A 55,213-nucleotide genomic window follows, 5' to 3' on the forward strand; every position below is an offset into this window, starting at 1 on the left:
GGCGATCGAACAGGTCTTCCAGGCGCAGGAGTGTCCTGATGCGTTCGTTGAAAGGATATTCGTACAGGATCAAGTGCTATGTCCGTGCAGCGCTTTGGCGGCGCCCCTGTCGGAGCGTCACGGTGCGGGCGTGGCCCGGGGAACGTCGGGAATGCGTGGAGGATTCGGCCCTCCACGCATCTCGCGTCATGTTCCAGCGCATTCTATGCGAGACGGGCTGAGAGGACAATGCAATGTGCACGATGCGCCGTGTTCCCGTGCGGTCTGGTGCTTGCTCGTGCTCAGGCTTGCGTGATACCGGCGGCGGACAGTGCGCGATAGCTCTGGTCCAGTCGGTCTACCTGTGCCGTCAGCGCCTCGACCGGTCCATCGTTGTCGATCACGTCATGGGCCACCGCCAGGCGCTGTGCACGCGTTGCCTGCTTCGCCATGATGGCCAGCACCTGTTCGCGGCTGAAGCCGTTGCGCGACATGACACGCGCGATCTGCGTGTCCTCGCTGCAATCCACGACCAGTACGCGTCCGACACGGCTGATCCACGCGCCCGATTCGACCAGCAGTGGCACCACGTAAATCAGGTACGGATGCTCGCCCGCACGCGCGATCTCGGCGGCGCGTGACGTGGTCAGTTCGCGGATCAGGGGGTGGGTGATGCCTTCGAGCCGCGCCTTGGCGGCCGGGTCGGCAAAGACCAGCGCGCGCATGGCGTCGCGGTCCATGGCGCCGTCGGCGCGCAGGCATTGGGGGCCGAAGGCCTCGACCAGCGCGGGGATGGCCTGCCCGCCCGGGGCAGTGATCTCGTGGGCCAGCAGGTCAGTGTCGATGATGGCGGCGCCGCGCGCGGCGAACATGTCGGCTACGCGCGTCTTGCCGCTGCCGATACCGCCAGTCAGTCCGATCTCCAGCATGTCAGGTTCCGTGGGTGCAATGCCCCAAACGATACCAGCTTGGCGCGTCTCCGGTCCTCTGGCCGCCGCTTACGGCATGAATAGCAGTGGCAGCACACCCGGTCCGAAGAACAGCACCAGCACGCCGGCGCCCGCAATGAACGGGCCGAACGGGAACGGCGTGTCGCGGCCCTGGCGGCGCAGCGCGATATTGGCGACGCCGAACACCACGCCAACCACCGACGAGAGCAGCACGAGCGACGGCAGCGCCTGCCAGCCGAACCAGGCACCCAGCGCGGCCATCAGCTTGAAATCGCCATAACCCATGCCTTCCTTGCCGCGCACGAGCTTGAACAGCCAGTAGGCGCTCCACAGCAGCAGGTAGCCGGCCACGGCGCCGATCACGGCGTCGGCGATCGGCACGAACAGTCCGGCCAGGTTCAGCAGCAGCCCCAGCCACACCAGCGGCAGCGTGATCTGGTCGGGCAGCAGTTGCGTGTCGGCATCGATCATCGTCAGTGCCATCAGCGCCCACAGCAGCACCAGCGCGGCCACGCCCTGCCAGGTCGCGCCGAAGTGCCACGCCGCCAGCGCGCTGAGCACGCCGGTGGCCAGCTCCACCAGCGGATAGCGCACGCCGATCGGCGCCTTGCACGATGAGCAGCGGCCGCGCAGGAACAGGTAGCTGATGACCGGAATATTCTCCCAGGCCGCGATCGCATGGCCGCAGTGGGGGCAGGCCGAGCGCGGCACCATCAGGTTGTAGCGGTCGGGGTAGGGCAGCGGGTCACTGCGCACTTCGGCGATGTAGTTGGCCTCGTCGTGCTCCATCATGCGCGGCAGCCGGTGGATCACCACGTTCAGGAAGCTGCCGACCAGCAGGCCGAGCACGGCAGCAGCCGCCACCAGGAACGACGGCGGCAGTGCCGCCAGCGCCGGCAGCGCAAAGGCGCCGCCGGCGGGAAATGCCGGATTCATCAATTACACCACCTGTCCCAGCTTGAAGATCGGCAGGTACATCGCCACCACCATGCCGCCGATGAGCACGCCCAGCACCACGATGATGAGCGGCTCGATCAGGCTCGAAATGGCCGCCACGGCGTCATCGACCTCGCGCTCGTAGAACTCCGCGACCTTGAGCAGCATGTTGTCGAGCGCGCCCGATTCCTCGCCGATCTGGGTCATCTGCAGCACCATGTTGTCGAACACGTGCGTGGCCTGCATCGCGTTGGTCAGGCTGGTACCGATGCGCACCGACTGTTCGATCTCGCGCGTGGCGTCGTAGTAGACCCAGTTGCCGGCCGCGCCGGCCACGGATTCCATCGATTCCACCAGCGGCGTACCGGCCGCGAACATGGTGGCGAGCGTACGCGTCCAGCGCGCGATCACGGCCTTGCGGAACAGGCTGCCGAAGATCGGCAACTTCAGCATCATGCGGTCCGTGGTGCGCTGGACCTTCTCGGATTTCTTCAAGGCCCGTAAATAGAACGCGATCGCGCCCACCGGTATGCCGATGACGATGTACCAGTACGCGACGAAGAAGTCCGAGATCGCGATCACGACCAGTGTCGGCGCCGGCAGGTTGGCGCCGAAGCTCGAGAACACGCCCTTGAAGGCCGGGATCACGAACAGCATCAGGATCACCGTCACGGCAAAGGCCACGGTCAGCACCGCGATCGGATAGATCATCGCGGACTTGATCTGGCTCTTCAGCGCGATGGTCTTTTCCATATAGAGCGACAGGCGCTCCAGCAGGGCGTCGAGGATACCGCCCTGTTCGCCGGCGTCGATCAGGTTGCAGTACAGCGTGTCGAAGTAACGCGGATGACGGCGGAACGCCGCCGCCATGCTGCTGCCGGACTCGATATCGAAGCGGATGTCGGACAGCAGCTGCGTGAAGTTCGGATTGGCATGCCCGCGCGCGATGATGTCGATCGACTGCAGCAGCGGAATGCCCGCCTTCAGCATGGTCGAAAGCTGGCGCGTGAAATACGCGATGTCCTTCTCGGTGATCTTCTTGCCGCGCGCGGCCTTGCGCTTCTTGAGCTTGACCACGGTGAGGCCCTGCTTGCGCAGCGCCGCCGTGACCTCGGCCTGGTTTTCGGCCCGCTGTTCCCCGGTGAACGTCTTGCCTTTGCGGTCCTTGCCTTCCCACTCGAAGATGTACTGCGTGGGTGCTTTACGTCCTGCTCGTCCTGCCTTCGCGCGTGGCGGCACTGCCGCCCGTGCGCTCGCAGCTGGTGCGCGCGTTGCCATGATCGACCCCTGACATGAATGTTTTGTCTGTTGTTTTATGAATTGGTGGTGGCCAGCACTTCTTCGAGTGACGTGACCCCCTGCTTGACCTTGAGCAGGCCAGCTTCCCGCAACGATAGCACGCCATCGCGCCGTGCCTGCTCGGCAATCTGCAGCGCCGTGCCGTGCGACAGGATGATCTCCTGCATCGCCTCGGTGATCGGCATGACCTGGTAGATACCGCAGCGTCCTTTGTAGCCGCTGCCGTTGCAGCGCTGGCAGCCCACCGGCTGGTAGGGCTGCCAGCTGCCGTCGAGCTGGGGTTCCTTGAAGCCCGCATCAAGCAGCGCTTCGCGCGGGATCGTGCCCGGCCGCTTGCACGTGCACAGACGGCGCGCCAGGCGCTGGGCCGTGATCAGCAGCACGCTGGAAGCGATGTTGAACGGTGCTACGCCCATGTTCATCAGTCGCGTGAGCGTGGTCGGCGCGTCGTTGGTGTGCAGCGTCGACAGCACCAGGTGGCCGGTCTGCGCGGCCTTGATCGAGATATCGGCGGTTTCCAGGTCGCGGATTTCGCCGACCATGATGATGTCCGGATCCTGCCGCAGGAACGAACGCAGCGCCGCGGCAAAGGTCAGCCCGGCCTTGTCGTTGACGTTGACCTGGTTGATGCCGGGCAGCTGAATTTCAGCCGGGTCCTCGGCGGTCGAGATATTGATGTCGCCCTGGTTCAGCAGGTTCAGGAACGTATAGAGCGACACGGTCTTGCCGCTGCCGGTCGGCCCGGTGACCAGGATCATGCCGTAGGGCCGCTTGATGGTTTCCAGCAGCAGCGCCTTCTGTTCGGGCTCGTAGCCGAGCTGGTCGATGTCGAGCTTGTCGGAAGACGATTCCAGAATACGCATCACGATCTTCTCGCCGAAGAGCGTGGGCAGCGTCGACACGCGGAAGTCCACCGCTTTCTCGATGACTTCCTTGTCCTTGCCGTCCTTGTCCTTTTCCTTGGGCAGGGCGATCAGCAGCTTCATGCGGCCGTCCTGCGGCACGCGCTTTTCGGAAATATCCAGGCGCGACAGCACCTTGATGCGCGTGGCGACCTTGTCGCGGATATCGAGCGGCGGGCGCGCGACCTCGTGCAGCACGCCATCCACGCGGAAGCGGATGCGGTAGAAGGTCTCGAACGGCTCGAAGTGCAAGTCCGACGCGCCGCGGTGGAAGGCTTCGGTCAGCAGTTTCTGCAGGAAGCGCACGACCGGCGCATCGTCGATGTCGTTGGTGGCGCCCGTGCGGGGCCGCTGCGCGGCGGCGGCGACCGGATCGTATTCGATCATCTTGCGCTCGGTGGGCGTGCCGGGCGCAATATCCTTGAGCGTGCCCAGCGCTTCGCCAGCGGAGCGCACATACTTCATCAGCTTGTCGTGCTCCACCACCACGGTGTCGAGCGGCAGGTTGTACTTCTGCTTGATGGCGTCCAGGCCCGCCTGGTTGGACGGGTCCGACATCGCGACGACCAGGCGGTTCTCGCGCCGGCCTAGTGGCAGCAGGCGGTGCGCGTGGAATTCGCGGTTGCCGGCCAATGCGGACGGCACCTTGTTCAGGTTGTACTGGCTGAGGTCGAGCAGCGGAAGCTGGTACTTGTCGGCTGCGAACAGCGCAACGTCGTGCGCGGTCATGGTGCCGGTGCCAACGATCTCGTCGATCAGCTGCGTCTGTTTTTCGCGTGCCGATTGCTCGAGTTGGGCGAGCAGCGCGGGGGCGATACGACGGCTCTGTGCAAGGGCGAGACCAAGTGTCATGGCAGGGACCAGGTAGTGCAATGCGCGCGGAGGCGCCGGTCGAGGCCATGGGCCCCGGATCGGCGCAGTTTGCCGCCGGGGTCACTTTTTGTAAAGGCGACAAATGGACGGTGTCGGCATTTGTGCGACACGTACGCAACCCTACTTGCGCGGGGAATGGGGGAAGGTAGTGGGACGGTGGCAGACGGGCGGGACGGCGCCGCCTCGAGCGGGCGACGCGGAAAACAAAAAAGCCGCACATTGCTGTGCGGCTTCTTGCTGGCCCGATACTGCATGGCCATGAATTCTGGTCGGGGTGAGAGGATTCGAACCTCCGGCCTCTACGTCCCGAACGTAGCGCTCTACCAGGCTAAGCTACACCCCGAATTCTGCTTTGTTGCCAACCGTTGTCGGTCAGCAGCAAAGAACGTAACTTTAACAGTGATTCTCCCGGAAGGGAAGAGGCTGGCGGCAATTTCAGGATTGCCGCTGCAGCGAGAACTCGCACAGCGCGATCAGCGTGTCCTTCCAGTCGGACGCCGGGAACTGCTGCGCGGCCTTCTCGGCGGCCTCGGCTTCGCGGCGTGCCGCTTCGAATGTGACATCGAGCGCGCCGCTCGCATGGATGGCCGAGAACACCGCGTCGAAATGCTCGGTGCCGCCTTGCACGATCGCTTCGCGCGCCAGCACGCGCTGCTCCGGCGTGCCGTACTCGAGCAGGTGCAGCAGCGGCAGCGTCGGCTTGCCTTCGCGCAGGTCGTCGCCAGCGTTCTTGCCCATCTGCTCGGCACTCGCGGTGTAGTCGAGCATGTCGTCGATGAGCTGGAACGCGGTGCCGATGCGGCGGCCGTACTCGGCTGCGGCTTCTTCCATGGCGGCATCCGCGCCGGCCAGCACGGCGCCGAGCTGGGCCGAGGCCTCGAACAGCTTGGCCGTCTTGTAGCGGATCACCTGCAGGTAGCGTTCGATGGTGACATCGGGGTCGTGCATGTTCAGCAGCTGCAGCACTTCGCCCTCGGCGATCACGTTGGTCGCGTTCGACAGGATCTCCATGATGCGCATGCTGCCTGCATCGACCATCATCTGGAACGCACGTGAATAGAGGAAGTCGCCGACCAGCACGCTGGCGGCATTGCCGAACACCGCGTTGGCGGTCTCGCGGCCGCGGCGCAGTTCGGATTCGTCGACCACGTCGTCATGCAGCAGCGTGGCGGTGTGGATGAACTCGACGACGGCCGCCAGCTCATGGTGGCGGTTGCCGTCGTAGCCGAACGCGCGTGCCGACATCAGCAGAATCACCGGGCGCAGGCGCTTGCCGCCGGCACTGATGATGTATTCGCCGATCTGTTCGATCAGGGGGACTTCGGAAGACAGCCGTTGACGGATGACCGCATCGACCGCGCGCATGTCTGCAGCGACCGGGGCAAGCAAGGCAGTGGCGGAAGGCTGGGTCAAGATGATCACCGTTACGCAAAACCGGACGATTATATGCGATGCGAACGTGGTTCACGCCAATGCCTGTCCCCGTTCGGGGGATGCGGGGCGATCGGCGGACTATAATCCGGGCATGAACAAGCCCATGTCCCGCCGCAATGTCCGCCGCACGGCCTGGTGGGTGGCGTTTGCCGCACTGGCGGGCTTTCTGCTGGCCGATCTGACCTGAGCCTCGCTTGCGCAGAAGTGCGCAAGGCGTGGCCGGACAGGCTATGTGCCTGTTTTCTTTGCGTTTTTCCGCAGCCTCGTTTACAATACGCGGTTTCCTCCGGTTGCTTTGCCTGTTTTGCGGCTGCTGACCGGCGGGAGATAACCGGGCCTCACCAGGCGCGCAAGCGTTGCGGTGCAGGTCATCGGCGTTTTATTCACATCCGAGAGGTTCGACAATGTACGCGGTCGTAAAAACCGGCGGCAAGCAATACAAGGTTGCTGCTGGCGAAAAACTTAAAGTAGAACAGATACCGGCAGACATTGGCGCAGAAATCACGCTCGACCAGGTGCTCGCAGTGGGCGCCGGCGACCAAATCAAGTTTGGTACGCCGCTGGTGAGCGGGGCTTCCGTCAAAGCTACCGTTATCTCCCAAGGTCGTCACGACAAGGTGAAGATCTTCAAGATGCGCCGTCGCAAGCACTACCAGAAGCGTCAGGGCCATCGTCAGAATTACACCGAGCTGCGCATCGAAGCGATCAACGCCTGATCATTCGAACGTAACCCGGTAAAGCGACAGGAGTAAGACATGGCACAGAAAAAAGGCGGCGGTTCCACGCGGAACGGCCGTGATTCCGAATCGAAGCGTCTGGGCGTGAAGGTGTTTGGTGGCCAGGCCATCAACGCCGGCGGCATCATCATCCGCCAACGCGGCACCCGCGTGCACGCTGGTGACAACGTGGGCGTGGGCAAGGACCACACCCTGTTTGCACTGGTCGACGGCCACGTGCAATTCGCCGTCAAGGGCCCTGCCAAGAAGCAGCACGTCAGCGTCGTTCCGGCGGCCTGATAACAGCCTTTGCAGCACGAAGGCCCCGCAACGCTTGCGGGGCTTTTTTGTTTCTGGCGACAATATAAGAATAATCAATGCCGGTCACCTGCCCGGTCCCCCGGCTCCATCACGGAAACCCATCATGAAGTTCATCGACGAAGCCCGAATCGAAGCCATCGCCGGCAACGGCGGCAATGGCAGCGCCTCGTTCCGGCGCGAGAAGTTTGTGCCCTTCGGTGGCCCGGATGGCGGCGACGGCGGCCGGGGCGGCAGCGTGTTCGCCGTGGCGGACCGCAACATCAATACGCTGATCGACTTCCGCTACGCGAAGAAGCACGTGGCCCGCAACGGCGAGAACGGCCGTGGCTCCGACTGCTATGGCGCGGCCGGCGAGGACGTCACGCTGCGCATGCCGGTTGGTACGCTGATCGCCGACATGGATACCGGCGAGCTGATCGCCGACCTGACCGAGCATGGCCAGAAGGTCTGCCTGGCCGAGGGCGGCATGGGCGGCTGGGGCAACCTGCATTTCAAGTCCAGTACCAACCGTGCGCCGCGCCAGCAGGTCGACGGCAAGCCGGGCGAGCGCCGCATGCTGAAGCTCGAGCTCAAGGTGCTGGCCGACGTCGGTCTGCTGGGCATGCCCAACGCGGGCAAGTCGACGTTTATCTCGCACATCTCGAATGCGCGCCCGAAGGTGGCGGACTATCCGTTCACCACGCTGCACCCGAACCTCGGCGTGGTGCGCGTCGACCACGAACAGTCGTTCGTGGTGGCGGACATTCCGGGCCTGATCGAAGGCGCGGCCGAAGGGGCGGGCCTCGGTCACCAGTTCCTGCGCCATCTGCAGCGTACGGGCCTGCTGCTGCATATCGTCGACCTGGCGCCGTTCGATGAGGCGGTGGACCCGGTGGCGGAAGCCAAGGCCATCGTCAACGAGCTCAAGAAGTACGACGAGACGCTCTACGACAAGCCGCGCTGGCTCGTGCTGAACAAGCTCGACGTAGTGCCCGAGGAAGAGCGCGCCACGCGCGTGAAGGACTTCATCAAGCGCTACAAGTGGAAGGGTCCGGTGTTCCAGATCTCCGCGCTGACCGGCGACGGCTGCCGCGAACTGATCTACGCGATCAAGGACCACCTGGCCGCGCTCAAGGCCGAAGAGGCCGCCGCGCTGGCCGAGCCCGATATCCGGCTCGACGAGCGCCTGCACAACGTCGACCACGACGGTCACGAGCAGTAAGCCAGCTTTTCGCCCTCGCCCATGCGGGGCGAGGGATCACCATTGGGGATGCCAGAAACGCCCCGGAGACAGGATTTCTCGCCATGCAATCGGTCATTGCCCAGGCAAAACGTATCGTCGTAAAGGTTGGCTCCAGCCTGGTCACCAACGACGGCAAGGGATTGGACTACGACGCCATCGCGCGCTGGGCGGCGCAGATCGCCAAGCTGCGTTCGATCGGCAAGGAAGTGGTGCTGGTCAGCTCCGGCGCTATTGCCGAGGGCATGCAGCGCCTGGGCTGGGTACGCCGGCCCCGTGAAATCCACGAACTGCAGGCCGCCGCCGCCGTCGGCCAGATGGGCCTGGCGCAGGTCTATGAAAGCCAGTTCGGCCGCTACGGCATCCGCACCGCGCAGGTGCTGCTGACCCACGCCGACCTGGCCGACCGCGAACGCTACCTGAACGCACGTTCCACGCTGCTCACGCTGCTGTCGCTCGGCGTCGTGCCGATCATCAATGAGAACGACACCGTGGTCACCGACGAAATCAAGTTCGGCGACAACGATACGCTTGGCGCGCTGGTCACCAACCTGATCGAAGGCGATGCGCTGGTCATCCTGACCGACCAGCGCGGGCTCTACACCGCCGACCCGCGCAAAGATCCGAATGCCGAGTTCGTCGACGAGGCACTGGCCGGCACGCCCGAGCTGGAACAGATGGCGGGGGGCGCCGGGACATCGATCGGCCGCGGCGGCATGCTGACCAAGATCCTGGCGGCCAAGCGTGCGGCCAAATCCGGCGCGCACACGACCATCGCCTCGGGCCGCGAGGCCAACGTGCTCGAGCGCCTGGCAGCCGGCGAAGCCATCGGCACGCAGCTCCTGGCGCCGACCGGCCGCCTGACCGCGCGCAAACAGTGGATGGCAGATCACTTGCAGCTGCGCGGCCGCGTGGTCATCGACGCCGGCGCCGTGGAAAAGCTGACCAGCGGCGGCAAGTCGCTGCTGCCGATCGGCGTGGTCGAAGTGCAGGGCGAGTTCGCGCGCGGCGAGGTGATTGCCTGTGTCGGCGCGGACGGGCGCGAAGTGGCGCGCGGCATCACCAACTATTCGAGCGCCGAGGCGCGGCTGATCGCGCGCAAGCCGTCGTCGGAGATCGAGTCGGTGCTCGGCCACCTGAACGAGCCCGAGCTGATCCACCGGGACAATCTCGTGCTGGTCTGAGCCGGCGTCACGACACAAAAGAAAAGGGCGATGCCGTGGCATCGCCCTTTTTGCATTCAGCCTGCTGGCATTCAGCGCCGGTGCGGCGCGCTGTCCTTCAGGTCGCGGACCATTTTCTCCGGCGTACCGGCCACGGTGCGGCCTTCGCAGAAGAAATCACTCGCCAGCGTCGCCGCATAGGCGTTACGCGCCGAAGTCTGCATGCGAATCCAGCTGTCGCGGGACTCGCCACGGTTGACTTCCCATTCCTTGGCGCCTGCCGGAAGCGTCGCGTAGATGCGGCGTTCGAACGCGTCGCAGCGCAGGCCTTCGTAATTCACGTTGCGCGCGCCGGTCGAGCTGCTGATCACCACCGTGAAGCGCACCACCTTGTCGTTGCCGACCGACACCGACTTGCTGTCCACCTCGAACGTGAGGTTGCCGGTGCCGTTGACCGAGAACGGAATCAGGTTGGCGTCCTGCGGCAATGCCGGCAGGATGGCCTCTTCCTCCTTGAAGGTCTTGGGCTCGAACGGATTGATCCACTGGGATTCTTCTTCGGGCATTTGCTTGCCGGTGGTCTTGCAACCTGCCAGTGCCAGGCAGGCGGCGGCAAGCAACAGGCCGGCAGCGGTCAGGCCGCCGCGGCGGCCCAGGCCGGTAACACGATTCATCAGGACTCCGTCGGGTTGGGGGCCGGCGTAGCCGGCAAAACTGCATCGCTTTCCACTGCCTGCACCGCTTCCGCTGCCGGTGCAACAGGCGCAACCTGCGTGACGGGCTGCAGCGGCCGGCGCTGCGCCAGCGTGGGCGGCTGGCCGGGCTGCTGCGCATACCGCTGCCCGCTGCCATGGCGGCCGTGATGCACGCCGTACGGGCTCAGCGGCACGCGCGGATTGCGGTTCAGGAAGCGCGACAGCTCGGTCAGTGCAAGCTGGTACACGTCGCGCTTGAACTCGATGACTGCCTCCAGCGGCACCCAGTAGTCGCTCCACCGCCAGGCATCGAACTCGGGATGCTCCGTGGCGCGCAGGTGTACGTCACAGTCCCTGCCTGCCATGCGCAGCAGGAACCAGATCTGCTTCTGGCCCCTGTAATGGCCGCGGATCTCGCGGCGGATGAACTTGTCCGGCACCTCATAGCGCAACCAGTCGCGCGTGCGACCGACGATCCTGACGTGCTCCGGTAGCAGGCCGATCTCCTCATGCAGTTCGCGGTACATGGCCTGTTCCGGCGTTTCGCCGTACTTGATGCCGCCTTGCGGAAACTGCCAGGAATGCTCGCCGATTCGCTTGCCCCAGAAAACCTCGTTTCGTGCGTTGATGAGGATGATGCCGACGTTCGGGCGAAAGCCTTCACGATCGAGCATGACTGCACCTCGAATCCTTTAGAATTATGTCGATTATAAAGGATGCGCGCGGCCCGGCTCAGGCGGGGTGCTGCTGGTTTTCCCCGAGCGGGAAGGGCAGTTTCAGGCAGTTGCCGGCGCGTTCCTGTCGATTATGCGCGGCATGGCTGCCGCCAATTCACCGGGATTTACCGGTTTCCAGAGAAGACATTCGGATGAAAGCCTCGCAATTTTTCATTTCCACCCTGAAGGAAGCCCCCGCCGACGCGGAAATCGTGTCGCACAAGCTCATGATGCGCGCGGGCATGATCAAGAAGCTCGGCGCCGGCATTTACAACTACATGCCGGTGGGCCTGCGCACGATCCGCAAGGTGGAAAACATCGTCCGCGAGGAAATGAACCGCGCCGGCGCAGTGGAACTGTCGATGCCCGTGATCCAGCCGGCCGAGCTGTGGCAGGAAACCGGCCGCTGGGACAAGATGGGCCCGGAACTGCTGCGCCTGAAAGATCGCCACGAGCGCGACTTCGCCGTGCAGCCGACGTCCGAGGAAGTCGTGACGGATATCGCTCGCAGCGAAATCCGCAGCTACAAGCAGCTGCCGGTCAATTTCTACCAGATCCAGACCAAGTTCCGCGACGAGCGCCGTCCGCGCTTCGGCATCATGCGCGGCCGCGAATTCACGATGAAGGACGCGTATTCGTTCGACCGTGACGCCGAAGGCCTGAAGAAGTCGTACCAGAACATGTACGACGCGTACGTGCGCATCTTCCAGCGCTTCGGCCTGGAATTCCGCGCCGTGGCGGCCGACAACGGCGCCATCGGCGGTTCGGGCTCGCACGAATTCCACGTGATCGCCGACACCGGCGAAGACGCCATCGTCTACTGCCCGACGTCCGACTACGCCGCCAACATGGAAGCCGCCGAGGCGCTGCCGCTGCTGGCCGAGCGTGCCGCGCCGACCCAGGCGCTGGAAAAGACCTTCACCCCGGAAAAGGTCAAGTGCGAGCAAGTGGCCGAGTTCCTGGGCATCCCGCTCGAGCGCAACGTCAAGTCGATCGTGCTGGCCAAGGACACCGAGGCCGGCGCCGAGGTCTGGCTGCTGCTGATCCGCGCCGACCACGAACTGAACGAGGTCAAGGCATCCAAGGTGCCGGGCCTGGCCGACTTCCGCTTCGCCACCGAGAACGAGATCGTCGACGCCTTCGGCTCGCCCCCCGGCTACCTGGGCCCGATCGACATGAAGAAGCCGGTCAAGGTCGTGGCCGACCGCACCGTCGCCAACATGAGCGATTTCTGCTGCGGCGCGAACTACCGCGACTACCACTTCACCGGCGTCAACTGGGGCCGCGACCTGCCCGAGCCGATCGTTGCCGACCTGCGCAATGTGGTCGCCGGCGACGCCTCGCCGGACGGCAAGGGCACGCTGGAAATCTGCCGCGGCATCGAAGTGGGCCACGTGTTCATGCTCGGCACGCGTTATTCCGAGTCGATGAACGCGACCTTCCTCGACGAGAACGGCAAGACCCAGCCGATGCAGATGGGCTGCTACGGCATCGGCGTGACCCGTATCCTGGGCGCGGCGATCGAACAGAACTTCGATGAGCGCGGCATCATCTGGCCCGCCGCCATCGCCCCGTTCGAGGTCGTGGTGTGCCCGGTCGGCTATGACCGCTCCGAAGCCGTCAAGGCCGAGGCTGACCGCATCCACGCCGAGCTGCTGGCAGCTGGCGTCGACGTCATCATCGACGACCGCGGCGAGCGCCCGGGCGTGATGTTCGCCGACTGGGAACTGATCGGCGTGCCGCACCGCGTGGTGGTGGGCGACCGTGGCCTGAAGGAAGGCAAGGTTGAATACCAGGGCCGCCGCGACGCGCAGGCGACACAAGTGGCCGTGGCCGACGTGGTCGGCCATGTGCGCGGCCAGGTCGGCAAGTAAGCCCATGCGCGCGGCCCGTCTGGTTCGCACGGCTGGCAGCCTGCTGCTGGCCTTTGCCGCCACTGCCGCGCAGGCTGGCGCGCAGAAGGAAGAAGACCTGGCTGATTCGGTGCGCGGCGCGCTCGCGGCCGCCATCGCCGATTCGCGCCCGGTGCGGCCGGTCTTTGCCACCGGTGGCGAACGCCTGGCCTACCTGAAATGGCTCGGCGAAATGTCCCACCGGCTCGAAGCCCGCATCCCCGAGCCGCAGATGCGCGTGGAGCTGATCGAAACCGCCTACTACGAAGCCAAGCGCGCCGGGCTGGAGCCCGCGCTGGTGCTGGGGCTGGTGCAGGTCGAGAGCAACTTCCGCAAGTACGCGATGAGTTCGGTCGGCGCGCGCGGGCTGATGCAGGTGATGCCGTTCTGGGTCCGCACCATCGGCGACAGCGACCCGCGCAAACTGTTCCACCTGCAGAGCAACCTGCGTTACGGCTGCACCATCCTGCGCCATTACCTGGACCGGGAGCAGGGCGACCTGTTCCTGGCGCTTGGCCGGTACAACGGCAGCCGAGGGCGGCCGGAGTACCCCAACGCGGTGCTGGCGGCGTGGAAGCGCTGGCAGTATTCGGAAGCCACGGTCACCGTCGCGGGCGATCCGGAGAACGCGCCGACCCGCCCGCGCAAGTTGCTGCCCGAGGCGCCCGAACGCAACCCGTTCTCGCCGCAGCGCCTGGCCAATCCGTCATGACCGTCGACACGCGTCCGGCCGTGGGCAATCCGGGGTATGCCACCTCGTCGCCGGAGCTCGAACGCTGGCTGGCGCGGCATATTTCCGAGGGCTTTGGCGCCGAGTCGCTGGTGCTGTCGATGCTGCGTTCCGGCTATGATGCCGCATTCGCGCGCAGCGCAGTGGCCACGGCCATGGGCCATCGTCCGGCTGCTACGGCAGTGCAAACTGCGCCGCGCCAGGCCCGGCGCGAGGTCCCCGTGCTGTTTTCGCTCCAGTCGCCGAGCATCCGCCTGTACCAGCAGTTGCTCAGCGATGCCGAGTGCGATGCGCTGGTCGAACTCGCACGCGGTCGCCTTGCGCGTTCGCCGGTGATCAACCCGGACACGGGTGACGAGAACCTGATCGATGCGCGCACCAGCATGGGCGCCATGTTCCAGGTGGGCGAGCATTCGCTGCTCCAGCGCATCGAAGACCGCATTGCCGCCGTGCTCGGCGTACCCGTCGACCATGGTGAAGGCTTGCAGATCCTCAACTACAAGCCCGGCGGCGAATACCAGCCGCATTTCGACTTCTTCAACCCCAAGCGCCCCGGTGAGGCACGCCAGCTCCGCGTAGGCGGCCAGCGTACCGCGACGCTCGTGATCTACCTGAACACGCCGCAGGCGGGCGGTGCCACGGCGTTCCCACGCATCGGGCTTGAAGTGGCGCCCGTGAAGGGCAACGCCGTGTACTTCAGCTACCTGCAGCCCGATGGCAAGCTCGACGAGCGCACGCTGCACGCCGGCCTGCCGGTGCAATCGGGCGAAAAATGGATCGCCACCAAGTGGCTGCGTGAGCACCCGTATCGCACGGGCTAATCAGGACCGGCCCGCCGCACGGCACCATTCCGTCATGGAAGAATTCCGTGAAACTGTACCGGTACTGTACCGTTCGCTGTGACTAGACTGGCAGCAATCCCCCAATTTTCAGCGGTTGCGTGCCATGGCTTTCCCCGACCTTGTCGCCGGTTCCGGCGTTTTTCTTGCGTTTTCCGCGTTTGCGCTGGTGTCGTCGATCACGCCCGGTCCCAACAACACCATGGTGCTGGCCTCCGGCGTGAACTTCGGCTTCACGCGGACGATTCCGCATCTGCTCGGCATCAGTAGCGGCTTTTCGCTGATGGTCGCGCTGGTCGGCCGCGGTCTCGGTTCGATGTTTTCGCACTGGCCGTGGACGTGGCAGGTGCTGCGCATCGCGGCGGGCGCCTACCTGGTCTGGCTGGCGTGGAAGCTCGCCACCTCAGGCGGTGTGCAGGATCGACAGGTCGCGCGCCCGATGGGCTTCCTGCAGGCGGCCGCGTTCCAGTGGGTCAACCCGAAGGCGTGGGTAATGGCGGTGGGAGCGTGCAGTACCTATGTGCTGCACGGCAATGTGTGGCTGAACGTGGCGCTGATGGCCGGCATCTTCGCCGTCATCAACCTGCCGAGCGTGGCGATGTGGGCCGTGTTTGGCTCGGCCCTGCGCCGCTGGCTGTCGCAGCCGCGTGTGCTGCGCGTGTTCAATGTGGGAATGGCGGTGCTGCTGCTGGCGTCGTTGTGGCCGATTCTGGGGGCACACCACGCGGGGTAAGCGTATCGCCGCGGCACCTCAAACGCCAATTGTTTTCTCCCCTCTCCCGCTTGCGGGAGAGGGGCGGGGGAGAGGGCGAGAGCTTCAACGAAGTGAAGCTTGTCGCATCGAGATGCGCTGGCCCTCTCCCCCAACCCCTCTCCCGCACGCGGGAGAGGGGAGTAAGTCGATGGTATTGGGTGAATCCGTCGAACTTGCGCCTTACATCAGCGCCCGAATCGTCCCCAGATTCCGCCAGTACCCCTTCGCATCCATCCCGCAACCAAACACATACCGGTCCGGCACCTGGAACCCGCAGAAGTCCGGGTGCATCGGCTTGAGCTTGGTCAGCGTCTTCTCGCACAGCACGGCGGCGTGGAATTCCTTCGCGCCCATGTCCATGATGCGCTCGCGGATGGCCGCCATGGTCTCGCCTTCGTCGAGGATGTCGTCGAGCACCAGCACCACGCGGTCCTTAACCGATTCACGCGGTGCCACGCGCCACTGCATCTCGCCGCCGACGGTCTTGTTGTTGTAGCGGGACAGGTGGATGTAGTCGAATTCCAGCGGGAACTGCAGCTTGGGCAACAGCATGCCGGTGAAGACCACCGCGCCGCCCATCACGGACAGCACCAGCGGGAAGGTATCGCCCATCTTCGCGGTGATGTCCTTCGCCATGCGGTCCAGCGATGCCTGGACTTCCTGGGCGCTGACGATTTCCTCGGAGTTGGCCCACAGCTCGCGGGCCTGTTCAGCGGTCATCATGATGTGTTTCCTGTTCTTGTCTCTTGCGGGGTAAAACGCCTGGCGTGGATCAGCGGTTGAAGAGGCCCTTCATGCCGCCCTTCATCGCACCCATCTGGCGCATCATCTTCATCATGCCGCCGCCCTTGAGCTTCTTCATCATGCCTTGCATCTGGTCGAACTGGTTCAGCAGGCGGTTCACTTCCTGCACCGGCACGCCCGCGCCCGCGGCGATGCGGCGCTTGCGGCTGGCCTTGATCAGCTCGGGCTTGGCGCGCTCGGCGGCCGTCATGCTGTTGATGATGCCTTCCATGCGGCGCACCTGCTTTTCCGCCTGATCCATATTGGCGCCCTGGGCCTGCTGCGCGAACTGCGCGGGCAGCTTGTCGACCAGGCTGCCGAGACCGCCCATCTTCTTCATCTGGCCGATCTGGGCCTTGAAGTCTTCCAGGTCGAAGCCGCCGGTCTTCTTGATCTTCTTGGCCAGCTTCTCGGCGGCGTCCATGTCCACGCCGCGCTGGGCTTCCTCGACCAGCGCGAGGATGTCGCCCATGCCCAGGATGCGCTGGGCCATGCGGTCGGGGTAGAACGGCTCCAGGCCGTCGTGCTTTTCGCCGACACCGACGAACTTGATCGGCCGGCCGGTGACATGGCGTACCGACAGCGCGGCACCGCCGCGCGCATCGCCGTCCAGCTTGGTCAGCACCACGCCGGTCAGCGGCAGCGTGTCATTGAAGGCCTTGGCGGTGTTGACCGCGTCCTGGCCGAGCATGGCGTCGACCACGAACAGCGTTTCGGCCGGCTTCAGCTCGCCGTGCAGCGCGGCGATTTCCTGCATCATCGCCTCGTCGATACCCAGACGGCCCGCCGTATCGACGATCAGCACGTCGTGGTAGTGCTTGCGCGCCCAGTCCACCGCCGCGCGGGCGATGTCGACCGGCTTCTGGTCGGGCTGGGACGGGAAGAACTCGGCGCCGACCTGCTCGGACACCGTCTTCAGCTGGGCGATAGCGGCCGGACGGTAGACGTCACACGAGACCGTCAGGACTTTCTTCTTCTTGTTCTCTTTAAGCCACTTGGCCAGCTTGCCGACGGTGGTCGTCTTACCGGCACCTTGCAGGCCCGCCATCAGGATGATCGCGGGCGGCTGCACCGCCAGGTTCAGCTCGGCGCCCTTGCCGGCGACAGCTTCCTCGCCGCCGATCACCGTGGTCAGCTCGCGCTGGACCACGCCGACCAGGGCCTGGCCCGGGGTGAGGCTGGAAACCACTTCCTCGCCCATCGCCTTTTCCTTGACGCGGGCGATGAATTCGCGGACGACCGGTAGCGCCACGTCGGCCTCGAGCATGGCCAGGCGCACTTCGCGCAGCATTTCGGCGGTATTGGCCTCGGTCAGGCGGGCCTCGCCGCGCATGGTCTTGACGACCCGCGCCAGGCGTTGAGTGAGATTGTCCAGCATGGCAGGAATGGGGGAAGAAAGGGCTGTGTTGCGGCCTCTGTTACCGCGTTAGCCGCCCGCCACTGGCAGGAGGCACTAAGGTAAACTGCGCAAATGGTCATTGTACTGTATGCCCTGACGGCACTTCTTTATTGCGGCCTGGCCTTGCACGGCTGGGCAACGCGCAATCCGCGGCTCGCCGCCGCCGGCGGTCCCGCTGGCGGCTCGGCATCGGCCGTACTGACGGCCAACGGCGGGCCCGCGAGCCTGGCCTCGGGGCGCAGCGAGGCGCAGCCCGGCTGGTGGCACCTGCTGATGGCGGGCGTGCTGGCCAGCCACGGCCTGCTGCTGCACGAGACCATCTTCCCGGCCGACCGCATGGTGTTCGGCTTCGCCTTTGCTTTGTCGGCCATGCTGTGGCTCGGCGTGGGCATCTACTGGATCGAAAGCTTCTTCTTCTCGCTGGCCGGGCTGGGGCTGATCGTGATCCCGGTGGCACTCGTCGCCAGCCTGATGCCGCTGGCATTCCCGGGCTCGCAGATCCTGGGCTACGCCGCGCAGCCGCTGTTCAAGCTGCATTTCATCATCGCCAACGTCGCCTATGGCCTGTTCACGCTGGCGGCGTTCCACGCGTTCCTGATGCTGTTGGCCGAACGCCGCCTGCACGGCTTCAAGCACGCGCCGGCGCGCCCGGGCAATGGCAAGGCCAAGGCGCCGGCCGAGCAGTGGCTGGGCCGCTGGCTGGACCTGCTGCCGCCGCTGCTGACGCTCGAAAAGCTGCTGTTCCGGCTGATCGGCGCCGGCTTCGTGCTGCTGACGCTGACCATTGCCTCCGGCCTGCTGTTCTCCGAAGAACTGTTCGGCCGCGCGTTCCGGCTCGACCACAAGACCGTGTTCGCGCTGATTTCCTGGGCGATGTTCGGCGGCATCCTGGCCGGGCGGCTTTTCCGCGGCTGGCGCGGCCGCGTGGCGCTGCGCTGGGTCATTGCCTCGTTCGGCATCCTGCTGCTGGCCTATGTCGGCAGCCGCTTCGTGATTGAAGTGATCCTGCACCGGCTCTGAGACCGCCATGGCAAGAATCTTCATCCTGCTGGCCGTGGTGCTGGGGGTGTTCTGGTGGCTGCGCTCCCGCGCCGAAGCGCAGCGCGAGCAAGCCTCCCGCGCGGCTCGCCCGGCGCCTGCTCCGCGTGACGACCAGGCCGAGACCATGGTCCAGTGCGCGCAATGCGGCGTGCACCTGCCCCAGAGCGAGGCCATTGCCTGGCGCGGCCTGCATTACTGCCGGCGCAGCCACCTGCCCGACGACAGCGGCGACCGCGCATGATCACGGCGCGGCCGACGATCACCGCCCGGCACGCCCCGTGGCTCGGCTTTGCCCAACTGTGGCGAGAGCCCGAGCCGCCTGATTTCCACTGGCGCCTGCTGCGCTATTTCTGCTGGACCCGTGTGGCCGTGGGCCTGCTGCTGCTGGCCTTCACCATCATGCAGCGCGGGGCCGACGCGCATGGCGTGTCGCTCGTGCTGCCGTTCCAGCTCGCCTTGCCCGCCTACAAGACGGCGGCCATGCAACTGGCCATGCCTTACCTGGGCATCGCGCTGGCGATGCTGGCTGGCACGCTGTGGCGCAGGCGCTTCCACTTGCGCGTGCGGCTGCAGGTACTGGCCGACCTGGTCATGCTGGGCCTGATCTACGAAACGCTGGGCCGCAACGGACATGCCGACGGCCTCGCGATGATCTTCCTGCTGCCGGCGCTGGAGGCCGGTGCGCTCACGAGCCTGCTGTTCGCGCTGTTTGCCGCCTCGCTCTCGGCGCTGGTGGTCATGGCGCACCCGTTCATGCAGACCATCCTGCTGCGCCAGGCCGATGCCGGCCTGCTCGGCTCGGGCCTGTACGGGCTGGTCTTCATGATCGCGGCGCTGCTGATGTATATGCTGGCCTACCGGCAGGTGGCGCAGGAAAAGATCGCGCTCGCACGCGAGCAGGAGCTGCGCCTGCAGCAGCTCGTCAACCGGCTGATGGTCAACGACATGCAGGATGGCGTGATGCTGGTGCGCGCCAACGGCATGGTCGTGGCCGCCAACCCGGCCGCCGTGGTGCTGCTGGGCGTGCAGCCGCATGAGCGCGTCTATTCGCGCCGCAGCCGCGAAGGCGAGGGCGACGACGGTGGCCAGGCCGCGCTGTTCGACCTGCGCCGCATCCCGCGCCTGCAGCCGCTGATGGAAATGCTGCGCGACTGGCTGCGCAGCAAGGACGATGTGCCTCGCATCCTGCAACTGCTGCCCATCGTCTCGCGTCCGGCGCCGCCCGGCGGCGGCACGCTGCACACGCGGCTGCGCCTGCGCTTCGTGCTGCCGGGGCTGGCCGGGTTGCGGACCACCGTGGCAAGCACCTCGACGATGCCATCGAACCTCGACACGGCCGCCTGGAACGAACTGACGCCCGAAGCCGCGGCGCGCCTGCGCCTGGCCATCGCCCAGCAGGAAGCCATGGCCTGGACGCCCGACGACGAGGCGCTGCTGCGCAGCGAGATGCGCGACACCGTGCTGGTCCACATCGAAAGCTGGGAACGCATCGCCGAACAGGTCCAGCAGGAAAAGCTCGCCGCCATGGGCCGGCTGGTGGCCAGCGTCGCGCACCAGATCCGCAACCCGCTGGCCGCGATCAGCCAGGCCAGCGAACTGCTCGGCGATGGCGCAGGCATGGGCAATGGTGGCGGCGTGGAATCCGATGTCGATGCGCGCCTGCTGCGCATCATCCATGACAACGTGCGCCGGCTCGACCGGGTCGTGTCCGACGTGCTGCAGATCTCACGCCGGCCGCGCACGGGCCGCAGCACGGTGCAGCTGGCGCAGGCGCTGCCCGAGATTGTCGACCGCTGGCGCCTGGAGATGCGTTCGCGCCTGCCGCGCGCCGGCGACACACGGCAACCGGGCCGCGGGGAGATCAACGCGAATGCCATCCGCCTGACGGTGGAAGTGCCCCAATCGGTCGTCTTCGACACCTCGCAGCTCCAGCAGGTGCTGGGCAACCTGCTCGACAACGCATGGCGCTACTGCAGCCGCCTGCCGGGCGCCATCCGCCTGCTCGCGCATGCGCTGGACCAGCACCATGCCGAGCTGATCGTCTGGAACGACGGCACGGAGATCCCGCGCGAGCACCAGCGCAGCCTGTTCGAACCGTTCTTTACCAGCAATGCGCAGGGCACCGGGCTCGGCCTGTTCATGGCGCGCGAACTGTGCGGCGCCAATGACGCGCAGGTCCGCTACGGCACCATCGCGCTCGACGACCTGCTCGCGCGCACCGGCCTGCTGGCTGCCCCGCGCGATACACTGCCTGCCAAGGCTTTCGTGCTGACGCTGCGCATCGACACGGGCGATGCAGCGCCGGCCTGAAGCGCTTTTCCGCTTGTCCACCCAAACACCGCACCAGAAGCACCGCTCCATGTCACCCAGAACGCCCGGCCTCGATCCCATCCTTGTCATCGATGACGAGGCAGACCTGCGCGAGCTGCTCGATATTTCCATCCGGCGCATGGGACATGACGTGGTGCTGGCCGGCTCGCTGGCCGAAGCGCGCGAGAAGCTCGCGCAGCGCCGCTACAGCCTGGTGCTGACCGATATGCGCCTTGGCGATGGCCTCGGTATCGAAATTGTGCGGCAGCTTTCGGCTTCGCCCGAGCGCGTGCCGGTGGCGGTCATCACCGCGTACGGCAGCGCCGACAACGCCGTGGAGGCGCTCAAGGCCGGCGCGTTCGACTACATCGCCAAGCCGGTCTCGCTGGACCAGTTGCGCAGCCTCGTGATGAATGCGCTCGGGCGCCAGCAACGCGAAGGCCAGGACAATGCGGCCAACGCCGAAGCCGCGCTAGCGGCCGACCGCGCCGCCGCGCTGCTGCCGGGGCATTCGGCCGCTATGCAGGAGGTGCGCCGCTCGCTGTCGCGGCTTGCGCGCAGCATGGCGCCCGTGGTGATCAGTGGTGAATCGGGCAGCGGCAAGGAACGCGCCGCGCGCGCGATCCACGCCACCAGCACGCGTGCCGCGCATCCGTTCGTGGCCGTGAACTGCGGCGCCATCCCGGAAAACCTGATGGAGTCCGAGTTCTTCGGCCACGTCAAAGGCGCGTTCACGGGCGCCGACGCCGAGCGCGGCGGCTTCTTCCAGGCCGCCAACGGCGGCACGCTGCTGCTCGACGAGGTGGCCGACCTGCCGCTCGCCATGCAGGTCAAGCTGCTGCGCGCGCTGCAGGAACGCCGCGTGCGCAAGATCGGCGCGAGCCGCGAAGATGCCGTCGATGTGCGCGTGATGTGCGCGAGCCACAAGGACCTGGCCGCGATGGTCTCGACCGGCCAGTTCCGGCAGGACTTGTATTACCGCCTCAACGTACTGGGTTTGCGCATGCCGACGCTGCGCGAGCGCACCGAGGACATCCCCGTGCTCGCGCGCGCCATCCTCGAACACCTGGCCGTGCGCTACAGCGACCCGCGCCCGCGCCGCCTGTCGCAGGCCGCGCTGGAGCGGCTGGTGGCCTATCCGTTCCCGGGCAACGTCCGCGAACTCGAAAACCTGCTCGAACGCGCCTACGCATTTGCCGAGGCCGAAGATATCCAGGTGGAAGACCTGGGGCCGCTCGACGCCAATATGGAACATGCGGCGCTGCGACCGTCGCCGTCGCCGCTGACCCCTTATACGCCATGGGCTGGCATGATGCCCGCCGAGCCCGCGCCGGTTCCCGTACTCGCGCCGCTGGCGGCGGCCGTACCGGAGCCCGAACCCATCGTCGTGCCGGCCGACAAGCCCGATACCGCCGAACGCGCTTGCCGTGGCGTCACGTTCCCGATCGATCTGCCGGCCCGACTGGAAGACGTGGAGCGCGAGATCATCCTGCAGGCGCTGGCCCAGACCGGCTTCAACCGCACCGCTGCCGCGCCGCTGCTGGGCCTGAACCTGCGCCAGTTGCGCTACCGCATCCAGCAACTCGGTATCCGCGACGGACGCGATGAGCGCGAGGAAGGGGAGGGCGCGGCATGACGGCCCCCGCTTCAGGCTCCATTCCGGCCAGTTTCCTGCCCGACGCCGAAGGCTGGGTCCCGGCCGCGCGCCGCGTGCCGTCGCCCAACTTCGACGAGCGGCCCGCCGGCATCCCGGTGGATCTGGTGGTGCTGCACAACATCAGCCTGCCGCCGGGGCAGTTCGGCAGCGGCGATATCGAGGCCTTCTTCCAGAACCGGCTCGACCCGGACCGCCATCCGTTCTTCGCGACGATCCACCAGGTACAGGTGTCCGCTCACTTCCTGGTGCGACGCGATGGCGAACTCGTGCAGTTTGTCCCATGCAACAAGCGCGCATGGCACGCCGGGCAGTCCGACTTCTTCGGCCGCGGACGCTGCAATGACTTCTCGATCGGCATCGAGATCGAAGGCAGCGACGACCTGCCATTCACGGCCGGCCAGTACGCCACCACCGCCACGCTGGTGAAGGCCCTGCGCGCCAGCTTGCCGGTACAGGCCATTGCCGGCCACAGCGACATCGCGCCGGGCCGCAAGACAGACCCCGGACCGCACTTCGACTGGGCCCATTTTGCCCGCCTCGCCGATGTTCCGCAAAACCTGTTACCCTACCGCCCCTCGCACAAATAAGGTGCTTGTCCGGGGCAGCCACGGCGCCATGTCGGTGCGGTGTCACATACCAATTCCCCACGCTCGCGTGGGGCTATCGGACAGGTCGGCCGAATAAAAAAATTTTAAGAAAAATGTGCGCTTGCGAACGACTTGGCCGGAGCCCTTGTCGTAGAGCGGTTCCCGGGAATGTGGCGCTGCCGCACTTGTCATCCGGGTGTCGCAACCACGCTTGTCAAGACTGGTCTTTCGGTTTTGTTTCACTATACTTAGCCCAGTTTTCCGCAGCGACCACTATATCTAGTAGTTCATCCGGGGAGCTGGCCCAACCTTGAGGGAACTGTCGCAGACGTGGCGATAGTGGTTGAAACCCTGATGTGGGGCTGGCGCATCACAAGAGTCCCTGGCGAAATGTGTAGCAAAAAGCAGTCGGTTCAGCCGTTCTTCAGGTCCGGCAGGACGCTTTCGCACCCGCATTTCGCCAGGGACTCTTTTGTCTCTTAAAACAGGCTAAAAAACAGGATTCCTTATGCAAACGGCCCAGAACGAAATCACCACGGGCGCAACGGGCGCCGCCGGTATTGCAGGTACCGCGCAACAGGCCTCCGCAGCCCAAGCCGGCACGACGAACTACCAGGATTACAAGATCATCCGCCGTAACGGCGCCGTGGTGGCGTTCGAGCCGTCCAAGATCAACGTCGCCATGACCAAGGCCTTCCTCGCCGTAAACGGCGGGCAAGGTGCCGCTTCCGCGCGCGTGCGCGAGATCGTCGAGCAACTGACGCAGAACGTCGTGCGCGCGCTGGTGCGCAGCCGCCCGAGCGGCGGTGCCATCCATATCGAAGACGTGCAGGACCACGTCGAGCTGGCCCTGATGCGCTCGGGCGAGCATGAAGTGGCCCGTGCCTACGTGCTGTATCGCGAGAAGCGCAAGGCAGAGCGCGCCAGTGCCAGCGCTCAGGCCGTGGCCCGCGTGCAGGAAGGCGGCGTGTCGGTCAACGTGACCGACGCCGGCGTGACCAAGCCGCTGGACATCGTCGCGCTGCATGACCTGCTCGACACCGCCTGTGCCGGCCTGGGCAAGACCGTCAGCGCCGAGCCGATCCTCAAGGAAACGCTCAAGAACCTGTACGAAGGCGTGCCGATGACGCAGGTGTACGACTCCGCCATCCTGGCCGCGCGTACCCTGATCGAAAAGGACCCGGACTACAGCCAGGTCACCGCCCGTATCCTGCTGCACACCATCCGCAAGGAAATTCTGGGCGCCGAAGTGACGCAGGCCGAAATGACCACGCGTTACGCCGAGTACTTCCCGAAGTTCATCGCGCGCGGTATCGCCGCCGAGCTGCTGGACGAAAAGCTGGCCACGTTCGACCTGGCCCGCCTGGGCGCCGCGCTGGACGCCGGCCGCGACTTCCAGTTCAACTACCTGGGCCTGCAGACGCTGTATGACCGCTACTTCCTGCACATCGACGAGACTCGCATCGAGATGCCGCAGGCATTCTTCATGCGTGTCGCCATGGGCCTGGCCCTCAACGAAAGCGACCGCGAAGCGCGCGCTATCGAGTTCTACCAGTTGCTGTCGTCGTTCGACTTCATGTCGTCCACGCCGACCCTGTTCAACTCGGGCACCCGTCGCTCGCAGCTGTCGTCGTGCTACCTGACCACGGTTTCGGACGACCTGGAAGGCATCTACGAAGCGCTCAAGGAAAACGCACTGCTGTCCAAGTTCGCCGGCGGTCTGGGCAATGACTGGACCAACGTGCGCGCGCTCGGCTCGCACATCAAGGGCACCAACGGCAAGTCGCAAGGCGTCGTACCGTTCCTGAAGGTGGTGAACGACACCGCCGTGGCCGTGAACCAGGGCGGCAAGCGCAAGGGCGCCGTCTGCGCCTACCTGGAAACGTGGCACCTGGACATCGAAGAATTCCTGGAGCTGCGCAAGAACACCGGCGACGACCGCCGCCGAACCCACGACATGAACACGGCCAACTGGATTCCGGACCTGTTCATGAAGCGTGTGATGGAAAACGGCGAATGGACGCTGTTCTCGCCGTCGACCTGCCCGGACCTGCACGACAAGGTCGGCAAGGCATTCGAGCAAGCCTACCTCGGCTACGAAGCCAAGGCCGCCAGCGGCGAACTGAAGCTGTTCAAGAAGGTGCCGGCCATGCAGCTCTGGCGCAAGATGCTGGGCATGCTGTTCGAAACCGGCCACCCGTGGATCACCTTCAAGGACCCTTGCAACATCCGCAGCCCGCAGCAGCACGTCGGCGTCGTCCACAGCTCCAACCTGTGCACGGAAATCACGCTGAACACCAATGACAGCGAAATCGCCGTCTGCAACCTGGGCTCGGTCAACCTGGTCGCCCATCTGACGAAGCAGGCCGATGGCTCGTACGTGCTCGACCACGCCAAGCTGCAGAAGACCATCCGCACCGCCATGCGGATGCTCGACAACGTCATCGACATCAACTACTACGCTGTCGAGAAGGCCCGCAATTCCAACCTGCGCCACCGTCCGGTCGGCATGGGCATCATGGGTTTCCAGGACTGCCTGCACGTACTGCGCACGCCGTACGCCAGCGACGCCGCGGTGAAGTTCGCCGACAGCTCGATGGAAGCCGTGTGCTACTACGCCTACCAGGCCTCCACCGAGCTGGCCGAAGAGCGTGGCCGCTACGAGACCTACACCGGCTCGCTGTGGGACCGCGGCATCCTGCCGCAGGACTCGCTCAAGCTGCTGGCCGAAGAGCGCGGCGGCTACCTGGAAGTGGATCACTCGAGCAGCATGGACTGGGACAGCCTGCGCGGCCGCATCAAGCAGCACGGCATGCGCAACTCGAACTGCATCGCCATCGCGCCGACCGCCACGATCTCGAACATCATCGGCGTGTCCGCGTGCATCGAGCCGACGTTCCAGAACCTGTACGTCAAGTCGAACCTGTCGGGCGAGTTCACCGTGGTCAATGACTACCTGGTGCGCGACCTGAAGGAACGCGGCCTGTGGGACGAAGTGATGGTCGCCGACCTGAAGTACTTCGACGGCTCGCTGTCGCGCATCGACCGCATTCCGCAAGACCTGCGCGACATCTACGCCACCGCGTTCGAAGTCGAGCCGACCTGGCTGGTCGAAGCCGCCAGCCGCCGCCAGAAGTGGATCGACCAGGCCCAGTCCCTGAACATCTACATGGCCGGCGCCTCGGGCAAGAAGCTGGACGACACCTACAAGCTGGCCTGGCTGCGCGGCCTGAAGACCACGTACTACCTGCGCACCATGGCTGCCACGCACGTGGAGAAGTCCACCGTGTCGCGCGGCTCGCTGAACGCGGTGTCGTCGGGTAGCGCAGAAGATCAAGGTGCCGCAGGTGCGGCAACTGTTACGCATCTTGCTGGCGCGGCGATCGAGGCTGACGGTCCCGTTTGCACGATGCGTCCGGGCGACCCCGGCTTCGAAGAGTGCGAAGCCTGCCAGTAATCACGCAGTAGCGACATAGCGTAGCAACCAACCACCCCCGGGGTTTGCTCCCCTCTCCCGCAAGCGGGAGAGGGGCCGGGGGAGAGGGCCGGCGCCACCACCACGTGAGCCGTCATTTTTGACCACCGCGCCCCCCAATCGAATCACGGAGAACCACATCATGCTGAGCTGGGACGACGACGTTCAAGCCACCCCGCAGGCCGCACCGCAGCCTGCCCTGCAACCCGCTGCCGCCGTCACGGCTGACCAGCAAGGCGTCCTGCCGTCGAGCGCCACGCAAGCCGGCATCCTGGGCAACAACCCCAACGCCGCCGCCGCGCAAAGCAACCGCCGCGTCAACGCTGCCGACAAGCGCGTCATCAACGGCTCGACCGACGTCAACCAGCTCGTCCCGTTCAAGTACAAGTGGGCGTGGGAAAAGTACCTGGCCGGCTGCGCCAACCACTGGATGCCGCAGGAAATCAACATGTCGCGCGACATCGCGACGTGGAAAGACCCGAACGGCCTGACCGAAGACGAGCGCCGCATCATCAAGCGCAACCTTGGCTTCTTCGTCACCGCCGACTCGCTGGCCGCCAACAACATCGTGCTGGGCACCTACCGCCAGATCACCGCGCCGGAATGCCGCCAGTACCTGCTGCGCCAGGCCTTTGAAGAGGCCATCCACACGCACGCCTACCAGTACATCGTTGAATCGCTGGGCCTGAACGAAGCCGAGATCTTCAACGCGTACCACGAAGTGCAGTCGATCCGCGACAAGGACGAGTTCCTGATCCCGTTCATCGACACGCTGACCGACCCGTCGTTCAAGACCGGCACGCCGGAAAACGACCAGAAGCTGCTGAAGTCGCTGATCGTGTTCGCCTGCATCATGGAAGGGCTGTTCTTCTATGTGGGCTTCACGCAGATCCTGGCGATGGGGCGGCAGAACAAGATGACTGGGGCTGCGGAGCAGTATCAGTACATCCTGCGGGATGAGTCGCTGCACTGCAATTTTGGGATTGACCTGATTAATCAGATCAAGCTGGAGAATCCGCATCTGTGGACGGCGGAGTTCAAGGCTGAGATTACTGAGCTGTTCAAGAAGGCGGTGGATCTGGAATATCGGTACGCTGAGGACACCATGCCGCGTGGCGTGCTGGGGCTGAATGCGCCGATGTTTAAGTCGTATCTGCGGTTTATTTGCAATCGTCGGTGCCAGCAGATTGGGTTGGATCAACTGTTCCCGAATGAGGAGAATCCGTTCCCGTGGATGTCTGAGATGATCGATCTGAAGAAGGAACGGAACTTCTTCGAGACGCGCGTCATTGAGTATCAGACGGGTGGGGCGTTGAGCTGGGATTGAGGGGTGTCGTTGTAGTTTGTTGTCGTCGTCTATAAAAAAATGGGAGCTGATGGCTCCCATTTTTTTGGGCCAACATGGCTGCTGGCAGCCGGTTCGCGTCATCGGGGCGCGCTATGTCGTACGGACGAGTTGATGGAGAAGCATCTGTCAACTGGGAAGGCCGATGGCTGCTCCCAAGCGCTGACTCGGCCCTTCCTAGTACCAACGTCGAAGTGATCGTTTCCGAGGTCTAGCGCACATCCGCTCACATTTGGACGAGCTGCAAGCGGTCGAATCAGCGAGTTCAGGAGTGACAAGCGGCCGTATTTTAGCGAGGAATTGGCGGGGGCAGTAGCGTTTCAGCAATTCGCCATCACACCCTCCATCAAAGATTTACCTCATTGCTGCAATTCTTGAACGAATATAGTCAAACTCTGGATTATTGACTAATTCCCTACCCAATGAATATAGGGCTTTCTTGCCAATGCCATCTGCAAGCTTGTATTGGCATGCTTTGCTGTCAGCGTCATATTTGCAAAATTGGCATTGATATATTTTCGCGCTTCGACAGCTTTCGCGTAGTTCCCTTACGAGGTCTAAAATTAATTCGCAAAATACTTCGTAAAGCCATTTGCCTTTTGCGATAAGTGAAAGAGAATCAAAATCTTTACTCAAGCCGCGAGATTTCATGAATGCGTTTAAGTCATTTTTCTTTGCTTCGAGCGCATCCTTCGTTTCCTGTTGAAGCCGGCGACCGATACCGTCTTCATACCGAAAGGTAGAGAGGTAGCCCGGTGTGACGGCCGTGCGCAAAGCCTCGGCCGCCGGGTAGAATATATCTAGAAGTGCCGTCGCGAGTCTGGTGAAGAGGGCGGTAAAATCAAGCTTTTCCAGAAGGCTTGGGGAAATAGATGATGATTTGGTGATTAATTCCTTTAGAACTTCTGCGGAAACAAAATGACTCTCAATCGAGTATTTTTTGAGTATGAGCAGAGGGGCGAGTTCCGGCATTTCGCTGCGGAAATGACTCGCATCTCGATCAACGATGCCAAGAATATGTGCCTCAATATCTCCCGGTGTTGTTGATAGTGCAACCAAGTCCTCCATGGCGCGCTTAACGCCAGCAGATCCTGGTGTGTATTCTGCGATATTTTCTACTGCATAAACTTCGCAAGTCTTTCCCGCGCTCGCGGCGATTTGCTCAAAAACCTTAATGTCATCAATGCCTTCGACGATGAGGTGGGGCATTTTGCACATGACTGCGAGATTTAGTATCTCGTCGATTTCATATTTTTCCATTTAAATTTTTCCCACCCTGAGCTCGGACAGATACTTTCTGTTGTCTTTTGCAATGGCTGGGCTATGTGATGCCACAATAATTTGAGTGCTGGGCGCAAGTTTTGTGAATAGTGCCATGAGCTTTCTTTGCCACAAAATATTAAGTGATATTTCGGGCTCATCAATAATAAGAAAATCTCGTTCGCGGGCGCCAAACAGGACTAGTGACAGAAACGTGAGGATATGCCGCTCACCACTCGAAAGGTCTTCTAGATCGTGCTCGTCTCCCTCTATTTCTATGACGACACGATTTTCCTTGAAAACCAATTTTTTTGAGTCAATCAAATATTCATTAAACGTGTCAGTCAACAGATTAATGGAGCTGAGCATCAACTTCTCGACCTCCAGCTCTTTGATCATTTTTTTCAGAAGAGTAACCAATAAACGATTGGTGAGAAGATTTTTGGTTTTTTCATCGTCAAGTGACTCAAGGATCTCAATCAGTTTTGTCTTGAATGTGTTCTCAGTGCTGTCGTTCAACGCTTCGGCTATTCGTTCGCTGTTAGCCTTGAGCGTGCTAAGAAAATCTGGGTTGAGTGTCTGTTGTTCAGACTCCTTGGGGCCGTCCTCACTAATCGCTATGGCCAGGGTGTCGAACAGCGCGCTCTGAATTTTTTTCGTGGCCATAACTCGAGCGAACTGATAACGCTCGACAAGTAGGCTGGAAATATTTTCCAGCTTGATGTTTTGGAGATTAATGTGCGCCAAAGAAAAATCGAGTTCGCTCGTCCTGCTTCGCGATGAATGTTGTCTGCGCTTAATAAACATCGCGAGCTCATCGACCATGTCTCTTACTCGCCTAGGCTCCATCGAAAAAGACCGCGAAAACGGAGAGCGCGTAAAAAATTCATAGAGGAGAACTGGCTCGATGCGAAAGGCTTGGTTACTAATGCCCCTCTCTACGCCGAGTGACATGGATTTGCACTCTACTAGACTCGATGCCAGAAACGACTCCCAGTTGTAGTCTGTCTCGTTGCGCTCGACTACAACAGTTTTCGTTTCATCTCCATCAAAATAATCGCACTCTAATCGTGTGATACCAACTGCCAATAGGGCGCTCGTATTCTGCGCCAAGAATGCGTGAAGCATCCGCAGATACGTTGTCTTTCCAGCGCCGTTCGGTCCATACATAACGGAAACTTCGCTGTTCGAAAAATTCACTTCTGCGAATCGCGATTTGCCTTTGAAGCCTTCGACGCGAAACCTAGATAGAGTTGGCATTTTAGAAAGTTATTTGTCTTGTCAACGCAATTTGTATGCATCTTCAGCGGAAGATGAGTAACTCAGGCAGAGTTTCCCGAGCTTTGACCAGCAATATCTTAATGTTTATAGTCTGTGCGTGTCTATCCACACATAGCCTGGCGTATGTTTGAGCAAACATTCGAGTTGAGCCTTGCGGGAGATCTGCTACAGGGGGCGCGGACGACGTTAGAGTGGGGCGTCCCTGGATGCGCAGGCAACGACCGCTAGTTGAGCCGAGCCCCCTTTCTCGGGATCTAAAGGCAGCTCATCGGCCGACTTGCCCCTTCGGCACTGCGTGGCGGAGGACACAGGCGGGTCGATAGGGGCTGTTGCCGGCATCCATAGATTTGACTGTCCGCTTTACCCAACCCAAATAACGATTCGCTGACGCTGAACCTTAACCTTTAGCGATTGGCCGACGCTGAATCCCGCTCGTTCCAGCCAAACACCGCGTAACCGAATCCACGGGATTGCCCGTAGACCGGTGAAGTTATTGCTCCTACCTGGAACAACCGAGAAGTGAGTTCGGCCGATCTTCATCGTTCGAACGTGTGTGCCAGTGGATCTAATTGTCATGGCGGCTCCTGAGTGAATGACCGCAAGCTGTCCGGGCGCGGTAAGGCCGCTGCGAGAGTGTGTTCAGCACTTGACGATGGAGTAGGCTACGCATGACGGTTGCAGTCGGCAATCTCCTATAAGGTCACGCCATACAGCACCACCAAGACCGCCTCTGCTGAGAGGCCAAGACGTAAAACATCCCCAGGGCTATGCGGTTGGCTGGCGCGTCGAAATGGCGAAGGGAAGGGGCGCGCCTGTAGCCGTCTCTACTGCCCCCGCAATGACAAGGAATGCCGCTGCGGCGAGTTCTGTGTCTCCAGCATCTGGAGCACCCCGAAAAGCCCGGGCAACCATGCCAACGCGATCCGGCGGATCGTCGACAACTGCTCACATCAACATGAATGACGACGCCGTACACATTGCAGATCAGGAAATAGCCATGGAATACGCCTTCACTTTCAGATTCCTGCTGTCGCAGGCCGACCACGACATCGAAGCACTGGTCGAACGCCTGGGCGAGGCAGGCTGTGATGACACTCTCGTGGGTACAGGCCTGCTAGGACGCGTGGCGTTGTCATTTGTCCGCGAGGCAGATTCGGCGAAGGCGGCCATGGTGAGCGCCCTTTCCGATGCCCGGCGCGCCATGCCGTCCGCTACGCTGATCGAAGCGGTTCCCGATCTGGTGGGACTCACCGATATCGCCGATGCCGTCGGCATGTCACGCCAGAACATGCGCAAGTTGATGATCGGCTATCCCGAGTCTTTCCCGGCGCCGGTGCATGAAGGCAGCACCACACTCTGGCACTTGCTGGATGTGCTTGTCTGGCTGGATCAGCGCGATTACAGCATTGACCCGATCCTGTTGGATGTCGCCGCCACGGCCATGCAAGTCAATTTTGCCCGGTGTGCCAGTCAGGTGGGCGCGGGAGTTGCGGGCGCTGGTGGGGTAGGGGCGACGCGCCACCCGCGTGTTCGCGCCGCCCATGCTTCAAATGCGGCGTCGCTCATCCCGGAAGTGCCCGAATCAGCTTGCTGTCCAGGACGTAGCAGGCGACGGACGCCAGAATGGTCATTCCCGCAATCATCAGCAATGGCCGTCGCTGTCCCGGGCTGACATAGAGCAGGTATCCAAATGCGCCGAGCCATACCAGCGCGAGGACGAGGTCAAACAGGAGCACGGCGGCGGATACAACGCCTGCATATCCGACGAACATATCGTCTCGCGTTGGCGATGCGACGATGTGAAAGAGGCTCAGCCCGACAAGCGAAGCAGGCAACAATACCGAAGGCAGCAGGAACAACCATCGTAGTGTCATTGCTCAGGTCTCTCTTTGTCAGAGGAAGCTTCCCTTAGCTACCTGCCCGGCATTGGGCTGCCCCGGTCCCCGGCAGTGTTCGTTGAACGACCACAACACTCATGTGGGCATGCCGGCAAGAAATCGATGGAAGCGGATCGTGTGGGCAATCCTGCGATCGGCTTGTTGTAGCTGGTTCCTGGCTCCTCGATATGGATGCGGGCTATGCCAAAGCCCCGATCCGCCAGGCATCGACGAACCGTGTCAGCTCTGTCATGAGCCAGGCGCTTGTCTCCCTTCTCCGACTCGTCAACGTGTCCGGCAATGAAGACGCGCTCATAGTTCGGAAAGCTTGATTTCAATTCGGCTATCCAGCTTCCAAGCCGCAGTGCCTGCGCGGTGTCCAAAGCAGATGACTCAACGGGAAATGTCAGATCCAACGAGCGAACAGGGCTGCACGCAATCGCACCAGACAATGATGCGCACGAGAGCCAGAACACCGCCGCCGCCTTACTCAGAACAGACGATGTAACCCGCGATGTTGTCAGCATTTTCAATAGTCCTTCGGTCACGTGCCTGGGCGGAGGCCGGGCTTATTGATCACCGCGATACGGTGGACGTCCTGTGTGCATCGATGGCTGACTGCTGACGCGTGTAACACATCAGCATTGGCGATGTTTTGCCGACTAGGAAGTTGGCGCGTCACCCAGCGATCCGTCGCAAGAAACGACGCGGAAAAGAAGAGGAGACCAGCTGTGTAGGCGAGGACTGCCCGCAACCGTTCGCCCGGCCGGCGCACTAGTATGTAGAACAAAGGCAGCAGGCCACCGAAGGCGATCACTGCCGCGCAAAGGACCGTGATAATTGCAAGCGCAGCTAAAGGGCCGGTCGTAACTTGAGCAAGCGTAACCGGCGTGCACACCGCGATTATTGCAAACGCGATGCCCAGCAGGCTCATTGCGATTGCGCACAGATCTACAAGCCTGATGGCTTTGCTTGCCTTTGGCTTCATCACTTAAGCCCTTCTGATGCGAGACGGTCTGCCAGACTCATCCAGCGCCGTGAACTATCGGCGACGACATGGGCATAGTAGAAATGACCTTCGCCGTTGCCCGCCAGCATCTGCTTACTGAGCAGTGGAGCGGCAGCCGCCAACTCTAGCCACGGCATACCCGCATATATCGAATCGCCGTATTGCACCAAGTCGATCACAACGGTCTTCCGGATATTGCGATGACATTGAAGGTCCGCCAGGAAGTCCTTGGAGATGGGCGAGCCTACCAGCACCAAATGGTCGATGACGTGGCCATGTCTGGCGTACGACCACGCAGTCTGTGCGGCCAGCAAGGATCCATAGCTGTATCCGATCAGGTTGAACTGAGGAGCTTCCGATGCCATGCCGCTGGTAATCGTCCATTCGCCGTCGTCACGGTAGCGGATGACCATGCCAGATCGAATGGCATCGAGCACCATGCCGCCTAGAGCGTAGCCTTGCGGCAGCGCGTGTGTTGAGGAGTTTGTCAAACCGGCAAAGCACTGAGAAATGCCAGCTCGGCGGAAGGCTGCCAATTGAGGCTGGACATACTCTCCATCCAGACCGGCACCGCCCCAATACAACGTTCCCCGCGGCCGCAGCAAATATACCTTTACAGGTTCTTTGTCAGAAACGGGCGTCAGACGTACATCGAGAGTCTTGAGTGGTTGCATGACTAAACGTCCTCCCCGAAGACCTCGAGCCGCACCGTCGTAGCGCGGTCCGCGAATACCCGCGTGGTAAAGCCTTCGCAGTCGGTGCGCCCTTCATGCGTTCCGCTCTCGCCCGTGATGCGATACCGCCGATTCGGTAAAGGCTGGCCGCTGCTCTCGTCCAGCAGTTGGATGCGTTGATCGTGGCTGGCAGTCTTCAGCGATTGCAGCGCTTGCCGCGTTGCTGCAAAGCCACCGAGCAGGGTGGCACTATGCTCGCTCACGTCCGCTGCAGCGATAGTCATCGTGAACGGCCGCGAGGCATAGAAGACCGGCGCCGGTTGGCAGCCGCAAACACAGATATCTCCGCTGAGTGCGACTTCCTTGCCCATGTCCGAACATGGCAGGCGCGGCCCGACGCACACAATCTTGCCCACGCGCTTGCATACGGGGCAGTACACGGCATCGCCTTCCCGGGCGACGGGAACGTTGTGCCAGAAGTACGAGTCGCTGCCCCCGGAAATGATGGCGCCGTTGTTGGCCTTATCGCCTCTGATGAGATAGGTCCGAGTCACCATGGCGAAACCTCCGCACGCACGTGTACCTCAGGGATTGCTGACGGAGCGCAAAGGTTTAAGTAGGGTGGTCTTGGGAGAATCGCGCTTCTGATTGAGGCCATATCTGACTCCGGTGAGCATGGCAAGGCGCCACTGGAGTCATGGAACAAGGTGCCCATTACGGAATCAATCGAGCAAATCCGAAAATGGCGCGGGAAATTTCCGCTTACCGCAAACAGGGCAAAGGACGCGAACATAGCTATGCGCGATCAGTTCTGCATCGTCAATGCCGACAACATTGCAGGCTATATCTTCAGCATCGGAGATTGAACATGCTGCGAAGACTCGCCGCTGCCCTGCTGTTCACGTGGTGCAGTTCTACATTCCCTTGCTCGCTGACCGGTCTCGAGCACGAACTCAGCTTTGCCACTGATGACAGCGTCTTGCCAGCAGCCGAAGTACACAAGCTGGCCGAGTGGAACGCAAGAATGAAGGAGGGCTTTCCCAGTGGAGGGCAGTATGCCGTTTTTGTCAGGCGAGCATACAGTGGGCGTCCATCGATGAATCTAGCCATGACGCGGCTGGAAAGCGCGAAGGCAGCTTTGGCGGCGATCGGTTTGGTGCCAGAGCGGATCGAGCATTCGGAAGTTGATACTGCGATGCTTGAGCTTCGGTCCGGCACCAAGAACGCGATGCCAGTAAGCGAGGTCTATGTGGTATTTCAACCGGCCTGTCCCCATCCGTGTTGTCCTGGGCCACAGCCAATCCGGTAGAAGCCAGTCCCGTGAGTGAATGGTGTCGTCTTGTACAAGGTGGTCAAGAATATGAAACTGCTTGCCTGCAAGGTTGCGCGCCAAGTGCTGGCTCTGGTGCTGCTGCTGGGCGCCGGAGTGTTGGCCGCCTTCCTATACCCCTTTCCACTGTCCAGCGAAAACACAACGATCGATGTCATGCACATGCAGTACGCCTGTGGAGACTGCTATGTGCAGTACCGAGTGCTAAAAGCGGGAAGGGACGGACAGACAGGTGCCCGAACGTTTGATAACACGAACGACACCCCGATGCGGTTCATTGGCTGGGATGTCGTTGTTCTATTCAAGGGTTCCGACGCGCCGCTGCTCAAGTACGCAGACTCAAGCGATGCGGCAGACCGAGGTTGTGCGAGCCCTGTAGTCCGCCTGACCGGGCAGTTCAAGCGCAAGCTGATCTACACGCTCTTCTACACCGGCGATCGATACGATGGCATCTACTTTGATGCCGACACCGCTTCGATCGTCCCGAACGGCATCCGCGGCTGTAGACCGAGTCGCAGGGCGTCGATCCGATAGTCCAATCGATCCCCTTCATCAACGTGCCAGGTTCATGCTGTGGACAACAGCCTTTGGCTCCGGTTGGTATTTCCCGTTAAATGCAAACAATTGTGATATTCGACGAAGAATCTGAAATGTCCTAGATACATTTGGCTAACTTGCCATTAATGTCGCGCCAACTTTATGCGCGGAGGACGTGGAGCGGATAGCCTTGGCTATTCGCCCGCCGTCAGAGTTGATCCCAGCCGCGCCATCCAACGAGGAAGTGCAGTGGTGCGGCAAGGTAAGGCAATACAACGATGCGATCGGGTGTGGACTCGCGGCAACTGGCTGCGACCGTCTGCGCTTGCTTGGGGCATAGCGCTTCTGGCCAGTCGCGCGCTGGCGGCCGGCGTGGTGCCAGACGGTGGCACGAAGACCTCTGTCGCCGTGGGCGGTAACGGCCGCGTGACCGTGGGTGTTGCCGCGCCAGTGGGCGGTGTTTCTTACAACACCTATCGCGATTTCAACATCTCGCGTTCGGGCGTCGATCTCGATAACAAGTCGGCGTTAGCCCGCACCATTGTCAGTGCTGTCACTAGTACCAATCCATCCGTTTTGGAGGGGCCGCTGTCCGTGCTGGGGCCGCAGCACGCAAATGTCATCATCAGCAATCCAAACGGTGTGTCGGTGAACGGACTGACCGTCCGGAACGTCGGCAACCTCGCGCTGACCACCGGCCAGGTATCGTTCAACGACTTCAAGACGGCCAACGAGCAGCTGCAGCGCAATATCGTGCTGACGACCAATCAGGGCGCCATCGAGATCGGGCCCGAGGGCCTGACCGGGACGCTTCTGAACCTCGAGCTGATCGCCAAGCAACTCCGCATCGGCGGGCCCGTCACGAACCTGTATGACGATTCGAATAGCCGGGCGCGGCTGGTTGCCGGCAACAGCCGCGCGGAGATCGACACCAGCGTCTCGCCGACAGACAACCTCACGTCCTGGATTACCTACTCGATGCCGGCCGTCAATCCAGGCCAGGGCATTGCCATTGACATCACCGCCGCAGGCAGCCTCATGGCGGGACGCATCCAGCTCATGGTCACCGACCAGGGTGCCGGCGTGCGCCACGCCGGTACCGCGTATGCCACCGCTGGCGACTTCGTGGTGTCAGGCACCGGTGACCTGCAGCTTGCCTCCGGCAAGATCGACGCGAAGCAGGACGTGCTGATTGGCAGCGGCGGCTTCACCGGTACCGGCGAAGTCAGCGCCGGGCGCCACCTGCAGCTTGCGTCGGAGCGCGTGGACCTGTCGCAAGCCACGCTTGCCGCCGGCACGCGGGTACCGGGTGACCTGGTGATCGGTGCCGAGGGCCAAGTACACGGCCAGCCCATCCGGCTGACGGACTCAACCCTTACCGCCAGTGGCGGCATCGGTGTCTTCGACGCGGGTGCGGGCTTGGTCCTGACGGGCACGCAGCTTACGGCCAACGGCAATGTGGTTGTGGCGGTGCCAGGGCTGACGACGCAAGCTGGCAGCCACCGCACGGCGTTCACGTCCAAGTCCGGTACGGTGTCGATCGCAGCGGACGAGGCGACGCTGGCCGGTACCGATATCGACGGCGTGGGTGGGACCGGCATTGCTGCGCGAACGCTGACGCTGCAGGACACCAAGGTCCAGTCGTCTGGCGCCGCGGTGGCCATCGAGGCGAGCGGTGCTTACGCCCAGCAGGACAGTGATGTGCTGGCGGCCACCGACGTGCGCCTGCACGCTGGCTCAGTGGCGCTGGAGTCGGCTAACCGACAATCCACGCTTGTTGCCAGCAATGGCGGGGTGCTGATCCAGTCCGATACGGATGTAGCCAATGGCGGGGCCCTGATCCAGGGCCAGACCCGCATCGCCGGCGAACCGCAATCCAATGGCGCAGTGACCGTGCATGCAGGGGGCAATGTCTCGAACGTTTCCACGCCCGATTACCTCGGCATCCTGTTCGGCGCGGGCGACGATGTCGATGTGCAGGCGAGCGGCAATGTCGTGAATCACCATGCACGCATGCTCTCGAACGGCTTCTTGCGCGTCCACGCCGACGGTGACGTGTCCAATGAAATCACCAAGCAGGCCGGCGCCAATGGCGAGCAGCCGGACTTGGCTTCCAAGGCCTGCCCGGCACACTAGCAAAATCACCGTATCCCGCTGGTACGTTCGCGGATAAGGTCCTGGAGTCTTTTGCAGGTCCGCATGACTTTCTTGGTAGTCTGACTGCGTACGACGAGTTGGGAAATCTGAAGCAGGGGATGACTTCGTTCCAGCGGATGATGTTTGAAATTCAAACCGATATCGATATCCCTTTGGCGGCGCCATTCGCTGGCGTGACATTGCTAAATCAGTACGGTATCGATTGGTCGGCTTTTCGAAATCAGACTCAACAATCTAAGGATGGAAAATGAAGCTAATTTCCATAGCATTGGTAATGGTCTCAGCTTCGATAGCTGGATGCCTTCATTCGCCACCAACCTATCCGGGTGCCGGCGGCGATAACATCGATCCGGCTCTCTACGTCAACTCGGAATGTCTAAACTTGAGCGGTCGCTACGAGGGAAAGGGAGAGCTTCTCGATGGTGATGCGACGGCCCAGGGGTGGGAAAAAACGAGGCGCCTCGACAACATATTTCCGTTTTCCAGTGCGGAGCAGGTGTCAACGATTGATGATGCCTCTAGGTCCGTTACGGGACGGTTTGATTATCCAAAAGAAGGATTTGTTTCTTTGATTCAGGATAGATTATTCCAGAGCAAATTTATATACCCTAACGGAAGAAGCGCAATTCAGAGATTCTCTTTTGAGGACAAAAACCGCTTCGTCTGTACTGGTGCTGATGGGGAGATCATATGGGGTGGGGCTAGTAAAGGTGGGCGTTCAGAATTCGGGCCAAATTCATCAGATTCGATGGCTATGCTTTACCTGGATGAACATGGAAATCTAATCTACGAGAAATCTACGCAGATTCACATGAGTATGTTGCTTGGGGCGATTCCAACCGGAACCGCTAAGTACTTCGCGAAATATCGATTCAAGAGAATAAGATGATCGAGAAATTCTCATTGAAAAGATATTTCTCTGTTACTCGATCCCTGTCAGTGCCGGTCTCCTGTCGCTGGGCTGCGCGCCCATGATTGCGACGACGCCTGCCGATTCGAGTCGGCGACGGCTAGGCCAGCGGTGCGATCACCCACGCTCGGTTTGCTGGCCGAATCGCCTGCAAAGCGGACACTAACCCGTGAATGTCTTGTCGCTGACCAATTTGCAGTCTTTGTCTCTCTTATGCTCAACGTATGAAAAATCTTGCAAATATGAACATAACGATCGTCAAACGGCTGATTCTCTCTGCGCTGTCCCTTGGACTGGGAGCGTGTGCGGTGCCTCCGCCATATACGGCGACGGGAGATCGATCGACCCAAGCTCGGCTGCGCGTTAAAGCGGCGGACAGGTACGCGTATCCGGCACTCATGGTCGTGAAGACTGAAGACGATTCCGAACCCAAAGAGCAATTCCTGGCCATCTTTAACAAGGGTTGGATGGGGATGGGGAGAACTCCTAAGGAAAGCGAGCTTATCGGCATGCCCGAGGCACCTGGCGCAGATACCAACATGCCGGTGCTAGAGCGCTACGTCACCGGAGGGCACAAGATGCGCTTGAGGTTTGAGGCGCGACTCGACGGCGCGCTTATCTGCGGCTCTTCAGGGGCGTTTACGCCGGATAAGGGTCGGGACTATGAGTTGGTTGTCTCTATTCTTGGCACGTCCCCTGGTGGTAACGGTCAATGCGGATTGATGCTTTACGAATTGGTAGGAAATCGCAATACATATGAGAGGCAAGCCCTGATGCTGGGGCCTCTGCCACTGAGGAACAGCAACTAGGTGCTCATCTGAGGAAGGCTGGGGGGCATGGCGAAAATCCTCGTCCTTGTGCCACCACCGCCTCCTCCCCAACCCCGTCAGCTTCTGCCTCCCATCAGCTCTACAAACCACTGAAATCCGTGGAAGACAGCATGCGAACATTCAATTCAATCGTAAAGGACTGTGGCAGCATTTTGGCCTCCTTGGTTACGATTTTGGTACTTTGCCCAGCAACCTCGATTGCAACGACGCGTGACGAGCAGCTTTTCCGGACATTCACCGCGTGTGATCGATCATTCTTCGAAGCCCTTGCGGCAGAAGGCAGTCACTGGTCGGCGGTGATGGACTTGACCACAGGCGGCGGCATTGCGTATCCGAAAGTGGAAGATCGTCGTGAAGAGCGAACCAGATGGCAGCCTCTTCGCCGACCCCTTAACGTGAACGGCGTGACACTGATTGCCTATTACGACGCGAAAGACCTATCTCCGACGGCTACTGGCACTCTGGGCAAGCGGCTATTCTGGGGTTTTCTTGCAGAAGGGGAACCTGCCGAAGTTGTTGAGAAGCTTCGGCCCCACATCAGCGATGGAGAGCGAGTCGCGCCGGCAAAGGATGTGGATTGGCCAGCTTGGATCCGGGGTGAGTGGAAGTACGCGAACGAACCTCTGGGCCATTGGAAGAGGGAAGAGGTTTCGTTAGGCAAGGATACTGCGCCAGGACAAGTCGAGCGCGTCTTAATCATCGAGGGTACTGAATCTGGACCCGGTAGGAAACCAGTGACAGGGACAGTCGTTGAGTGTTCCTTGCAGGGGGACATGTTGCCGACTTTGCTACACCTCAATCGTCCTGATTTAGACGATGCATCCATTGAGAACTGGTGAGCTTTGACGGCGTGTGCTGCTGCACAAGGAGGTTTGTGGGCCGGGGGAGTCAAGTGGTCTTTCCTCCTGCGGATTAGAGTGCTTCTTGGATCTGACAGCAGTGCGCGCTGGATGACAGAAAGCCGGCGCACATGGGCGCACCATGCCGCCGATTTGCTGAGTTGGCTTGGCGGGCCTGACAACAAGAACTGATGCCTGATGCTACGCGCAGCTGTTCGTCGGGCCAACGCTCCGCAGCAAACAGCCGGCGACCCACACCGATTTGGTACCTGCTGTAATCGCAAACCGCTCAGGCGCCCTGCCTAGCAGATTTGATGTGTCGTCGAACGGCCCGGTCGCCCAGTGCCGTTGAGGAGCTGCGAGAGCCTGTTCAATATTCAAATTCATGGCGATATGAAAGGACGCAAAAATACAAACTGTCGGCTAATTGGAAGTCGCTCATTGTGCGGGAGTAGGGGGGATTTCTTCAGCTGTGCGCGCTGGCGTCCTATGCGCAGCCACTTTGTAGATTCGACGCGCGGAGTGCAGCTTTCGCAAGCAACAGCAATGCCGTTTTTCCTGTGAGTGACGATTTCCCCGCCTCAGAGCCATGGCACGGCCTATGCAGAAGCCCCAAAACTTCCGCAATCACCACGGAGACCGATCATGCCAAAAGCATCCAGCATTGCCCAGGCAAAGGCGGACAAGCGTTCGGGCAAGGCGCCGAGCACCCAGGCCGGCCACTTTGTTCGCGACGAGATCGAAGCCGTCCGCCATGGCAAGCATGGCGTGCGCTCGGCCAAGCAAGCCATTGCCATCGGTTTGTCGGAAGCGCGCCGCGCTGGCGTGGACGTGCCGCCGCCCAAGACGGGGTCCAAGTCAGCAGCGGCAAAGAAGAGTGCCGGCAAGCCCGCCGCCAAGAGTGCCGGCGACAAGGCGCCAAGGCGGCCTAGTTCGGAAACCACGGCCAAGCGTCGCAGTGCCGCTACCAAGGCCCTGAAGCGAGAGAGCACGGCCGGTGCCTCGCATGAGGCGCTGTCAACCCAGGCCAAGAACGCGGCCAGCAAGCGTACTGCGGCAGATCGCTCCGCGGCCGCCGAGAAGGCTGCCAAGACTAAGGGTGCGACGGGCCGATCCGAAGCGGCCCAAAAGGCTGCGCGCACGCGAGCAGCGAAAAAGCGGACAGAACAGAAGCCCCGTTAGGTCGGGCAACGCGATGATGGCCTGATCCTCCGCCTATCCTGCGACTTCGGCATCGCCGCCAAACCGTACCTTGTCCGACAAGGGCCAAAACTCGCCCACGAGCTTTTCGCGCGGAAACGACGCAATCGCGGCCGTACTCAAGCCTTCGCTATCGACCGAGATGATGTGTTTGGCGACAGTCCGATAGCCAGCACGGAAGTGGTTGGCCCCCTTGATCGCCACGACCTTGTACGCCGTGACGTCCAGCCCATGCAGCACAAACGGCTCGACATCAAAGACCTGCTCCGCACGCGAAGCCACGATGACATCGACACCGTGGATGATCAGCCGACACATCGCGCCCAGGTCGTAGCGGACGCCTTCGAACATCGAGCCAGGACGATTGACGAAGCGACCGTCCGTGATGCATTTCACATAGGCCTCGGCCTCGATCGGCGCGCCCTGGAAGCGACCTTGCTTGCCGCCGAGTGAGACTTGGATCGTGGTGCCAACGCCCGCTCGCTGGGCTTGTGCGACCACGGTCGCGTCGTTGATCGATGCGAAACAGCAGGTGCCGGCGGGCGGATTGGCGTTCAAGAGCGCCCGCAGCAAATGCGTGCCGTCTCCGGGTGTGCCGGCGCCTGGGTTGTCGGCGTACTCGTTGACAACGACGGGACCTTCGTCTGCCGACAGGGCAAGGGCGATGCCCTGCGCCGGTGACGGAAATGTCGGACGGAACTCGTCACGATGTAACCAGATCCATTGCGCGACTTCGTCGGCGCAGCGCTGCGCGAGTGCTGCGTCTCCGGTCGTGGTGCACACGACCACCGGGCAGGGTGCCGCGATATCCGCGTAAGGGAAGCCGTGGAACCACGAGCAGTCGATCACGCCGCCCTGTGCGGCCAGCTTCCGGCAAACGTCGTTGACTTCCGCCGGGATAAACCCGTCCTGCGTGGTCACGATGTACGGCAGCATCGGCAGGCGCCGCGTTGCAGTGACCGGTGTCAGCCTTCCCCGAATCATCTCGAGCAGCAGTTCGACGGCTTCGACGCCCCGGTCATGGAAGTCGGTATGCGGATACAGCTTGCACGGCAACGTCAGGTCGCAAGCGTCGCGCATCGCATCCGTCATGTTGCCGTGCAAATCGTAGACTGCGGCAATCGGGACATCTGGCCCAACCAGCGCACGAACAGCGAGCGCCAGATCGCCTTCGATGTCCTCGACACCGTCGGCGACACCGGCCCCATGCAAGGCCAGCAGCACGCCATCAATGGGCAGCACCGCGCGAATGCCTTCGAGGACGTCCTGCTTCATGGCGGCATACGCGGCGGCTTCGATCGTGCCCGATGGCGTCGCTTGTCCGACGAAGGTGGGAACGAGCGTGGCGCCGGTCTTGCGCGCGCCTTCGATAAAGCCGCCCACCTGGTGATTCGACTTGTTGAACGCTGCCACGACCCCGTCGCCCCGATACCGCTCGAACGCGCGCAGTGGCGTCATGCCCGCGAATTCGGCGGCGTACGTGTTGGTCTCGTGGATGAGTCCGGCAACGGCCAGGCGGACGGGCATTTGGCTTGACGTCACGGGCATGCCTCCAGCAGCTATGTCTTGCGCGCAATCAGCAGGCGATCTTCTTTGGATCGAAGCTTAGGGCGATCAGGGCGCTGGCGACAAGCGCGACGGCGAGGATGAAGCTGGCCGGCGCGGTGCTGGTCATCTGTCGCCAGCTGATGAAGGAAGCACGGCGTCACGCCAGCGCGCCGTCAAGATACGGATCAACGGTGCGCGCCGGAGCATTCGACGGCCACGTCTGATCCCGCCCGGCCAGGGAGCGCGCGCCGTCGAGGTAGGAATCCACGCTTCGAGCGGGTTCCGCAGAGACACCCGCACGATCCAAACCAGCCAGCGAGCGCGCGCCATCCAGGAACGGATCCACATTACGTGCCCCATCGACAAACGGGCTGCGCGGTTCCTGCACCGAGCGCGCACCCTCGGTGTACGGGTCACGTGCATCGCTGACGGCGCGGGCACCGTCGGTGAACGGGTCGCGTGCGCCTGCGTACGACAGGCTGGCGGCCTGTGCGCCGGCTGCAGCGGCAACGAGGGCGATGGCGAGGACAAAGCGCTTGGCGATGTTGGTGGTCATGATCGATTTCCTTTAACGTTTGAACAGGGTATGGGTCCGGTGGAGACTGCATCGTTGCAACTCGCTGCGGGCCTGTGGAACGTATTAAAGAAAGCCGATGTATCGCGCCTGTAGAAACTTGCGGCCGGATTTGTCGGTGCGCGTATCGTTGGTGCGGCGTGATACAGAACTGTACAAAGACCCCATCCCGGTACATGTTCGGGATGGGGTCAGTCTCGTACCGCTGAAGGCTTCGCGTGATGGAAGTATCGAAGGAGCCTCATCGGCCTGGTCAGCCAGTGCCGGTGGCAGCACGCAGACTTGCGATGGCTCTGGGCAGAAGAACCGCCAGACCACTCAGGGCGCATTCCCTTGCGGCGCTGGCGGCGGGAAGTCAGGCTTGTAGTTGGCAGGCGGCGTCGCTGGCGGCGCACCCAGCATCTGGCCGTAGACCGGGACCCGGTGTCCGCTTGCGTACATGCACTGGATGTAGGCAACGTCATACCCGTACTGTGCACCGTATCCCGGATCGCCTGAGCTACCGGCGCCGACCGCTGGAGTGCCCGCCGCTGCCGTGTTGGAGGCTTGAGGCGAACTGGCGCCGCCCACCTGGCCCAGCGCGAACTGGCGGCAGTTGCGGTCGTCTCCGAGAAACTGATCAAACGTCTTATTGCTGCCGGGGAGCACCATCACGCTGGGGCCCGACGGCATCGCCGTACAGGCGCCCAGAACGAGCACTGCCACCATCAGGAGAGGAACGGAGCGCGGCTTCATCAGAACGTTGGCATTACGGCGACGGCTGGGCGGGCACCGTTTGCCAGCCGCCCGGGCAGTCCTGGACGTACGGGTAATAGCCACTGGGCTGATCGCAGCGATACCACCACGCGTTCGCCGACGCGACGTCCGACCCATCGCCTTGCTCGATGTATTGCGTCGGCGGCGCATAGTAAGCGGGGTAGGAACTGGGGTATGGCCAGCCATCGTATGGATATCCCCACCAGCCGGGCCAGCCGACGCCTACCGCGAATGCTACGTGCCCATGGTGAAAGCCGTGATGATGAAAGCCGCCCTGGTGGAAGCCACCGTGACCCTGAAAGCTGCCGCCGCGCATGCCTCCGCCGCCACCACCACGACCGCCCCCACGACCCGCCGCCAGCGTCGGACCGCTGGCGGCCATCGCCGCTCCCGCCACGAATGCCAGGGCGATCTTGCAAAGCCTGCGCCCGTTCATGATGTGTCCCCCAGCCTTGCTACTTCACGGCCAGGTCGCTTAGGACCCGCGCCGGACTGTCTCCCCTATTGGTAAACGCCTGACAGGTCGAATTTATTCCAGCAACCAGTTCCCGATGTCCTGTCCGGCGTTCCCTCAATGTCAGGATAGTGCGCACATGAGGCCGGTGAGGCGATCGCAGGAAAACAAGGAGATGGAGAGCGTCACGCTGCCTTATGCATCGCGCCAGGCACATGGTCGGTCAGTGCGGCAGCGTAAGCCTGGAACCGGCGAAGCTCCTCGGGCGGAACGAGCGAGCCGCCGGTGGCCCAGATCACATGCGTAGCGTCGCGCATGTCGAGACCGTGATCGCGCACATATGCCTGTCCTTCAGGGGAGTCGCGCAGCCAGCGGGGGCCGCCGATGCCGGCCGCCGCTGATGGCTCGACTTCCACGCCCATCGACGTCTTGAGCGCGAGCAAATGAACGTAGAGCTGATCGTCGGGGACGGTGAACACGCCAGCGAGTTGCGAAGCCATCAACGGGCTGACCAGATGCGATGCCTGGCCGACGGCGAGACCATCGGCATCGGTCCGGTTATCCAGGCCGATGTCGTAGACGGATACAGGATCATCCGCGCCTGAGGCCAACTGCACCAGTACGCACGGCGAGGCCACGGGCTCGGCAAAGAAGCAGTGCACATGTTCGCCGAACAATGCCTTGAGCCCGTAGGTGATGCCACCGGGCGCGCCGCCGACCCCGCAGGGGAGATAGACGAAGAGCGGATGCGTGGCATCCACGACGCGGCCGGCTTCGGCCAGCTGGCGCGCCAGATGACGTGCCGCGGCGGCGTATCCGAAGAAGAGCAGGGCGGAGCGCTCGTCATCGACAAAATGGCAGCGTGGTGCTGCCAATGCCTGTTCGCGACCCGCTGCCACGGCTTCCGCATAGTCGCCTTGATGTTCCGCGACGCGCACGCCGCGATTGCGCAGGCGGTCCTTCTTCCACGCCTTGGCGTCCGCGGACATATGCACCACCGCGTCGAATCCGAGCGCCGCCGCCATCACGCCGATGCTCAGGCCGAGGTTGCCGGTGCTGCCGACCGTCACCGAGTATTGCGAGAACAGCGCGCGCGCTTCCGCGGTTGCCAGCACGCGGCGGTCACCGTCCGGGTCGAGGATGCCATGTTCGATTGCGATGGATTCCGCCACGGCCAGCACTTCATGAAAGCCGCCGCGTGCCTTGATGGAGCCGGCAATCGGCAGTTCGTCATCACGCTTGATGAACCACGCGCCCTCGGTGCCAACATTACCGCCGAGCGCGGATTGGAGATCGGCGGCTGGCATCAGTTGCGATTCCACTTGCCCTTGGCTAGACGCCAGTTCGGGAAACAGCGTCGCCATGAGCGGGGCGCAGCGCGCAAGACGTGCCTCGGCTGACGCGATCAGGTCCGTCGATGGGGCGGAGGCGGGCAGGGGTTGCCCCAACCTCGGATTCAGCCAAAGCAGCGGCTGTTTAGATTGAAGTCTGGCTAATAGGTCGGGCGTGAGCGGCAGGGTGACCATCAGGTCATTCTCCAGGGAATTCTGTACGAAATGGGATCGTAGACGCCGCCGGCGTGCAAGAATAGCGATCGTTTCTAACGCATGCATTAGTCAGGCTAATAGCGATGCAGCTCGATTCCTCCATCCTCGGGGCGCTGCGGTGTTTCGAAGCCGCAGGGCGCCTGCTGAGCTTCACCAAGGCCGCCGAATCGCTGAATCTCACCCAAAGCGCGGTGAGCCAGCAGATTCGCCATCTGGAAGACCGTCTCGGCTACGTCCTTTTCGTGCGCCAGCCGCGCGGCCTGAAACTGACGCCAAAGGGCGAGGCGCTGTTCGAGACCACGACGCGCGCCTTGCATGACATCCAGCAGACCATCCAGCGACTCGGCATGCCGAACGCGCCGCTGCAGGTCAATTGCCTGCCGTCGTTCGCGCTGCAATGGCTGATGCCGCGCCTGACCGATTTCCACCGCGAACAGCCGGACGTGTCCGTACGCCTGAAAGCCGAGTTCCAGGCCTTGGACAGGCAATCGATGGACACGGAAGATATCGACGTGGCCGTGCGTTACGACCCGGTCCGCTACAGCCGGTTGCACGCGGATGTCTTGCTGGACGAGTACCTGATTCCGGTGGCCACGCCCGAGTACCTCGCCGAGCATCGCGGGCTAGCCGAGGGGACGTCGCTCGACGGCGTCGTGTTGCTGCACGATGCATCGCCATGGGTCGGCGCAGCCGAGTTCGTCGAATGGCGCACATGGCTTGAGGCGCTTCACCCGGCGTGGATTGCGCATCTGGAGGGGCCGCAATTCAACCTGTCGAGCCTGGCCATCAGCGCAGCGCTGAATCACCAGGGCGTAGCGATGGGGCGTACGGCCCTGGTCTATGACGAGATCAGGAGCGGGCGCCTGGTGAATGTCTTCGGCCAGTACGTACGCGCGCCGGCGCGCTACATGCTGCTTTCCCGGAATCCGGAAGATCGGCGCGTGACCATTTTCTCGGCATGGCTCAAGGCAGAGTGCGCGCGGTTTGATGCGATGCGGATGGCGTTGCTTTCGCGGGATCGCTAAGTGCGCGACGGCCGGATCGGCGTGGCTCGCCGCTATTCAATCGTCTGACTGTGCTGCTGCGCGGCGTCGGTTGGCCACTCCGCGTGCGCCGCAAGCCGACCGGCAGCCGCCTCGAACCCTTTCGCCTGGAACGCGTACGCGTCGACCAGCCGCGCGTTCGCTCGCTCGACCCGATAGGTCACGCTCATGGACAGCAGCGTGGTAACAACGAAGGCTAGGCCGACAGCCGTCGACACCGGCAGCGAAAGCTGCAGCTTCAGCACCTGTTCGGCGGCGAACGCAGCGGCGGCCAACACCAGGACGACCCAAGCCGCCATCGCGATTACCCGGGCGGAGCATGCGAGTGCGGGGCGTGGGGCCGTTGCCGGCGCATGACATGCAAGGGGCTCAACCTGTCCGGATTGTTGCTTGATGCGCTCGATCCGTTCGCGCGCAGCATCGATACGCTGGTCGGCATCCTGCAGCCGCGTGCGCGAGCTGGTGCGGATATCGGCGCTGAAGCGCAGGAAGCTGGCAAGCTGAAAGCGGGAACGCGTAGACATGAGGGTAGAGGCCTGTCAGGAGGGCGCGAGCGCGCGGCGGCTGCAGGCCCGCTTACGACTTCATTCCTAACGACGAAGGGGCGCGGAGTTGCATAGCTCTTTGGTGGGGTGCCTGGGACGAGGGAGACTGGAACCGAGAGGGGCGCAGCGGCAATCGCTGTGACACCCAACATCTCGGCACGCTTCCCGGGGTCTCAAACGCGCAGCGAAACCTCCAGCCGTCTGTGCGCGACCGCACAGATACCGATTGCCGTGTCCTGCAACGTCCTAGCTGGCGCAGACTTGCTTTGTACAGAGCGTTGGAGCACCTCAAAATGACAAGAAGAACGCATGGCACCTTCGGTGTGCAGCGGTTGCTGGGCGTTTGCCTCGCCGGACTTTCCATCCTGATCGGCGTCCCTGTCGCTCAAGCGGAAGAAACCATCCTGAACGAGCAGAACATCAGCGAGCAATCGGTCACCGATGCACTGCTGTCGGGAGGCGCCGGCGAGGGCGTGGTCACGCGTGGAATCATGAGCCGGGAGGCGTGGGAAGCGCAGAACTCGGGACGCTCCGCGAAGAAGGGCGCGGTCGCGTTGCTGATTACCTTTCACTCGAACTCGGCAAAGCTGACGGAGAATGCGCGCACGGCGCTGGACGTCGTGGCCCATGCGCTGCAATCCACCAGGCTTTCGGATTTCAAGTTCCAGGTGGAAGGGCACGCGGATCCGCGTGGCTCGGCACGAATCAATCAGAAGCTGTCAGAGGGGCGTGCCGCCGCTGTCGTGACGTACCTGACGCAAGAGGGTGGCGTGGCCGCGGAGCGCTTGACGCCGGTGGGCAAGGGCTCCAGCGAACCACTGAATGCGCAAAATCCCGCGGCTCCCGAGAATCGGCGAGTGACCATCGTAACCGTGAAGAACTAGGCGAGAGTCACGGGGACCGCGCGGCCTGCTCCTGAACGTATCGAGGGACGATCAGCTGCCATTTCCAACCAGGCTGAAAGGCGCCCAATAGACCGGGTGCCCATACTTCGCGGATTGCAGCTTCATCAAGTCCAGCATGGATTGCCGTAATGCCTCGGCACGCACCATGGTCGGCTGCGCGGCCTGCTGGCGAAAAACGCCGGTGATCAGCAAGCGCGCCGATTCGGATTCCACCGCCCAGTTCGACACAAGCAAGCTACGCGCCCCAGCATAGAAGAACCCGCGTCCCAATCCAGATACCGCTTCGACACCGCTACCATCCGGGCTCGCGGTGTTGCACGCGGATAGCACTACCCAGTCGGCATTCAGCTTGAGTCCGAGCACGTCCTCCAGTTTGAGGAAGCCATCGTCGCCAGCCTCGCCAGTCACCGCGGGATTGCTGAGCGCGAGTGCAGGCTGATCGAGCCCTGCCAACTCGCCAGCCTTCAATCCGTGCGTAGCGAATGCGATGACCCGGTAGCGCGAAAGATCGGTCCGCTTGACGTTGGCCTTGCTCGCGCGTACGCCGAAAAAGAGGTCCCGTTCAGGGTTGGCGCCCAGTATTCGTGCGATCTCCTTCAGTTCCGTTGCGGTATCCGGCAACGGGGGCATCACGTCGAAGGCTTGCCGCATGGTGGGAAGTCTTGGCAGATCCGGCAAGCCGGTCTGCTTCGCTTCATCGGTCAGCGGCTGTGTCTCATCCCTTTGCGGCGGAGCAGATCGCTCCGAGGTTTTCCTGAACTGGGGATCGCCAAAACCGACGAACGCGTTCCGCTGTTCCTGCGCCGCGCGGGCATTGCGCTGCGCCACAAACGCGGTCGCCGAGGATTGCTGCACGATGGCAACCTTGCTGATCAGCCACGGCATGTTGACATAGTCCTTGCCGCTCGCCGGAGCTGCCGCCCCCTCGGTCGACGTCAGCAGTACGCCGAACGGCAGCTCACCCAACGCGTGGTACGGGATGACATTGAGCACCGTGGCATCCGCCCACTGACCGGCATCTGGCGCAAGCAAGCGCTTGTAAAGGCTTTGCGCAGTCGCCACATCGAACGGCTTTGGACGGCCGCTCTCAAGGTCCAGCGTTTTGCGCAGCCGCGCAACGTCGCGCGACAAGTCGTCCAGGGAGACGGGGACGACACGCCAGCTGACATGCTTCGCCGTAATCGTCCACACATAGGTCTGGCGTTCGTCGCTGTATATCGAGACCAGCGCTTCATTCGGGGCGAGGATCCGCTGGATATCGGCTGCGTTTGCCGGATGCGGGTCGACGAGTTCGGCATAGGCGGGGAAGCGCTTGGCGATTTCCTGGCGCAATGCCGCTTCTTCCGCAGTCAGATTGACCAACTCCTGCCGCAAGGCAGTGATGGCTTCGTCGGAATGTTGTTTCCCTGACAGGGCGTTGCTCAGGACCTTGTTCAGTGCCTGGATGCGGTTGGCGTCATCCTGTGCACGGCGTGCCAGATCCGCCAGGTTCGCGTCAGGCAATGCCGCGCGAGTCACGCTGGCGGCCAGGGCGCGCTGCACGGACGAGTCCCGGGCAATGTCGGCGATCTGGAACGCCTCACTGGCCCAGTCGTGTCCGGGCTTTCCGCTCGCTTGCTGGGTGGCCAATAGCGCAAGATAGGCGTCCAGAATGATATGCATGCGGTAGGTGTGTACGCGGCCGGATTCGTCGGTTCCTGCACCGTGGGGCGCTTCCTGCAGCAATACCGGCAGCGCCTCGCGAAACTGCGCCAACGCGCGCTCGTTGTCCCCCGAGGCCGCCAGTGCTGCGCCGAGGTAGCCTTTGACATAAGCCATCGATAACGGCGGGTTGAATGGTCGCTTTGACCTGCCTTCCAGCGACCGCTGCAGCATCTCGACCGCCTTGGCCGTCTGACCGGTCTTGAGTAGCGCCATTGCCCATTCGAGGTGGCGGGCGCCGATTTGCTCCCATAGGGCGGTATTGCTACGCACGCCCTTTGCGCGTGCGTTGAACAGGCGCACAGCCTCGGGCCATCGCCCTTCCATATTGCGGATCAAGGCCAAGTCGGCGCGCCGATCGGACAAGTTGTCGGAGTAAGCCGCTACGCCCGACTTCTCGAGCGTCTGGAGCGATAGTTCTGCGTACCGGGCAGCTTCGGAGATCTTCCCTTGCTGAAGGTAAATCGTGGAAAGGGTCGAGAGGGCGCGACTGGTTTGCGTGGTATTGAGGGCGTAGATTGCCAGTGTTCTGTTTAGCGCCTCTTTGGCAAAGTACTCTGCCTCACCCGACTTTCCCTGCACCGAGCAGATCCAGGCCAGAAATGTGAGCCGCGTGATGACGTTAAGCCTAGCCACCCTGAGCATGCGGGTATCCATATTGTCTCTGAGATACCGTTCCGAGTAGTCCAGGCTGATTCTCAGCAGTCGCTCCGCTTCGTCATAGTTGCCATGCAACGCCGCCATCCAGCCTGCATACCGGTTGTAGGTATCGAGGACATTGAATTCCTGGGTCGCCCAGTCTTTGGTCTTCTTGATCTTGGGCAGCAGGCTCGATGCCAGCTTGAGGGTTTCATCGGCCTGCTTCAGCATCCCCAGTCGGATATAGGAATCGATCAGATGAATTTGGGTAAAGAAGAATCGACGGACGTTCTTGTTTTCCAGCTCTGCGCCCATCTTCTTCAGCAATTCAATCCTGGCGAAGTTGTCCCCAAATGCGCCGTAGGCACTTTGCAGGTCAGAGTGGATCCGCCACAGAAGACACCACTGACCGATCTCATCGACGGCGGACGACGAAGCGCTTGCAGGAGATTGAGCGTTGCTATCGTTCCTGGCGCCGAATGAGGGCTGGTTCAACGCGAGCGCCTTCTGGAAATCGGAGATGGCCTCCGCATAACGACCCAACATGACGTTGGTCACGCCGCGCTTGTGAAAGAAGACGCATCGGCCATAGGAGTCCCCGTCTGCCGGCTCTGGCAAGCTTGCCTGCTGTTCCAGCGCAGCAGTTCGATCGGTGCTCTGTTCGGGCAGCGCGAATTCGGCATCGGGGGAGGCTTGTGCGCGTGCAACGCCGCTAGCAAGGAGCGCCATGGCCAACCAGGCAACGCTTGGGTGCAGCATGGGCATCTCCTTTGCGAGGGTGACCCACTTAACCTCATTCCTGGCGGCACCGATGCCCAAGCATAGGCGGCGAGCGCTTGCCCATCCGTCTAAGACTAAGCGGACTGCAATGGAATCGCCTCACCCGTACGGGGGACGTCAGTGCACGCGCCCTCAACTGCCATTTCGTTCGTAACCGAGCCATGGGGGAAGGGTGTTCGACACGTGTCGCCGACGCCATATAAAGTCATGCGGCCGGTGGTTTCCACAGATACACTGCAGCGCTGTTGTTCACGGCAGATGGCGATTGCTTGCCCGCCGGCAGCCGATTTTTTCCCCTACATCAATCCGAAATCCATGAAAGCCATCCTCTCCGCGCTGACCCTCGCCCTGCTGGCCCCTGTCGCTGCCCACGCCGCCAACGAGTGCGACAAGTACCGCACGAGCTACGACAAGACGTATTGCTTCGCCAAGCTGTTCCTCGAATCCGACAAGGAGCTGAACGCCAGCTACACCGAACTGCGCGGCCTGATTGCCGATGGCGCGAAGCAGAAGCTCAAGGACACCCAGCTGGAATGGATCAAGTACCGCGACGCATCATGCGAGTCGGGCGGGGCAATTGACGTGGACTGCAACTATCGCGTGAACCGCGACCGCGCGGAGTATCTGCGCGACCGCGTGCGCGAGTGCAAGGCGGGCACCTGCCGCAACGACATGATCGGCAAGAAGTCCTGGAACTGACACCATGGCGCGGACGATCTCACAGGGCCGCCGCGCTGCATTGGCATGGCTGGCGGCCTGTGTGCCGATGCTCGCTGGCGCATCTCCGCTGTCATCGGGCGCGCGGCCGTTCCGGATCGTCATCGATCCCGGCCACACGCCGGCGCAGGGCGGAGCGCTGGGCGTTCGCGGTGTCTATGAGGTGCGCTACAACGATCGGCTGGCGTCGCTGGTCGCACAAGCGCTGACCAAGGCAGGGTTCGACGTGACCTTGACCCGTGGTCCGGACGACAACCTGTCGCTCGAGGAACGCGCCCGGATCGCCAATGCACGGCAGGCGGATCTGTTCCTGTCCATTCACCACGACTCGGCGCAGATGCAGTACCTCGAGAAGGTGAAGGTGGAAGACCGCGACGCATACCGGACCACGCGGCCCATTGCTGGATACTCGCTCTTCGTATCGCAACGCAATCCGGACTTCGCGCGCAGCTTCGCCTTCGCGCAAATGCTCGGCGAGGAAATGCGCAAGCTGGGCAGGGCGCCGACGCTGCATCATGCGGAGCCGATCGCGGGGGAGTCGCGGGAACTGCTGGCGCCTGATATCGGTATCTATCGATTCGACGATCTCGCCGTCCTGCGGCACACAGTGATGCCGGCGGTGTTGCTGGAAGCGGGCGTGATTGTGGATCCGGGTGATGAGGGATATGTCAGTGATCCCGGGAATCAGGCGAGCATGGTGCATGCGGTTGTCACGGCGGTTCGGCGGTATGTGACGAAGGTTCGGTCGGGCGACTTGCAGCGATGACGACGTTGCATTGAGACGGGGCTTTCTCAGCGCGGAAAAGGGGCGACACGGGAAATCCGCAATTGCCGATCCGACTGGATCGACGCAGAATCGGGCCACAACAGCACGGCAGCTCCAGGCGCTGCACGTTTCTCTCCCAGAACAGGCAGTTCGCTTCCTAACGGCGCCCGCTCGAGCGCAGACCATCGTGACGTCCTCCGCCCCCTCACGCTCCCCCCGCCTGCATTTCGATCTCACCACCATCCAGCTCTTCATCGCCGTAGCGGACGCTGGCAGCATTACCCGCGGCGCCGAGCGCCTGCACCTGGCCGCAGCCGCCGCTTCCCGCCGCATCCTCGAACTGGAATCCCAGCTCGGCGTTTCGCTCTTCGAACGCCTTCCGCACGGCATGGCGTTGACCGAGGCCGGCCGCGCCTTGCTGGCCCACGCGCGTGGCATCACCCACACGGTCCAGCGCATGCAGGACGACGCGTCCTCGTTCATCGGTGGCGACCTGGGCGTGGTGCGCGTGGCGGCGCCGAAGTCTGCGGTGATCCAGTTTCTCCCGTTCGACATCCAGCGCTGCGCCACCGCCTGTCCGGGCGTTCGTATCGATCTGCAGGAGATGAATAGCCAGGAAGTCCAGCAATCGCTGCGACGGGGTACCGTGGATATCGGCATCTATGAAGGCAGCCTCGGCGTGATCGACATGCCGACCGAGCCGTATCGCGCGGACCGGCTGGTGCTGGTCGTTGCGCGCGGACACGCGCTGGCCCGCCGCAAGCAGGTGACGACGGATGATGTGCTGGACTGCGACCTGATCGTGCTTGGCGAAAGCTCGGCGATCTCGATCGGGCTGGAGCGGCTGGCGGAGGAGGCTGGCCGCGTGCTGCGGATGCGTATGCGCGTGGGCGGCTTCGACAGCATCGCCGCGCTCGTGGCGCAGAACCTCGGGGGCGGGGTGATGCCGGAGGCCATCGCACGGGAGGTAGCCGGTGGCAGCCGCTTTGCGCGGTTGCCCATCACCGGGGATTGGGCGGAGCGGCGCTTTGTGCTGTGCCATCGGCCCCACGGCGCATTGTCGTCGGCCGCGCAGAGCGTGGTGGCGGTGCTTGCGCAAAACGCGAAACCTGAATCGCCCAAATAGCGATAGCCCGCGGTGAACGCATTGCGCATCATGGACTCCATAAAACTATCAGGACGGAGACACGCAATGCAGCGCAGGCAATTCATTCTCGCGGCTGCGGCCGGATTGGCGGTGCCCGGGCTGGTGCGCGCGGCGGCCGCAGACGTGCACGGGCCGGTACGGATCGTGGTGGGCTTTGCCCCGGGCGGCGGCA

Annotated in this window: 54 protein-coding genes, 1 tRNA gene and 2 pseudogenes (2 of these 57 only partly in view); 32 read left to right on the top strand and 25 right to left on the bottom strand. The window is 62.5% G+C overall.

The window, feature by feature from the left end; all coding sequences use genetic code 11:
- The 7 genes from zapD to ispB form a co-directional block, all read right to left on the bottom strand.
- Positions 1-73: the 5' end (the start) of a cell division protein ZapD gene (zapD, locus tag KHO41_RS21165; protein ID WP_211955254.1), read on the bottom strand. 686 nt of this gene lie to the left of the window's left edge; only the first 73 of its 759 coding nucleotides appear in the window; it begins with the start codon at positions 71-73; the stop codon falls past the left edge of the window.
- Positions 74-281: 208 nt separating this feature from the next.
- Positions 282-908 carry a dephospho-CoA kinase gene (gene coaE, locus KHO41_RS21170; protein WP_211955255.1) on the bottom strand — a complete coding sequence of 209 codons (627 nt, stop codon included), beginning with the start codon at positions 906-908 and terminating at the stop codon, positions 282-284.
- 69 nt (positions 909-977) lie between these two features.
- A complete protein-coding gene (locus KHO41_RS21175; protein WP_244873934.1) occupies positions 978-1,865 on the bottom strand; it encodes a prepilin peptidase in 888 nt (295 codons plus the stop codon).
- Positions 1,866-1,868: 3 nt separating this feature from the next.
- Entirely contained in the window at positions 1,869-3,143 is a 1,275-nt protein-coding gene (locus tag KHO41_RS21180) for a type II secretion system F family protein (RefSeq protein WP_211955256.1), read from the bottom strand.
- A gap of 35 nt (positions 3,144-3,178) precedes the next feature.
- Positions 3,179-4,918 carry a type IV-A pilus assembly ATPase PilB gene (gene pilB, locus KHO41_RS21185; RefSeq protein ID WP_211955257.1) on the bottom strand — a complete coding sequence of 580 codons (1,740 nt, stop codon included), beginning with the start codon at positions 4,916-4,918 and terminating at the stop codon, positions 3,179-3,181.
- A 287-nt stretch (positions 4,919-5,205) separates the two neighbouring features.
- A tRNA-Pro gene (locus KHO41_RS21190) sits at positions 5,206-5,282 on the bottom strand.
- Between the two features lie 92 nt (positions 5,283-5,374).
- Positions 5,375-6,304: an octaprenyl diphosphate synthase gene (ispB, locus tag KHO41_RS21195; RefSeq protein ID WP_049796430.1), complete on the bottom strand. Its 930-nt coding sequence runs from the start codon at positions 6,302-6,304 to the stop codon at positions 5,375-5,377.
- A 49-nt stretch (positions 6,305-6,353) separates the two neighbouring features.
- Here ispB and KHO41_RS21200 point away from each other — a divergent pair, with 49 nt between their 5' ends.
- From KHO41_RS21200 to proB, 5 genes are all read left to right on the top strand, one after another.
- Positions 6,354-6,560 (top strand): hypothetical protein, encoded by a 207-nt coding sequence (locus KHO41_RS21200; protein ID WP_211955258.1) that lies wholly within the window; start codon positions 6,354-6,356, stop codon positions 6,558-6,560.
- A 217-nt stretch (positions 6,561-6,777) separates the two neighbouring features.
- Positions 6,778-7,089 (top strand): 50S ribosomal protein L21, encoded by a 312-nt coding sequence (gene rplU / locus KHO41_RS21205; protein WP_011299103.1) that lies wholly within the window; start codon positions 6,778-6,780, stop codon positions 7,087-7,089.
- Positions 7,090-7,128: 39 nt separating this feature from the next.
- Positions 7,129-7,389 carry a 50S ribosomal protein L27 gene (gene rpmA / locus KHO41_RS21210; RefSeq protein ID WP_011299102.1) on the top strand — a complete coding sequence of 87 codons (261 nt, stop codon included), beginning with the start codon at positions 7,129-7,131 and terminating at the stop codon, positions 7,387-7,389.
- 124 nt (positions 7,390-7,513) lie between these two features.
- Positions 7,514-8,611: a GTPase ObgE gene (gene obgE / locus KHO41_RS21215; RefSeq protein WP_211955259.1), complete on the top strand. Its 1,098-nt coding sequence runs from the start codon at positions 7,514-7,516 to the stop codon at positions 8,609-8,611.
- 83 nt (positions 8,612-8,694) lie between these two features.
- Positions 8,695-9,813 carry a glutamate 5-kinase gene (proB, locus tag KHO41_RS21220; protein ID WP_011299100.1) on the top strand — a complete coding sequence of 373 codons (1,119 nt, stop codon included), beginning with the start codon at positions 8,695-8,697 and terminating at the stop codon, positions 9,811-9,813.
- Between the two features lie 71 nt (positions 9,814-9,884).
- Here the strand turns inward: proB and KHO41_RS21225 are convergent, their stop codons facing one another.
- The gene (locus tag KHO41_RS21225) at positions 9,885-10,466 is read right to left on the bottom strand and encodes a CNP1-like family protein (RefSeq protein WP_211955260.1); all 582 of its coding nucleotides are present in this window, start codon (positions 10,464-10,466) and stop codon (positions 9,885-9,887) included.
- Positions 10,466-11,161 carry an RNA pyrophosphohydrolase gene (locus tag KHO41_RS21230; protein WP_011299098.1) on the bottom strand — a complete coding sequence of 232 codons (696 nt, stop codon included), beginning with the start codon at positions 11,159-11,161 and terminating at the stop codon, positions 10,466-10,468. The genes KHO41_RS21225 and KHO41_RS21230 overlap by 1 nt, the downstream gene beginning before the upstream one ends.
- Before the next feature lie 194 nt (positions 11,162-11,355).
- On the opposite strand from KHO41_RS21230, the gene KHO41_RS21235 reads away from it, so the two are divergent.
- From KHO41_RS21235 to KHO41_RS21250, 4 genes are all read left to right on the top strand, one after another.
- Positions 11,356-13,077 carry a proline--tRNA ligase gene (locus KHO41_RS21235; RefSeq protein ID WP_211955261.1) on the top strand — a complete coding sequence of 574 codons (1,722 nt, stop codon included), beginning with the start codon at positions 11,356-11,358 and terminating at the stop codon, positions 13,075-13,077.
- Positions 13,078-13,081: 4 nt separating this feature from the next.
- The gene (locus KHO41_RS21240) at positions 13,082-13,807 is read left to right on the top strand and encodes a lytic transglycosylase domain-containing protein (RefSeq protein ID WP_211955262.1); all 726 of its coding nucleotides are present in this window, start codon (positions 13,082-13,084) and stop codon (positions 13,805-13,807) included.
- A complete protein-coding gene (locus KHO41_RS21245; protein WP_211955263.1) occupies positions 13,804-14,646 on the top strand; it encodes a 2OG-Fe(II) oxygenase in 843 nt (280 codons plus the stop codon). Before KHO41_RS21240 ends, KHO41_RS21245 begins: the two co-directional genes overlap by 4 nt.
- 124 nt (positions 14,647-14,770) lie before the next feature.
- Entirely contained in the window at positions 14,771-15,397 is a 627-nt protein-coding gene (locus KHO41_RS21250; RefSeq protein ID WP_211955264.1) for a LysE family translocator, read from the top strand.
- A gap of 201 nt (positions 15,398-15,598) precedes the next feature.
- On the opposite strand, the gene KHO41_RS21255 is transcribed toward KHO41_RS21250, so the two are convergent.
- Positions 15,599-16,141 (bottom strand): hypoxanthine-guanine phosphoribosyltransferase, encoded by a 543-nt coding sequence (locus KHO41_RS21255; protein ID WP_211955265.1) that lies wholly within the window; start codon positions 16,139-16,141, stop codon positions 15,599-15,601.
- 49 nt (positions 16,142-16,190) lie between these two features.
- Positions 16,191-17,579, bottom strand: coding sequence for a signal recognition particle protein (gene ffh, locus KHO41_RS21260; RefSeq protein WP_211955266.1), 1,389 nt, complete (start codon positions 17,577-17,579; stop codon positions 16,191-16,193).
- Positions 17,580-17,672: 93 nt separating this feature from the next.
- Here ffh and KHO41_RS21265 point away from each other — a divergent pair, with 93 nt between their 5' ends.
- The 7 genes from KHO41_RS21265 to KHO41_RS21295 all read left to right on the top strand — a co-directional run bounded on the left by KHO41_RS21265 (position 17,673) and on the right by KHO41_RS21295 (position 27,997).
- Complete coding sequence (locus KHO41_RS21265) at positions 17,673-18,620, top strand: cytochrome C assembly family protein (protein WP_211955267.1); 948 nt, start codon at positions 17,673-17,675, stop codon at positions 18,618-18,620.
- Positions 18,621-18,627: 7 nt separating this feature from the next.
- Complete coding sequence (locus KHO41_RS21270) at positions 18,628-18,882, top strand: PP0621 family protein (protein WP_211955268.1); 255 nt, start codon at positions 18,628-18,630, stop codon at positions 18,880-18,882.
- The gene (locus KHO41_RS21275) at positions 18,879-20,951 is read left to right on the top strand and encodes a sensor histidine kinase (RefSeq protein WP_211955269.1); all 2,073 of its coding nucleotides are present in this window, start codon (positions 18,879-18,881) and stop codon (positions 20,949-20,951) included. The genes KHO41_RS21270 and KHO41_RS21275 overlap by 4 nt, the downstream gene beginning before the upstream one ends.
- Before the next feature lie 49 nt (positions 20,952-21,000).
- The gene (locus KHO41_RS21280) at positions 21,001-22,587 is read left to right on the top strand and encodes a sigma-54-dependent transcriptional regulator (protein ID WP_211955270.1); all 1,587 of its coding nucleotides are present in this window, start codon (positions 21,001-21,003) and stop codon (positions 22,585-22,587) included.
- Positions 22,584-23,195 carry a 1,6-anhydro-N-acetylmuramyl-L-alanine amidase AmpD gene (gene ampD, locus KHO41_RS21285; protein WP_211955271.1) on the top strand — a complete coding sequence of 204 codons (612 nt, stop codon included), beginning with the start codon at positions 22,584-22,586 and terminating at the stop codon, positions 23,193-23,195. The genes KHO41_RS21280 and ampD overlap by 4 nt, the downstream gene beginning before the upstream one ends.
- Positions 23,196-23,703: 508 nt before the next feature.
- Positions 23,704-26,652 (top strand): ribonucleoside-diphosphate reductase subunit alpha, encoded by a 2,949-nt coding sequence (locus tag KHO41_RS21290; protein ID WP_211955272.1) that lies wholly within the window; start codon positions 23,704-23,706, stop codon positions 26,650-26,652.
- A gap of 160 nt (positions 26,653-26,812) precedes the next feature.
- The gene (locus tag KHO41_RS21295; protein WP_011299085.1) at positions 26,813-27,997 is read left to right on the top strand and encodes a ribonucleotide-diphosphate reductase subunit beta; all 1,185 of its coding nucleotides are present in this window, start codon (positions 26,813-26,815) and stop codon (positions 27,995-27,997) included.
- Positions 27,998-28,369: 372 nt separating this feature from the next.
- On the opposite strand, the gene KHO41_RS21300 is transcribed toward KHO41_RS21295, so the two are convergent.
- The 3 genes from KHO41_RS21300 to KHO41_RS41905 all read right to left on the bottom strand — a co-directional run bounded on the left by KHO41_RS21300 (position 28,370) and on the right by KHO41_RS41905 (position 31,132).
- Positions 28,370-29,275 carry a DUF4435 domain-containing protein gene (locus KHO41_RS21300; protein WP_211955273.1) on the bottom strand — a complete coding sequence of 302 codons (906 nt, stop codon included), beginning with the start codon at positions 29,273-29,275 and terminating at the stop codon, positions 28,370-28,372.
- Positions 29,276-30,535 (bottom strand): AAA family ATPase, encoded by a 1,260-nt coding sequence (locus tag KHO41_RS21305; protein WP_211955274.1) that lies wholly within the window; start codon positions 30,533-30,535, stop codon positions 29,276-29,278.
- A gap of 381 nt (positions 30,536-30,916) precedes the next feature.
- Positions 30,917-31,132, bottom strand: a complete 216-nt coding sequence (locus KHO41_RS41905) for a SymE family type I addiction module toxin (protein WP_211955275.1) — start codon at positions 31,130-31,132, stop codon at positions 30,917-30,919.
- 154 nt (positions 31,133-31,286) lie between these two features.
- Here KHO41_RS41905 and KHO41_RS42080 point away from each other — a divergent pair.
- Both KHO41_RS42080 and KHO41_RS21315 read left to right on the top strand, forming a co-directional pair.
- Positions 31,287-31,519, top strand: a pseudogene (locus KHO41_RS42080) (hypothetical protein).
- 34 nt (positions 31,520-31,553) lie between these two features.
- Positions 31,554-32,057 (top strand): annotated as a pseudogene (locus KHO41_RS21315) (helix-turn-helix transcriptional regulator); the annotation flags it as partial.
- A 411-nt stretch (positions 32,058-32,468) separates the two neighbouring features.
- On the opposite strand, the gene KHO41_RS41910 reads toward KHO41_RS21315, so the two are convergent.
- Genes KHO41_RS41910 through KHO41_RS21335 form a run of 4 tightly spaced genes read right to left on the bottom strand, consistent with a single transcriptional unit; the run spans position 32,469 to position 34,673 of the window.
- Positions 32,469-32,960 carry an OmpA family protein gene (locus KHO41_RS41910; protein ID WP_211955276.1) on the bottom strand — a complete coding sequence of 164 codons (492 nt, stop codon included), beginning with the start codon at positions 32,958-32,960 and terminating at the stop codon, positions 32,469-32,471.
- Between the two features lie 17 nt (positions 32,961-32,977).
- Entirely contained in the window at positions 32,978-33,421 is a 444-nt protein-coding gene (locus KHO41_RS21325) for a hypothetical protein (RefSeq protein ID WP_244873942.1), read from the bottom strand.
- Positions 33,421-34,116: a thioesterase domain-containing protein gene (locus KHO41_RS21330; RefSeq protein ID WP_211955278.1), complete on the bottom strand. Its 696-nt coding sequence runs from the start codon at positions 34,114-34,116 to the stop codon at positions 33,421-33,423. Before KHO41_RS21330 ends, KHO41_RS21325 begins: the two co-directional genes overlap by 1 nt.
- 2 nt (positions 34,117-34,118) lie before the next feature.
- Positions 34,119-34,673 carry a PAAR domain-containing protein gene (locus tag KHO41_RS21335; RefSeq protein WP_211955279.1) on the bottom strand — a complete coding sequence of 185 codons (555 nt, stop codon included), beginning with the start codon at positions 34,671-34,673 and terminating at the stop codon, positions 34,119-34,121.
- A 140-nt stretch (positions 34,674-34,813) separates the two neighbouring features.
- Here KHO41_RS21335 and KHO41_RS21340 point away from each other — a divergent pair, with 140 nt between their 5' ends.
- The 8 genes from KHO41_RS21340 to KHO41_RS21375 all read left to right on the top strand — a co-directional run bounded on the left by KHO41_RS21340 (position 34,814) and on the right by KHO41_RS21375 (position 41,901).
- Positions 34,814-35,425, top strand: coding sequence for a hypothetical protein (locus tag KHO41_RS21340; RefSeq protein ID WP_211955280.1), 612 nt, complete (start codon positions 34,814-34,816; stop codon positions 35,423-35,425).
- A gap of 51 nt (positions 35,426-35,476) precedes the next feature.
- Positions 35,477-35,980, top strand: a complete 504-nt coding sequence (locus KHO41_RS21345) for a hypothetical protein (RefSeq protein WP_211955281.1) — start codon at positions 35,477-35,479, stop codon at positions 35,978-35,980.
- A 375-nt stretch (positions 35,981-36,355) separates the two neighbouring features.
- Positions 36,356-38,119 (top strand): filamentous hemagglutinin N-terminal domain-containing protein, encoded by a 1,764-nt coding sequence (locus KHO41_RS21350; RefSeq protein WP_244873937.1) that lies wholly within the window; start codon positions 36,356-36,358, stop codon positions 38,117-38,119.
- A gap of 119 nt (positions 38,120-38,238) precedes the next feature.
- Positions 38,239-38,391 (top strand): hypothetical protein, encoded by a 153-nt coding sequence (locus tag KHO41_RS21355; RefSeq protein ID WP_211955283.1) that lies wholly within the window; start codon positions 38,239-38,241, stop codon positions 38,389-38,391.
- Positions 38,388-39,029 (top strand): hypothetical protein, encoded by a 642-nt coding sequence (locus KHO41_RS21360; RefSeq protein WP_211955284.1) that lies wholly within the window; start codon positions 38,388-38,390, stop codon positions 39,027-39,029. The genes KHO41_RS21355 and KHO41_RS21360 overlap by 4 nt, the downstream gene beginning before the upstream one ends.
- A 245-nt stretch (positions 39,030-39,274) precedes the next feature.
- Positions 39,275-39,859 (top strand): hypothetical protein, encoded by a 585-nt coding sequence (locus KHO41_RS21365; RefSeq protein WP_211955285.1) that lies wholly within the window; start codon positions 39,275-39,277, stop codon positions 39,857-39,859.
- 131 nt (positions 39,860-39,990) lie between these two features.
- Positions 39,991-40,719, top strand: a complete 729-nt coding sequence (locus tag KHO41_RS21370) for a hypothetical protein (RefSeq protein ID WP_211955286.1) — start codon at positions 39,991-39,993, stop codon at positions 40,717-40,719.
- 645 nt (positions 40,720-41,364) lie between these two features.
- Complete coding sequence (locus KHO41_RS21375) at positions 41,365-41,901, top strand: DUF6496 domain-containing protein (RefSeq protein WP_211955287.1); 537 nt, start codon at positions 41,365-41,367, stop codon at positions 41,899-41,901.
- Between the two features lie 33 nt (positions 41,902-41,934).
- Here the strand turns inward: KHO41_RS21375 and KHO41_RS21380 are convergent, their stop codons facing one another.
- From KHO41_RS21380 to KHO41_RS21400, 5 genes are all read right to left on the bottom strand, one after another.
- On the bottom strand, positions 41,935-43,461 hold the full coding sequence (locus KHO41_RS21380; protein ID WP_244873938.1) for a M81 family metallopeptidase: 1,527 nt from the start codon (positions 43,459-43,461) through the stop codon (positions 41,935-41,937).
- A 163-nt stretch (positions 43,462-43,624) separates the two neighbouring features.
- Positions 43,625-44,023: a hydroxyquinol 1,2-dioxygenase gene (locus tag KHO41_RS21385; protein ID WP_211955289.1), complete on the bottom strand. Its 399-nt coding sequence runs from the start codon at positions 44,021-44,023 to the stop codon at positions 43,625-43,627.
- A gap of 336 nt (positions 44,024-44,359) precedes the next feature.
- A complete protein-coding gene (locus KHO41_RS21390) occupies positions 44,360-44,776 on the bottom strand; it encodes a glycine zipper family protein (protein WP_211955290.1) in 417 nt (138 codons plus the stop codon).
- A 13-nt stretch (positions 44,777-44,789) separates the two neighbouring features.
- Positions 44,790-45,233 (bottom strand): hypothetical protein, encoded by a 444-nt coding sequence (locus KHO41_RS21395; protein ID WP_211955291.1) that lies wholly within the window; start codon positions 45,231-45,233, stop codon positions 44,790-44,792.
- Between the two features lie 203 nt (positions 45,234-45,436).
- Entirely contained in the window at positions 45,437-46,777 is a 1,341-nt protein-coding gene (locus tag KHO41_RS21400; protein WP_211955292.1) for a D-serine ammonia-lyase, read from the bottom strand.
- 98 nt (positions 46,778-46,875) lie between these two features.
- On the opposite strand from KHO41_RS21400, the gene KHO41_RS21405 reads away from it, so the two are divergent.
- Positions 46,876-47,823, top strand: coding sequence for a LysR family transcriptional regulator (locus KHO41_RS21405; RefSeq protein ID WP_211955313.1), 948 nt, complete (start codon positions 46,876-46,878; stop codon positions 47,821-47,823).
- A gap of 32 nt (positions 47,824-47,855) precedes the next feature.
- On the opposite strand, the gene KHO41_RS21410 is transcribed toward KHO41_RS21405, so the two are convergent.
- Complete coding sequence (locus KHO41_RS21410; protein ID WP_211955293.1) at positions 47,856-48,365, bottom strand: hypothetical protein; 510 nt, start codon at positions 48,363-48,365, stop codon at positions 47,856-47,858.
- Between the two features lie 314 nt (positions 48,366-48,679).
- Here KHO41_RS21410 and KHO41_RS21415 point away from each other — a divergent pair, with 314 nt between their 5' ends.
- Complete coding sequence (locus KHO41_RS21415) at positions 48,680-49,270, top strand: OmpA family protein (RefSeq protein ID WP_211955294.1); 591 nt, start codon at positions 48,680-48,682, stop codon at positions 49,268-49,270.
- Between the two features lie 51 nt (positions 49,271-49,321).
- On the opposite strand, the gene KHO41_RS21420 is transcribed toward KHO41_RS21415, so the two are convergent.
- Positions 49,322-52,390 carry a CHAT domain-containing protein gene (locus tag KHO41_RS21420; RefSeq protein WP_211955295.1) on the bottom strand — a complete coding sequence of 1,023 codons (3,069 nt, stop codon included), beginning with the start codon at positions 52,388-52,390 and terminating at the stop codon, positions 49,322-49,324.
- A gap of 336 nt (positions 52,391-52,726) precedes the next feature.
- Between KHO41_RS21420 and KHO41_RS21425 the strand changes: the two genes are divergently transcribed.
- The 4 genes from KHO41_RS21425 to KHO41_RS21440 form a co-directional block, all read left to right on the top strand.
- Positions 52,727-53,110 carry a lysozyme inhibitor LprI family protein gene (locus KHO41_RS21425; RefSeq protein WP_244873939.1) on the top strand — a complete coding sequence of 128 codons (384 nt, stop codon included), beginning with the start codon at positions 52,727-52,729 and terminating at the stop codon, positions 53,108-53,110.
- A gap of 40 nt (positions 53,111-53,150) precedes the next feature.
- The gene (locus KHO41_RS21430; RefSeq protein WP_211955296.1) at positions 53,151-53,894 is read left to right on the top strand and encodes an N-acetylmuramoyl-L-alanine amidase family protein; all 744 of its coding nucleotides are present in this window, start codon (positions 53,151-53,153) and stop codon (positions 53,892-53,894) included.
- Between the two features lie 187 nt (positions 53,895-54,081).
- Positions 54,082-55,020, top strand: a complete 939-nt coding sequence (locus KHO41_RS21435) for a LysR family transcriptional regulator (protein WP_211955297.1) — start codon at positions 54,082-54,084, stop codon at positions 55,018-55,020.
- 66 nt (positions 55,021-55,086) lie between these two features.
- Positions 55,087-55,213 carry the beginning of a Bug family tripartite tricarboxylate transporter substrate binding protein gene (locus KHO41_RS21440; protein WP_211955298.1) on the top strand. The gene runs 845 nt beyond the window's last position, so only the first 127 of its 972 coding nucleotides appear in the window; it begins with the start codon at positions 55,087-55,089; the stop codon falls past the right edge of the window.

The organism is Cupriavidus numazuensis (assembly GCF_905397435.1).
Taxonomy (GTDB): domain Bacteria; phylum Pseudomonadota; class Gammaproteobacteria; order Burkholderiales; family Burkholderiaceae; genus Cupriavidus; species Cupriavidus numazuensis.

What these genes read in the sequence shown, in the direction of transcription:
- coaE (WP_211955255.1), bottom strand. Translation starts at nt 908, where the DNA reads ATGCTGGAGATCGGACTGACTGGCGGTATCGGCAGCGGCAAGACGCGC.
- KHO41_RS21175 (WP_244873934.1), bottom strand. Translation starts at nt 1,865, where the DNA reads ATGAATCCGGCATTTCCCGCCGGCGGCGCCTTTGCGCTGCCGGCGCTG.
- KHO41_RS21180 (WP_211955256.1), bottom strand. Translation starts at nt 3,143, where the DNA reads ATGGCAACGCGCGCACCAGCTGCGAGCGCACGGGCGGCAGTGCCGCCA.
- pilB (WP_211955257.1), bottom strand. Translation starts at nt 4,918, where the DNA reads ATGACACTTGGTCTCGCCCTTGCACAGAGCCGTCGTATCGCCCCCGCG.
- ispB (WP_049796430.1), bottom strand. Translation starts at nt 6,304, where the DNA reads ATGCGCGCGGTCGATGCGGTCATCCGTCAACGGCTGTCTTCCGAAGTC.
- KHO41_RS21200 (WP_211955258.1), top strand. Translation starts at nt 6,354, where the DNA reads ATGATCACCGTTACGCAAAACCGGACGATTATATGCGATGCGAACGTG.
- rplU (WP_011299103.1), top strand. Translation starts at nt 6,778, where the DNA reads ATGTACGCGGTCGTAAAAACCGGCGGCAAGCAATACAAGGTTGCTGCT.
- rpmA (WP_011299102.1), top strand. Translation starts at nt 7,129, where the DNA reads ATGGCACAGAAAAAAGGCGGCGGTTCCACGCGGAACGGCCGTGATTCC.
- obgE (WP_211955259.1), top strand. Translation starts at nt 7,514, where the DNA reads ATGAAGTTCATCGACGAAGCCCGAATCGAAGCCATCGCCGGCAACGGC.
- proB (WP_011299100.1), top strand. Translation starts at nt 8,695, where the DNA reads ATGCAATCGGTCATTGCCCAGGCAAAACGTATCGTCGTAAAGGTTGGC.
- KHO41_RS21225 (WP_211955260.1), bottom strand. Translation starts at nt 10,466, where the DNA reads ATGAATCGTGTTACCGGCCTGGGCCGCCGCGGCGGCCTGACCGCTGCC.
- KHO41_RS21230 (WP_011299098.1), bottom strand. Translation starts at nt 11,161, where the DNA reads ATGCTCGATCGTGAAGGCTTTCGCCCGAACGTCGGCATCATCCTCATC.
- KHO41_RS21235 (WP_211955261.1), top strand. Translation starts at nt 11,356, where the DNA reads ATGAAAGCCTCGCAATTTTTCATTTCCACCCTGAAGGAAGCCCCCGCC.
- KHO41_RS21240 (WP_211955262.1), top strand. Translation starts at nt 13,082, where the DNA reads ATGCGCGCGGCCCGTCTGGTTCGCACGGCTGGCAGCCTGCTGCTGGCC.
- KHO41_RS21245 (WP_211955263.1), top strand. Translation starts at nt 13,804, where the DNA reads ATGACCGTCGACACGCGTCCGGCCGTGGGCAATCCGGGGTATGCCACC.
- KHO41_RS21250 (WP_211955264.1), top strand. Translation starts at nt 14,771, where the DNA reads ATGGCTTTCCCCGACCTTGTCGCCGGTTCCGGCGTTTTTCTTGCGTTT.
- KHO41_RS21255 (WP_211955265.1), bottom strand. Translation starts at nt 16,141, where the DNA reads ATGATGACCGCTGAACAGGCCCGCGAGCTGTGGGCCAACTCCGAGGAA.
- ffh (WP_211955266.1), bottom strand. Translation starts at nt 17,579, where the DNA reads ATGCTGGACAATCTCACTCAACGCCTGGCGCGGGTCGTCAAGACCATG.
- KHO41_RS21265 (WP_211955267.1), top strand. Translation starts at nt 17,673, where the DNA reads ATGGTCATTGTACTGTATGCCCTGACGGCACTTCTTTATTGCGGCCTG.
- KHO41_RS21270 (WP_211955268.1), top strand. Translation starts at nt 18,628, where the DNA reads ATGGCAAGAATCTTCATCCTGCTGGCCGTGGTGCTGGGGGTGTTCTGG.
- KHO41_RS21275 (WP_211955269.1), top strand. Translation starts at nt 18,879, where the DNA reads ATGATCACGGCGCGGCCGACGATCACCGCCCGGCACGCCCCGTGGCTC.
- KHO41_RS21280 (WP_211955270.1), top strand. Translation starts at nt 21,001, where the DNA reads ATGTCACCCAGAACGCCCGGCCTCGATCCCATCCTTGTCATCGATGAC.
- ampD (WP_211955271.1), top strand. Translation starts at nt 22,584, where the DNA reads ATGACGGCCCCCGCTTCAGGCTCCATTCCGGCCAGTTTCCTGCCCGAC.
- KHO41_RS21290 (WP_211955272.1), top strand. Translation starts at nt 23,704, where the DNA reads ATGCAAACGGCCCAGAACGAAATCACCACGGGCGCAACGGGCGCCGCC.
- KHO41_RS21295 (WP_011299085.1), top strand. Translation starts at nt 26,813, where the DNA reads ATGCTGAGCTGGGACGACGACGTTCAAGCCACCCCGCAGGCCGCACCG.
- KHO41_RS21300 (WP_211955273.1), bottom strand. Translation starts at nt 29,275, where the DNA reads ATGGAAAAATATGAAATCGACGAGATACTAAATCTCGCAGTCATGTGC.
- KHO41_RS21305 (WP_211955274.1), bottom strand. Translation starts at nt 30,535, where the DNA reads ATGCCAACTCTATCTAGGTTTCGCGTCGAAGGCTTCAAAGGCAAATCG.
- KHO41_RS41905 (WP_211955275.1), bottom strand. Translation starts at nt 31,132, where the DNA reads ATGACAATTAGATCCACTGGCACACACGTTCGAACGATGAAGATCGGC.
- KHO41_RS41910 (WP_211955276.1), bottom strand. Translation starts at nt 32,960, where the DNA reads ATGCTGACAACATCGCGGGTTACATCGTCTGTTCTGAGTAAGGCGGCG.
- KHO41_RS21325 (WP_244873942.1), bottom strand. Translation starts at nt 33,421, where the DNA reads ATGAAGCCAAAGGCAAGCAAAGCCATCAGGCTTGTAGATCTGTGCGCA.
- KHO41_RS21330 (WP_211955278.1), bottom strand. Translation starts at nt 34,116, where the DNA reads ATGCAACCACTCAAGACTCTCGATGTACGTCTGACGCCCGTTTCTGAC.
- KHO41_RS21335 (WP_211955279.1), bottom strand. Translation starts at nt 34,673, where the DNA reads ATGGTGACTCGGACCTATCTCATCAGAGGCGATAAGGCCAACAACGGC.
- KHO41_RS21340 (WP_211955280.1), top strand. Translation starts at nt 34,814, where the DNA reads ATGGAACAAGGTGCCCATTACGGAATCAATCGAGCAAATCCGAAAATG.
- KHO41_RS21345 (WP_211955281.1), top strand. Translation starts at nt 35,477, where the DNA reads ATGAAACTGCTTGCCTGCAAGGTTGCGCGCCAAGTGCTGGCTCTGGTG.
- KHO41_RS21355 (WP_211955283.1), top strand. Translation starts at nt 38,239, where the DNA reads ATGACTTCGTTCCAGCGGATGATGTTTGAAATTCAAACCGATATCGAT.
- KHO41_RS21360 (WP_211955284.1), top strand. Translation starts at nt 38,388, where the DNA reads ATGAAGCTAATTTCCATAGCATTGGTAATGGTCTCAGCTTCGATAGCT.
- KHO41_RS21365 (WP_211955285.1), top strand. Translation starts at nt 39,275, where the DNA reads ATGAAAAATCTTGCAAATATGAACATAACGATCGTCAAACGGCTGATT.
- KHO41_RS21370 (WP_211955286.1), top strand. Translation starts at nt 39,991, where the DNA reads ATGCGAACATTCAATTCAATCGTAAAGGACTGTGGCAGCATTTTGGCC.
- KHO41_RS21375 (WP_211955287.1), top strand. Translation starts at nt 41,365, where the DNA reads ATGCCAAAAGCATCCAGCATTGCCCAGGCAAAGGCGGACAAGCGTTCG.
- KHO41_RS21385 (WP_211955289.1), bottom strand. Translation starts at nt 44,023, where the DNA reads ATGACCACCAACATCGCCAAGCGCTTTGTCCTCGCCATCGCCCTCGTT.
- KHO41_RS21390 (WP_211955290.1), bottom strand. Translation starts at nt 44,776, where the DNA reads ATGAAGCCGCGCTCCGTTCCTCTCCTGATGGTGGCAGTGCTCGTTCTG.
- KHO41_RS21395 (WP_211955291.1), bottom strand. Translation starts at nt 45,233, where the DNA reads ATGAACGGGCGCAGGCTTTGCAAGATCGCCCTGGCATTCGTGGCGGGA.
- KHO41_RS21400 (WP_211955292.1), bottom strand. Translation starts at nt 46,777, where the DNA reads ATGGTCACCCTGCCGCTCACGCCCGACCTATTAGCCAGACTTCAATCT.
- KHO41_RS21410 (WP_211955293.1), bottom strand. Translation starts at nt 48,365, where the DNA reads ATGTCTACGCGTTCCCGCTTTCAGCTTGCCAGCTTCCTGCGCTTCAGC.
- KHO41_RS21415 (WP_211955294.1), top strand. Translation starts at nt 48,680, where the DNA reads ATGACAAGAAGAACGCATGGCACCTTCGGTGTGCAGCGGTTGCTGGGC.
- KHO41_RS21420 (WP_211955295.1), bottom strand. Translation starts at nt 52,390, where the DNA reads ATGCTGCACCCAAGCGTTGCCTGGTTGGCCATGGCGCTCCTTGCTAGC.
- KHO41_RS21425 (WP_244873939.1), top strand. Translation starts at nt 52,727, where the DNA reads ATGAAAGCCATCCTCTCCGCGCTGACCCTCGCCCTGCTGGCCCCTGTC.